Below are 57,671 nucleotides of genomic sequence, written 5' to 3'. Positions count from 1 at the left end.
AGGTTCGCCGCCTCGTCCACACCCGGCAGGTTGAACGGCGAGAACGCCGGCGGCCCCGAGCGGAAAGACTTCACCAACTGCTCGTACGGGCGCCTCGCCGCGCGGTCCTGCACCCGCCGAGTCCACCTCGCCAGCGCGTGCACCTTGATCCCGGCCGCCGCGTCCGGCCGGCCCTCCCGCACCACCAGATGGGCCGCCAGATCCCTGGTCAGCCACCCCCCGCACAAGGTCGGCCCGTCCGGGCCGGCCGCCGACAACAATCCGGTAAGACGGGCACGCTCGGCCCGTGCAAGGCTCGACATGCCGCACAGCCTACGCAGCAGGTCGGGCCTTGAACGTTGGCGCGCACGTGATCCTGCACGCACTTGACGGGTGGGGTCAGGCCTTGAAGGTCAGGGCGCAGGTGATGCCGCGGAACCCCTGCTGGTAGAACTCCAGCGGCAGGCCGACCGAGGTGGCGTGGCGCGGGCCGTCGGCGGTGCGCTGGAGGGCCTGCGTCGTCGGGGCCTTGCACAGCTCGGTCAGGGTGCGGAAGATCGCCGGGAGGTCGGCCAGGCCGTCCGGCAGGTCCGCGTTGGCGATCGCCTCGGCGTCGTGCGGCTGGTCGCAGGGGACGGCGGTGGGCTGCTGCACCTTGCTGAGCCGCGGGACCTGGAAACACGTGCCCGGGGTGAAGTACGGGTACGGAATTTCCTTGGTCGGACTCGGTGAAGGTGCCGGGGAGGAACTGGGGGGAGGCGGTGGAGCGGCGGCCGGGCGGTGCGGCTCGGGCCACAGCAGGACGGCGGCCAGGGCCGCCAGAAGGACCGCCACCACCGCAGTCAGGACCGTCTTCTGTCGCCCACTCATGCCAACCCCCTGGTTCCACCGCCATTGTGATGGTTCGGCGATGGGCGCGGCAGTGCTTTTCGGACATCTGTTTGCGAAGCCTTTGCCTGTGAATCAGTAGGATGACCGGCCAGTTGAAAGGTCGCCGAGGGAGGGCAACTGTCATGGGGGACGGCGGATTTCGGGTCGAACCGGGCGCACTCGATCGATATGCGTCACTGCTTGCCGAGCAGTCCGAACTGCTGAGCAGGATCGCGTCGGCCACCGCCGCGATCACCATCTCGTCCAACGCCTTCGGGCACCTGCCGAACGCCCAGCACCTGGCTTCGGCGTACCAGGAGCACGCGAACGCCAACAAGGAGAACGTCGGCGTGCTCGGCAACGCCGTCAACAACACCTCCGAGGGGCTGGCGGGCGTCTCGCAGAACTACATGGACCACGAGGACCACGTGGTGCGCACGATGGGCGGTGGCATGTAATGGCGAACCGTTCCTCCAACAACAACAGGGTCTCGACCCCCGCCCCGTCGCGCCGGATCACGCCGCCCCCGCCGCCCCCGCCGCGCCCGGCCCCGCAGCCGTCGCGCCCGCCGGTGTCGCAGACGCCGGAGATCCGGCACCCGCAGCAGCCGCAGGCGCCGCAGGCGCCGCACATGCCCCCGCCGCAGGTGCCGCACGTGCCGCAGCAGCAGCAGCCGCCGCATCCGCAGCAGCCTCCGCAGGCGCCGAACCACCCGACGGGCGGCGATGACGGCGGCGCCGACGGGGTCGGGCCGATCGATCCGCGTGAGGGCTGGTTCAAGGGCAAGCTGAAGGGCACGGCCTCGACCATCCTCGACGGCCTGACCCAGCGCGGTACCGAGTGGGCCGGCGACCAGATCTTCGGCCCGAAGGACCCGCCGGCCGCCGAGCCGGGCGCCGGCGAGGGTGGCGGCGAGGGCGGCGGGGGTGCCTCCGGTGGGCCGGTCGGGCGGCCGGCGCCGGGTGATGGCTGGGAGGACCTCATTCCGCGCGGCCCCGGGCGGGACCCGGGCTACGACCCGGACCCGGGTTTCCACTTCGACCCGGGCCGCGGTGCCGGGGGTGGCGGCGGTATGTGGAGCGGCCCCTACCCCGTCGATCCGGGCAGCATGCCGGGCGGCCTGGGCGGAATGCTCGGTGCCAGTGACGCCTACGCCTGGGCGCACGCCCGGGTCGAGCAGGCGATGGCGCACCTGCCCCCGGCCGAGCACCCCGACCGCAACGGCCTGGGTGGCATGCTCGACGAGGCGGTCGAGTGGGCGCTGGAGCAGTCCGGCCTGATCGAGATGCTGGAGAAGGTCACCGGCAACCTCGCGGAGCTGAACGCGGCCGCCGAGGAGTGGCAGGCGCAGGCGCACGCCGTGCAGTCGGTCGCGACCGAGCTGCGGGGCGGCGCGGTGCCGCTCTCCGAGGCGTGGGCGGGCGGCGCCAGCGACGCGTTCGGCGGTCACATGGGCGAGGTCGCGGACGCGCTCGACCAGACCGCGCAGGGCATGCTGGAGACCGCGCAGATCATCAACTCGGCGGCGCAGGAGTGCGCGATGGCCGAGGGCATGGTGATCCAGATCATCAGCGAGGCGATCGAGGCGCTGATCGTGTCGCTGGCCGCCGAGGCGGTGATCGCGGTGTTCACCATGGGCATCGGCCTGATCGCGGACGCGCTGATCACCGAGGCGGAGATCGCCGTCTTCGTGGCCCGGGTGGGCCGGGTCTCGGCCCAGCTGGCGCAGAAGCTGGAGGCGCTGCTGAAGGCGCTGAAGGAGATGGGCCAGGCGGTGAAGGCGGTCCGCAACCTGAGCAGCGTCAGCCGGGCGCTGAAGCAGGTCAAGACCGTGAAGACCGCGGTCCAGGGCATGCGGGAGCTGGAGCAGGGCGAGGGGATGATCGCCAAGGCCGCCCAGCAGCTCGACGGCGAGGCCAGCAAGTGGGCCAACAACCAGTTCCGAGACCTGCTCGGCATCGAGGACGACGACCCGGTGCAGCGCGGCGACGGCACGGTCAAGGGCACTTTGAAGGCGGCCGGCCAGTCCGCGATGGCGGTCGGCAAGGAGGGCCTGAAGAGCCCCGTCAACAAGGAAGCGATCAAGCAGGAGCTCCTGCACGACGTGGGCCTGGCCAACGACCCGGCGCCGTACCGGGTGGACGAGTCGCGGATCGCGACCGCGTTCGGCTGACAGATGACCGAGGCCCCGCCGCCGTACCCGGGTACGGCGGCGGGGCCTCGTCGTGCGGTCCGTGCGGTCAGCGCCCGGCCGTCGCCGCGCGGAACGCCTCGCGCTCGGCCTCGTCCTCGAAGTCCAGGGCGATCCAGGAGCCGTCCGCGAACAGCAGGTCCTGGCGGGCGGCCCAGATGTCGTTCGGGGTGTCGGGGCGCAGCCACCAGCTGCCGAGCGGGAGTTCGTACATCGGGACGGCGCGGTAGTGCTGCTTGGCCTGCAGGAGGTCCCAGCGGCTGAGGATCAGCAGCCGGCGGTCCGTCAGCAGCACCGTGAAGTAGTCGTGGTCGGCCCGCAGCTTCTCGCCGGGCGTGGTCCGTACCGCCCGCCAGAACTGCCAGGCCGTCGAGCCCTCGTCGCCGCTCAGCGAGCCGCCGTGCATCGGCCGGCGGATCGCCCGGTAGGCGCGCCGGGTCAGCGACAGGCCGTACGGGCGCCGCAGGTGGATGTCCGGGGTGAACCAGAAGACGAACCAGCGCGGCAGGAAGTACAGCAGGAAGCCGTACCAGAGCCGCACGAAGAAGTTGTAGATCCACGCCAGCGGGGCGTGGCTCGCGGCGCGGACGGTGTCGCGGTCCCACCAGAGCGGTGCGAGGCGGTCCAGTTTCATCGCCCAGGTGCCGATCATCGGCTCGCCGGGGTAGAGGTGTTCGCCCGCCGTCCGCTGAAGCAGGTGGTGACCGAAGGCGACGGTCGGCAATGGTTGCGGCTGGTACTGACTCACCCGGCAAATCCCCCATCGTGCAGAGCAGTTCTGTTTTTCGTCGGGGGTCAAACTACCGCCCTGGCGGGGCCACCCGGGCCGGCCGGGCCCGCCTGCGAGAATGGACTGCATGTCGATCAACCCCGCCGCCCCCGGCAGCACCGCCCTGGACCCGGCGATCGCCGCCCGCCTCAAGCGCACCCCGGACGGTCTGGTGCCCGCCGTCGCCCAGCAGTACGACACCGGCGAGGTGCTGATGCTCGGGTGGATGGACGACGAGGCGCTGCACCGCACCCTGACCACCGGCCGCTGCACGTACTGGAGCCGCAGTCGCAACGAGTACTGGGTGAAGGGCGACACCTCCGGTCACTTCCAGCACGTCAAGCACGTCGCGCTGGACTGTGACGGCGACACCCTGCTGGTCAAGGTCGACCAGGTCGGCGCGGCCTGCCACACCGGCGAGCGGACCTGTTTCGACGCCGATGTGCTGCCGCTGTCCCGCTAGCCTGTTCCCGACCACCCGCTCTCTCATCTGATCGGTGCCCCATGGAACTTGAGGCTTTCCGCGCGCTCGCCGCAGACACCCGGGTCATTCCCGTCACCCGCCGGCTCCTCGCGGACGGCCTCACCCCGATCGGCGTGTACCGCAGCCTGGCGGCCGAGCGGCCCGGCACCTTCCTGCTGGAGTCCGCCGAGCAGGGCAGCTGGACCAGGTACTCGTTCGTCGGGGTGCGCTCCGGCGCCGTTCTGACGGTCGGCCAGGACGGCGGCGCGCGCTGGCTGGGCGAACCGCCGGTCGGCATCCCGACCTCCGGCGACCCGCTGGAGGTGCTGCGTGCCACGCTGGCCGCCCTGCACACCCCCCGGCACCCGGACGACGGCCTGCCGCCGCTCACCGGCGGCCTGGTCGGCTACCTCGGCTACGACGTGGTCCGCCGCCTGGAGAACCTGCCGAACCTCACCCCGGACGACCTGCGGCTGCCCGAGCTGACCATGCTGCTGGCCACCGACCTGGCCGTGCTCGACCACGCGTCCGGCACCGTGCTGCTGATCGCCAACGCCGTCAACCACAACGACCTGGCCACCGGCGTGGACGAGGCGTACGCCGACGCGGTGGCCCGGCTGGACGCGATGGAGGCCGACCTGCGCCGCCCCGTCGACCCGGGCCTGGCGACCTGGACGCCGACCGAGGTGGACGCGCACTCGCCGTTCGGCGGCGAGCCCTACCGCAAGGCGGTGGAGGTGGTGAAGGAGCGGATCCGGGCCGGCGAGGCGTTCCAGGTGGTGCCCTCGCAGCGCTTCGAGGCCCCCTGCGAGGCGTCCGCGCTGGACGTCTACCGGGTTCTGCGCACCACCAACCCCAGCCCGTACATGTACCTGTTCCGCTTCCCCGGCCCGGACGGCGGCGCGGAGGGCGGCTTCGACGTGGTCGGCTCCAGCCCGGAGGCGCTGGTCAAGGTCGCCGAGGGCGAGGCGATGGTGCACCCGATCGCCGGGACCCGGCACCGCGGCGCCACCGCGCTGGAGGACGCCGAGCTGGCCGCCGAGCTGCTGGCCGACCCGAAGGAGCGGGCCGAGCACCTGATGCTGGTCGACCTGGGCCGCAACGACCTGGGCCGGGTCTGCGCGCCGGGCTCGGTCGAGGTGGTGGAGTTCATGGCGGTCGAGCGCTACAGCCACGTGATGCACATCGTCTCCACCGTCACCGGCAAGGTCGCCGAGGGCCGCAGCGCGCTCGACGTGCTCACCGCCTGCTTCCCGGCCGGCACGCTGTCCGGTGCGCCCAAGCCCCGCGCCATGCAGATCATCGAGGAGCTGGAGCCGACCCGGCGCGGCCTGTACGGCGGCTGCGTCGGCTACCTGGACTTCGCCGGGGACTCGGACACCGCGATCGCGATCCGCACCGCGGTGATCCGCGGCGGCACCGCGTACGTGCAGGCCGGGGCGGGCGTGGTCGCCGATTCCGACCCGCACGCCGAGGACACCGAGTGCCGCAACAAGGCCACCGCGGTGCTGCGGGCGGTCGCCGCCGCGAACACGCTGCGCTGACCGACCCGGCAGCGGGCCGCCGCGTGCGGTCGGGGACACTGGTCGGGTGAGTGAGACCCCCGCTGCATCCAAGTCCCGTGGCCCCCTCGCGCTGATGCTGCTGCTGACCGCGCTCGGCGCCACCCTGCTGCTGACCTCCGTCGGCCGCACTTGGGCGGAGGGGGTGGTGGCGGGCACGGACGGCGGCCGGATCGCGGTGCACGCCTCCGGCAGCACGCTGACCGGCCTGCCGACCGGCATGGCGCTGGTGGCGATGGCCGCCGCCGTCGCGGTGTTCGCGGTGCGCGGCCGGGCCCGGATGCTGGTGGGCGCGCTGACGGCACTGGCGGGCGTGGGCGCGGTCGCCGGGGCGGTGATCGGCCGCACCGACACCGCGGGCCTGCACGCCGCCGCGGCCGGGCAGCTCGGGCTGACCAGCGGCCACGCCGAGCAGATCACCCGCACCGGCTGGCCGTGGGTGGCGCTGGCGGGCGGCCTGCTGCTGGTCGTGGCGGGCGCGCTGACCGTGTGCTTCGGCCGCAACTGGCCCGCGATGGGCTCCCGTTACGAGGCCCCGACCCGCAGCCGTCCGGCCGGGAAGACCCCGGCGGGCGCCAACAGTCCCGCTGACCTGTGGAAGGCGCTGGACCGCGGCGAGGACCCCACCGGCTGAGTGTGCTCGGCACCACGGTGGCCCCCGCTTGGGGACGCCGTGTTCGGCCCGGCACAATGGGGGTGTCAACCCGTCGAGCGCCGCCCAGGACCGCCCGAGCGGGGCCCAGGTAGAACAAGGAGCAGCATCAATGGCTTCAGCAGCGCACGGCCACACTCCCGCCGCGTGGACCGGCGTGGTCATTTCCTTCGTCGGTTTCTGCGTGGCCGGCGTGGCCATGATCATGCCGAGCGTCGTGCTGACCATCGCGGGCCTCGCCGTGGTCCTGATCGGTGGCGTCGTCGGCAAGGCGATGTCGATGGCAGGCATGGGCAAGCAGCCCAGCAAGAACTTCGCGCCGGCGCCCACCGAGGAGCGCAGCGCAGTCACCGCGGCCTGACCGCGGGACACGGTACGAACGGCGGGCCGCGCGCCCGCCGTTCGGCGTTTTCCGGCGCGTCCTCGGGGCCGGCCCGGGCACAATCGTGGCCGTGAACGCTCCCACTGCCGGCTTTGCGCCGCGCCGCCTGGTCCGCCCGCTGGCGGCGCTGGTCGCGGTGGCGATGCCCACCGCGTTCGTCGCCGCGGTCGACCCGAACACCCCCGGCCACTACCCGGTCTGCCCGGTGCTGCAGGCCACCGGCTGGTGGTGCCCCGGCTGCGGCGGGCTGCGCTGTGTGCACGCGCTGACCAGGGGCGAGCTGCTGACCGCCGCCCACGACAACCTGCTGGTGACGCTGCTGGCGCTGGCCGCGCTCGCGCTGTGGCTGCGCTGGACGGTGCGGGCGCTGCGCGGCCGCCCCGCCGGCTTCCGGCTGACCGGCCGGCAGACGGTCGTGCTGATGCTGGCGCTGGCCCTGTTCGCGGTGCTCCGCAACCTGCCGATCGGCGCCGGGCTCGCGCCCCCGGTGGTCTGAGCGAGTGCGCGCGGCGGTCCGGGGCAGGCCCTGAACGCGCGCCGGGCGGTCCGCCGATCGAGACGCACGCCGGTCGGATGCGGAGTGCGCCCCCGGGGCCCGATACCATCGAAAGGCCGGGGCCGTGCACCTGTGTCCCCGGCCACACCAGCGAAACATGATGGGGGCGCACGCGTGACTGTGCTCGACGAGATCATCGACGGGGTCCGGCAGGACCTCGCCGAGCGACAGGCCCGGACCTCCCTGGACGAGCTCAAGGAGCTCGCGGCGAAGGCACCCGCGGCGAAGGACGGCGTGGCCGCACTGCGCGGCGACGGTGTCCGGGTGATCTGCGAGGTCAAGCGCTCCAGCCCGTCCAAGGGCGCGCTGGCGGCGATCGCCGACCCGGCCGCGCTGGCGGTCGACTACGCGGCCGGCGGGGCCGCCGCGATCAGCGTGCTCACCGAGCAGCGCCGCTTCGGCGGCTCGCTGGCCGACCTGGACGCGGTGCGTGCCGCGGTCGAGACGCCGATCCTCCGCAAGGACTTCATCGTCACCGCCTACCAGCTGTGGGAGGCCCGCGCGCACGGCGCGGACCTGGCGCTGCTGATCGTTGCCGCGCTGGAGCAGCCGGCCCTGGTCTCGCTGATCGAGCGGGCCGAGTCGATCGGGCTGACCCCGCTGGTCGAGGTGCACGACGAGGAGGAGATCGCGCGCGCGGTGGACGCCGGCGCGAAGATCATCGGCGTCAACGCCCGCAACCTGAAGACCCTCGAGGTCGACCGGAACACCTTCGGCAACGTGGTGGACGCCATCCCGGCGCACATCGTCAAGGTCGCCGAGTCCGGGGTGCGCGGCCCGCACGACCTGATCACCTACGCCAACCAGGGCGCCGACGCGGTGCTGGTCGGCGAGTCCCTGGTGACCGGCCGCGACCCGCGCACCGCGGTCGCCGACCTGGTCGCCGCCGGGGCGCACCCGGCGCTGCGCAACAACGGGCGGGGCTGACCCTCCGCCATGTCGATCGCCACCCGCCTCGCTCCCGGCTGCCGCCCGCGCGGCTGCCGCGCGCCCGCACGCCGGGCGCTGGGGCGGCGGGTGCGCTACGTGATCGGCTGCGAGCCCGGACAGGTCCCCGGACGTCGATGGCGCGGAACCTGCGGCTGAGCACACGCCGCCCGTTCCATTTGCACGCCGTCAACTTCCAGACAGAGGACTGTCCATGTCCGAGCTCAACGTTCCGGGTACCCAAGTCCCGGACGCTCGCGGTTACTTCGGCGCCTACGGCGGCCGCTTCATCCCGGAGGCGCTGGTCGCCGCCGTCGAGCAGGTCGCCGAGGAGTACGAGAAGGCCAAGAACGACCCGGCGTTCGCCGCCGAACTCGACGCCCTGCTGAAGGACTACACCGGCCGGCCCAGCCCGCTGACCGACGTCCACCGGTTCTCCGCCGAGGCCGGCGGGGCGCGGGTGCTGCTCAAGCGCGAGGACCTGAACCACACCGGCTCGCACAAGATCAACAACGTGCTGGGGCAGGCGCTGCTGACCCGCCGGATGGGCAAGACCCGGATCATCGCCGAGACCGGCGCCGGCCAGCACGGCGTGGCCACCGCCACCGCCTGCGCGCTGTTCGGCTTCGACTGCACCATCTACATGGGCGAGGTCGACACCCAGCGGCAGGCCCTGAACGTCGCCCGGATGCGGATGCTGGGCGCCGAGGTGATCCCGGTCAAGTCCGGCAGCCGCACCCTGAAGGACGCCATCAACGAGGCGTTCCGCGACTGGGTCGCCAACGTCGACTCCACCCACTACCTGTTCGGCACCGTCGCGGGCCCGCACCCGTTCCCGATGATGGTGCGCGACTTCCACCGCGTCATCGGCATCGAGGCCCGCCAGCAGGTGCTGGACCGCACCGGGCGGCTGCCCGACGCGGTGGTCGCCTGCGTCGGCGGCGGCTCCAACGCGATGGGCATCTTCCACGAGTTCATCCCGGACGCGGGCGTGCGCCTGATCGGCTGCGAGGCGGCCGGCGACGGCGCCGACACCCCCAAGCACGCCGCCACCCTGACCAAGGGCGACCCGGGCGTGCTGCACGGCTCGCGCACCTACGTCCTGCAGGACGAGGACGGCCAGACCATCGAGTCGCACTCGATCTCGGCCGGCCTGGACTACCCGGGCGTCGGCCCCGAGCACGCCTGGCTGAAGGACACCGGACGGGCCGAGTACCGTCCGGTCACCGACCGCGCCGCGATGGAGGCGCTGCGGCTGCTGTCCCGCACCGAGGGCATCATCCCGGCCATCGAGTCCGCGCACGCCCTGGCCGGCGCGCTCGAACTCGGCCGCGAGCTGGGCCCGGAGGCGACCATCCTGGTCTCGCTCTCCGGCCGCGGCGACAAGGACATGCACACCGCAGCCGAGTACTTCGGCCTCTACGACGACGCCGAGGGGACCAACTGACCATGGCCGACACCAAGCTCACCACCGCCCTCGCCGCCGCCAAGGCCGAGGGCCGGGCCGCCCTGATCGGCTACCTGCCGGCCGGCTTCCCGACCGTCGACGGCGGCATCGCCGCGATCAACGCGCTGATCGAGGGCGGCTGCGACGTCGTCGAGGTCGGCCTGCCGCACTCCGACCCGGTGCTGGACGGCGCGGTCATCCAGACCGCCGACGACATCGCGCTGCGCGGCGGCGTCAAGATCAAGGACGTGCTGCGCACCGTCGCCGAGGTCTCCGCCGCCCACCCGGCCGTGCCGGTGCTGGTGATGACCTACTGGAACCCGGTGGACCGCTACGGCGTCGCCCGGTTCGCCGCCGACCTGGCCGCGGCCGGGGGAGCGGGCTGCATCCTGCCAGACCTGCCGGTCGAGGAGTCGGTGGAGTGGCGCAAGGCCGCCGCGGAGCACGGTCTGGACACCGTGTTCGTGGTCGCCCCGTCCTCCAAGGACGCTCGCCTGGCCGAGGTCACCGCGGCCGGCTCCGGCTTCGTCTACGCCGCCGCCGTGATGGGTGTCACCGGCACCCGGGCCGCGGTCGGCAACCTGGCCGAGGACCTGGTGGCCCGCACCCGCGCCACCACCGCGCTGCCGGTCTGCGTCGGCCTGGGCGTCTCCAACGCCGACCAGGCCGCCGAGGTCGCGGCCTTCGCGGACGGCGTGATCGTCGGCTCCGCGTTCGTGCAGCGCCTGCTGGACGCCGCCGAGCCGGCGGCCGGCCTGGCCGCCGTCCGGGCGCTGGCCGCCGACCTGGCGTCGGGCGTGCGCCGCAAGTAGCGCTCGAGGCCGAGAGCCGTCCTGGGAGCATCCCCGGGCGGCTCTTCGCCGTTCTCGGGCCGCCACCTGATCGGGTGAACTGTCCGGGCCGCGCGGTGATCTTGTCGAGGTTCAGGCCGTTGAACCCGCCGACGGCCGGTCGGCGAAAGGGCGTGCGGATGGCGCGGGTGCACAAGGCGGTCCTGCTGCGGGCGCTGGCGGCCGTCCTGGCGCTGGCCGCCGCGCTGGCCGGAACCGGCGGCGTGGAACGGGAGTTGGCGCGCCGGGGTGCGGAGCGGGCGGTGGTGTGCCGGCAGGCGGGGGCGGAGTGCGGGCCGGTGGGGCGATGATCCGAATAATCGGACGTATGACCGCATAGCGTCACTCATCCGGCGTAACTGGCGAATATGGAGGAACCGCACCCCATCCCCTACGGTTCATCAGGCAGGAAACGGTGGAGCGCGCCCGAGGGGGAACTGATGGCCAGTCAGCAGGCCGAACACGACCGGGTGAGCGGGTTTCGCCGGGTGGTGGACGGTTCGGCGGCGGAGTGGTTCGGGCTGGTGGTGCGGCTGGGTCTGGCCGTGGTGTGGGGCTGGGCCGGACTGGCGAAGGTCTCCGACCCGGCGGAGGCGGCGCAGGCCGTACGGGCCTACCAGATCCTGCCGGAGTCACTGGTGAAGCCGGTCGGCTGGGGGCTGCCGTTCCTGGAACTGGCGCTGGCGGTGCTGCTGGTGCTCGGCCTCGGCACCCGGGTCGTCGCGGTGATCTCCGCGACGCTGCTGGTGCTGTTCATCGCCGGCATCTCCTCCGTCTGGGCGCGCGGCATCTCGATCGACTGCGGCTGCTTCGGCGGCGGCGGCGCGGTGAGCGAGGCGCAGACCAAGTACGTCCAGGAGATCCTCCGCGACACCGGTTTCCTGCTGATGTCGGCATGGCTGATCTTCCGCCCCCGCACCAAGCTCTCGGCGGACGCCTGGCTGGCCGCCTGACCGTACCCCGTCCCGCAGCACTCATCCGAAGAGAACCGATCCCTGGACCATGGCAGAGCACCTCATGAGCGAGAAGAACGAAGAAGGCAAGCGCAGCGCCCGTGAGCGGATGCTGGAGGAACGGGTCGAACAGGAGGCCCGGGCGAAGCGGAAGAAGAAGCTGATCGTCGGCGGCGCGGTGATCGCCGTGATCGCCGCCGCCGTGGTGGTCGGCGTGGTGGTGCAGAACAACCGCTCCAAGCCGGAGACGCCGACCGCCGCCCCCGCGGGCACCATCGGCGACAAGAACCTGATCATCCCGGTCGGATCCGCCAACGCCCCGTCCACCCTCACCGTCTACGAGGACCCGCGCTGCCCGGCCTGCGGCGGCTTCGAGCGCGCCTTCTCGCCGACCATCGACCAGCTGGAAGACGCCGGCAAGATCTTCGTCAACTACCACATCGTCTCGTTCATCGACCGCTCGCTGGGCGGCAACGGCTCCAAGTACGGCGCCAACGCGCTGGGCTGCGCGCAGAACGCCGGGCACTTCCGGGACTACCACGACGTGCTGTACCGCAACCAGCCCGGCGAGACCGAGGACACCTTCGGCAGCAAGCAGACCCTGATCGACCTGGGCAAGCAGGTGCCGGGCCTGGACAACGCCGAGTTCCAGTCCTGCGTCAACACCAACAAGTTCGGCGGCTGGGTCTCCGCCGTGCAGCAGGACTTCGACAAGTCCAGCTTCAAGTCGACGCCCACGGTGCTGCTCAACGGCGAACCGATCTACCCGAAGAAGGGCGACGAGCAGATCAGCACCGACAACCTGGTGAAGTGGGTGGACCAGGCCAACCAGGGCAAGCAGTTGGGCACCCCCGGCTCGCACGGGCAGAGCCCCGCGCCGACCTCGACCGCCGGCGAGTCCAACAACACGCCCTCGCCCTGATCGCTCGAAGGCTCGACCGGGAGGCTTGACGTTTCCGTGACCCGTTCCGGTGCCGGTGCGGCGGGCGGGACACGGTAGCGTCGAGGGTGTCATGGATCTCGCATACATTCCGAGCCCGTCGCGGGGCGTCCTCTATCTAGGACCCATCCCGCTGCGCGCCTACGCGTTCTGCATCATCATCGGTGTCGTCGTGGCCGTGTGGCTCGGCAGCAGGCGCTGGGTCGCCCGCGGCGGCGGCAAGCACACGGTCGGCGACATCGCCGTCTGGGCGGTGCCGTTCGGCCTGGTCGGCGGTCGGCTGTACCACGTCATCACGGACAACCAGCTGTACTTCGGTGAGGGCAAGCACCCGATCGACGCGCTGAAGATCTGGCAGGGCGGCCTCGGCATCTGGGGTGCCGTCGCGCTCGGCGCGGTCGGCGCCTGGATCGGCGCCCGCCGCCGCGGCGTCCCGCTGCCCGCCTGGGCCGACGCGGTCGCCCCCGGCCTCGCGCTCGCCCAGGCCATCGGCCGCTGGGGCAACTGGTTCAACCAGGAGCTGTACGGCAAGCCCACCACGCTGCCCTGGGGCCTGGAGATCGACAAGACCCTGCCGAACGGCGAGGTCGTCACGGGCACCTACCACCCGACCTTCCTGTACGAGTCGCTCTGGTGCGTGCTGGTCGCGGTGCTGGTGATCTGGGCCGACAAGCGCTTCACCCTCGGCCACGGCCGGGCCTTCGCGCTGTACGTCGCGCTCTACACGCCGGGCCGGTTCTGGACCGAGTGGCTGCGGATCGACGAGGCGCACCGCTTCTTCGGCCTGCGGCTGAACGACTGGACGGCGATCGCCCTCTTCATCGGCGCGGTGGTCTACCTGGTGATCTCCGCGCGGCTGCGGCCCGGCCGCGAGGACCCGGACGAGATCGACCCGGCTGCCACCCTGGAGCGCGCCGAGGCGGCGGCCCGGGAGGCCGGGGCGGAGCCGGTCGCGGACGCGGCGCCCGGCAAGGGCAAGGGCGAGGGCGGTCCGAAGGACGGCGACGGAACTGCCGAGGACGCCGCGGACTCCGAGGATTCCGCGGACCACAAGGGCGTCAAGAGCGCCAAGGATTCCGAAAAGTCTTCCTGAGCACGTGAGTTGACCCCGTTGGGGCCGCCCCTGCCGCAGTCGGCGGGGGCGGCCCCAACTGCCTTTGGGCAGGCTTACTTTGCTGGAAAGTCGCAGGTCAAACGGCTAGTTTCGAGGGGCACCAGCAGCCCTGGCCGGAACATGCGCCCCGGGGGGCCTTCGCCGTGCCCGGAAGGGGAGCCGCAAGCATGAGCACCATCACCGCCGACCAGCACATCGACAGCCCGCAGCCCCGGATTCCCGCCGACGGCCACCACCGGGACGTCAACGGCGGCTGGCTGCGGCCGGCCGTGTTCGGCGCGGTGGACGGCCTGGTGTCGAACTTCGCGCTGATGACCGGCGTGGTCGGCGGGGCCGCCGAACCGAGCACCGTGGTGCTGACCGGACTGGCCGGACTGGCGGCCGGCGCGTTCTCGATGGCCGTGGGCGAGTACACCTCGGTGGCCTCCCAGCGCGAGCTGGTGGAGGCCGAGCTGGAGGCCGAGCGGATCGAGCTGAAGCGCAACCCGCAGGGCGAGCTGGCCGAGCTGGCCCAGCTGTACGTGGCCAAGGGCGTCGACCCGGAGCTGGCCATGGAGGTCGCCCGCCAGCTGTCCGCCGACCCGGACACCCTGCTCGCCGTGCACGCCCGCGAGGAGCTCGGGGTGGACCCGGAGGACCTGCCCTCGCCGCTGGTCGCCGCCGGCTCCTCGTTCGCCTGCTTCGCGCTCGGCGCGCTGCTGCCCGTGCTGCCCTACCTGCTGGGCGCCACCGCGCTGTGGCCGGCCGCGCTGCTGGCGATGCTCGGCCTGTTCGTCTGCGGTGCGGCGGTGGCCCGGGTGACCGCCCGCACCTGGTGGTTCAGCGGCCTGCGCCAGCTGGCGCTGGGTGGCGCGGCGGCGGTCGTCACCTTCCTGCTGGGCCGCTTGATCGGCGGGGCGATCGGCTGACCGGGCCTCCGGACAGGCCTGTACGAACACCCAGACCTCTGCATGTTTATGCAGGGGTCTGGGTGATGTTGCACACATGGGCACGGGCTGCTCCCTTGCCCTAGTCTCAACATCCGGTCGCCGACCCGCACAATCCCAACCGTGGTCGGCGTCTCGGTCGGGGAATCCCAGGTCAACCTCTGGCAAAGGTCGTTCCGGGGGCGTTTCGCCCCTGTTTCGTCCCTCTCGACCCCGGGCACACTGGTGTGGACGCGCGACGCTGCGCCTACCCCCCAGCCGCCCCGTGACCTGGGGTCGAGTCCGCGATGCGGACGCAGAATCCCACTTCCCGGGATACTCGGCATCATGTAGCCTGCACCGACCAAATCGCATCAGGGCCAACGTCGTCCCTTTGCATCAAGCAACTGATCACGACGACGGGAGAGCCGATGCTGTCTGCATCCATGCACTCCGGCCACGAGGACGCCCGGGCCACCGGCCCCTACGCCCTCGTTCCGGACGCGCGTCCCCAGGCCCAGGGTCTGTACGACCCGCGCAACGAGCACGACGCCTGCGGCGTCGGCTTCGTGGCCACGCTGACCGGTGTCGCCGACCACCGGATCGTCGAGCAGGCACTGACCGTGCTGCGCAACCTGGAGCACCGCGGCGCCACCGGCGCCGAGCCCGACTCCGGTGACGGCGCGGGCATCCTGACCCAGATCCCCGACGCCTTCCTGCGCGCCAACGTCGACTTCGAACTCCCCGCCGCCGGCTCCTACGCGGTCGGCATCGCCTTCCTGCCGCAGGACGACGAGGCGACCGACGCCGCCGTCGCCCGGATCGGCGCGATCGCCGCCGAGGAGGGCCTGACCGTCCTCGGCTGGCGCGAGGTCCCGACCGCCCCGGAGCTGCTGGGCTCCACCGCCCGCTCCGTCATGCCGCGCTTCCGGCAGTTGTTCCTGTCGCACGGCGAGCGCGCGGGCATCGAGCTGGACCGGGTCGCGTTCGTGGTGCGCAAGCGCTCCGAGCGGGAGGCCGGGGTGTACTTCCCGTCGCTGTCCGCGCGGACCCTGGTCTACAAGGGCATGCTGACCACCGGGCAGCTGGAGCCGTTCTTCCCCGACCTGTCGGACCGGCTGTACGCCTCCGCGGTCGGCCTGGTGCACTCGCGGTTCTCCACCAACACCTTCCCGAGCTGGCCGCTCGCCCACCCGTACCGCTTCGTCGCGCACAACGGCGAGATCAACACGGTCAAGGGCAACCGCAACTGGATGACCGCCCGGGAGTCCCAGCTCGCCACCGACCTGATCCCCGGCGACCTGGGCCGGATCTTCCCGGTCTGCACCCCGGAGCACTCCGACTCGGCGTCCTTCGACGAGGTGCTGGAGCTGCTCCACCTCGGCGGCCGCTCGCTGCCGCACGCGGTGCTGATGATGATCCCGGAGGCGTGGGAGAACCACGCCACCATGGACCCGGCCCGCCGCGCGTTCTACCAGTACCACTCCAACCTGATGGAGCCCTGGGACGGCCCGGCCTGCGTCACCTTCACCGACGGCACCCGGATCGGCGCCGTCCTCGACCGCAACGGCCTGCGCCCGGCCCGGTACTGGATCACCGAGGACGGGCTGGTCGTGCTCTCCTCCGAGGTCGGCGTGCTCGACATCGAGCAGGACAGGGTCGTCAAGAAGGGCCGCCTGCAGCCCGGCCGGATGTTCCTGATCGACACCGCCGAGCACCGGATCGTCGAGGACGAGGAGATCAAGTCCGCCCTCGCCGCCGAGAACCCGTACGAGGAGTGGGTCGCCGCCGGGCAGATCCAGCTCGCCAAGCTCCCCGAGCGCGAGCACATCGCCCACACCCACGCCTCGGTGACCCGCCGCCAGCAGACCTTCGGCTACACCGAGGAGGAGCTGCGGGTCATCCTCGCGCCGATGGCCAAGACCGGTGCCGAGGCGCTCGGCTCGATGGGCACCGACTCGCCGATCGCCGCGCTCAGCGAGAAGCCGCGCCTGCTGTTCGACTACTTCACCCAGCTGTTCGCCCAGGTCACCAACCCGCCGCTGGACGCCATCCGCGAAGAGCTGGTCACCTCGCTGCACAGCAACCTCGGCCCCGAGGGCAACCTGCTGGACGCCACCCCGGCGCACTGCCGCTCGGTCGGCATCACCTTCCCGGTGATCGACAACGACGAGCTGGCCAAGCTGATCCACATCAACGCGGACGGCGACCAGCCCGGCCTGAAGGCCGTCACCCTCTCCGGCCTGTACAAGGTCGCGACGGGTGGCCAGGGCCTGGCCGCCCGGCTCGCCGAGATCGCCGCCGAGGCCGACGCGGCGATCGCCGAGGGGGCCCGGATCATCGTGCTCTCCGACCGGCACTCGGACGCCGAGCACGCCCCGATCCCGTCGCTGCTGCTCACCTCGGCGATCCACCACCACCTGATCCGCACCAAGCAGCGCACCCAGGTGTCGCTGCTGGTCGAGGCCGGTGACGTCCGCGAGGTGCACCACGTCGCGCTGCTGATCGGCTACGGCGCCGGCGCGGTCAACCCGTACCTGGCGATGGAGTCCGTCGAGGACCTGGTGTCCCAGGGCGTGTTCGTCAAGGGCGAGCCCGAGAAGGCGATCAAGAACCTGATCAAGGCGCTCGGCAAGGGCGTGCTGAAGGTGATGTCCAAGATGGGCATCTCCACCGTCGCCTCCTACCGCGGCGCGCAGGTCTTCGAGGCCATCGGCCTGTCCCAGGAACTGGTGAACGCCTACTTCGCGGGCACCACCACCAAGCTCGGCGGCATCGGCCTGGACGAGATCGCCAGGGAGACCGCCGCCCGGCACGCCAAGGCGTACCCGGCGTCCGGCATCTCCGCCGCGCACCGCGCGCTGGAGATCGGCGGCGAGTACCAGTGGCGCCGCGAGGGCGAGCCGCACCTGTTCGACCCGGAGACGGTGTTCCGGCTCCAGCACTCCACCCGCACCAAGCGCTACGACGTCTTCAAGCAGTACACGGACCGGGTGAACGCCCAGTCCGAGCGGCTGATGACGCTGCGCGGCCTGTTCCAGCTGGACGGGCTCGGCCGCACCCCGATCTCCGTCGACGAGGTCGAGCCGGTCTCCGAGATCGTCAAGCGGTTCTCCACCGGCGCGATGTCGTACGGCTCCATCTCGATGGAGGCGCACGAGACACTCGCGATCGCGATGAACCGGCTCGGCGGCAAGTCCAACACCGGTGAGGGCGGCGAGGACCCGGAGCGCCTGCACGACCCCGAGCGCCGGTCGGCGATCAAGCAGGTCGCGTCCGGCCGGTTCGGCGTCACCTCCGAGTACCTGGTCAACGCCGACGACATCCAGATCAAGATGGCCCAGGGCGCCAAGCCCGGCGAGGGCGGCCAGCTGCCCGGCCACAAGGTCTACCCGTGGGTGGCGAAGACCCGGCACTCCACCCCGGGCGTCGGCCTGATCTCCCCGCCGCCGCACCACGACATCTACTCCATCGAGGACCTGGCTCAGCTGATCCACGACCTCAAGAACGCCAACCCGGACGCCCGCATCCACGTGAAGCTGGTGTCGGAGGTCGGCGTCGGTACGGTCGCCGCGGGTGTGTCCAAGGCGCACGCGGACGTGGTGCTGATCTCCGGTCACGACGGCGGCACCGGTGCGTCCCCCCTCACGAGTCTCAAGCACGCCGGCGGCCCCTGGGAGCTCGGCCTCGCCGAGACCCAGCAGACCCTGCTGCTCAACGGCCTGCGCGACCGCATCGTCGTGCAGACCGACGGCCAGCTGAAGACCGGCCGCGACGTGGTCATCGCCGCCCTGCTCGGCGCCGAGGAGTTCGGCTTCGCGACCGCCCCGCTGGTGGTCTCCGGCTGCATCATGATGCGGGTCTGCCACCTCGACACCTGCCCGGTCGGCGTCGCCACCCAGAACCCGGTGCTGCGCGAGCGGTTCACCGGCAAGCCCGAATTCGTGGTCAACTTCTTCGAGTTCATCGCCGAGGAGGTCCGCGAGCTGCTCGCCGAACTGGGCTTCCGCTCGATCGAGGAGGCCGTCGGCCACGCCGAGCACATCGACGCCCGGGCCGCGATCGACCACTGGAAGGCCGCCGGGCTCGACCTGGCCCCGCTGTTCCACGTCCCCGAACTGCCCGAGGGTGCCGCGCTGCACCGGACCACCGAGCAGGACCACGCGCTGGACAAGGCGCTCGACAACCAGCTGATCGAACTCGCCGAGGACGCCCTGGAGCGCGGCGACGCCGTCCGCATCCAGCTGCCGATCCGCAACGTCAACCGGACCGTCGGCACCATGCTCGGCCACCGGGTCACCAAGAAGCACCGCGGCGAGGGCCTGCCCGAGGGCACCATCGACGTCACCTTCACCGGCTCGGCCGGCCAGTCGTTCGGCGCCTTCGTCCCGCGCGGCGTGACGCTGCGACTCGAGGGCGACGCCAACGACTACGTCGGCAAGGGCCTGTCCGGCGGCGTGATCGTGGTGCGCCCGGCCCGGGACGCCGCCGCGATCGGCGCCGACGCGCAGCACCACGTGATCGCCGGCAACACCATCGGCTACGGCGCCACCGCGGGCCGGATCCACCTGCGCGGCAAGGCCGGTGAGCGTTTTGCCGTCCGCAACTCCGGTGCCACCCTGGTGGTGGAGGGCGTGGGCGACCACGGCCTCGAGTACATGACCGGCGGCCGGGTCGTCATCCTCGGCGAGACCGGCCGCAACCTGGCGGCGGGCATGTCCGGCGGCATCGCCTACGTGCTGGACCTGCGCCCCGCCAACGTCAACAGCGGCATGGTGGGCATCGAGGCCCCCAACGCCGCCGACCGCGAATGGCTGCGCGAGACCGTGCAGCAGCATTACGAGGAGACCGGCTCCACCGTCGCCGCCGAACTCCTCGCCGACTGGGGCAGCGGAGTCTCCCGCTTCTCCACGATCATGCCGACCGACTACAAGGCAGTGCTCGCCGCCAAGGACGCCGCTGAGCGCGATGGCCTCTCCGAGGCCGACACCACCGCGAAGATGATGGAGGCGGCACGTGGCTGACCCCAAGGGCTTCCTGACCACGCCCAAGCAGCTGGCGGAGCGCCGTCCGGTGGACGTGCGACTGCGCGACTGGAACGAGGTCTACGTCGAGCGCAGCCTCCTTCCGATCATCACCGAGCAGGCCGGACGCTGCATGGACTGCGGCATCCCGTTCTGCCACAACGGCTGCCCGCTCGGGAACCTCATCCCCGAGTGGAACGACCTCGCCTACCGGGACGACTTCGTCGGCGCCATCGAGCGTCTGCACGCCACCAACAACTTCCCGGAGTTCACCGGCCGCCTGTGCCCCGCCCCGTGCGAGTCCGCGTGCGTGCTCGGCATCAACCAGGACGCGGTGACCATCAAGAACGTCGAAGTCACCATCATCGACAAGGCCTGGGACCGGGGCGGCGTCACCCCGCAGGTCCCCGAGCGGCTGTCCGGCAAGACCGTCGCCGTGGTGGGCTCCGGCCCGTCCGGCCTGGCCGCCGCCCAGCAGCTCACCCGGGCCGGGCACACCGTCGTCGTCTACGAGCGCGCCGACCGGATCGGCGGACTGCTGCGCTACGGCATCCCCGAGTTCAAGATGGAGAAGCGCCACATCAACCGCCGCATCGAGCAGATGCGCGCCGAAGGCACCCGGTTCCGCACCGGCGTCGAGGTCGGCGTCGACCTCACCGGGCAGGACCTGCGCTCCCGCTTCGACGCCGTGGTGATCGCGGCCGGCGCCACCACCGCGCGCGATCTGCCCGTCCCCGGCCGGGAGTTGAACGGCATCCACCAGGCGATGGAGTACCTGCCGCTGGCCAACAAGGTCCAGGAGGGCGACTACGTCGACTCCCCGATCTCGGCCAAGGGCAAGCACGTCGTCGTCATCGGCGGCGGCGACACCGGTGCCGACTGCGTCGGCACCGCGCACCGTCAAGGCGCCGCGTCCGTCACCCAGTTGGAGATCATGCCGCGACCTTCGGACTTGCGTCCGGCCGGGCAGCCGTGGCCGACCATGCCGATGACGTACAAGGTGACCTCCGCGCACGAGGAGGGCGGGGAGCGGATCTACTCGGTCTCCACGACCCACTTCGCTGGCGACGCGGACGGGAACGTGCAGGAGCTGCACCTGGTCGAAGTCGCCTTCAAGGACGGCAAGTTCGAGCCCGTGCCCGGGAGCGAGAAGGTGATTCCCGCTCAGCTGGTCACCCTCGCCATGGGTTTCACCGGGACGGACGTCAAGAACGGTCTCGTGGAGCAGCTGGGTGTCGAGCTCGACGCCCGCGGAAACGTCGCCCGTGACGGAAAGTTCGGCACCAACGTTGATGGGGTGTACGTTTGCGGTGACGCCGGTCGCGGCCAGTCGCTGATCGTCTGGGCGATCGCGGAAGGCCGCTCGGCCGCCGCGGCGGTCGACACCTACCTGGGCGGCAGGACGGCGCTCCCCGCGCCGATCAAGCCGACCGACCGTCCCCTGGTGGTCTGACCACCTCACAAACACCGACCCGCCAGAGTCGCCGGGATCCGGTCGACGCCTGCCCCTTTCCCCGACCAGGTTTAGGGCAGGCGTCGTTGTTTTTCTGGAAGGGCGGAAGGGCGCGAAACCGGGGCGCGGGCAACTGCGCGAAGCGGAAGGCACCCGACCGCAAGATCGCGACGCGGGACAACGACTTGCACGTGATCGCGACCTTGCGGATGTGGTGTGCGCTTGTCGCGCAGTTCCGCCCCCTCGGCTTCGCCTGGGGGTACCCCCAGCGCCCCTGTTTTCGCAGCCGCCTGCCTAGGCTCTATGCGCTCGGCACCTTGTCCAGGAAGCCGACCACGGTGGCGATGCGGCCGTCCTCCGTTGCCGTGAGGACGTCGAAGCCGATCACCAGGGCCTCGTCCGCGCCCTCGGGGGCGAGTTCCCAGGTGAAGCGGGCGACGTTGTGGTGGGCGTCGACGGGGCTGCCGAGGCGGAAGGTGAGGCCGGGGAACTGGGACTGGACGGCGGCGAGGGCGGCGTCGAACTCGTCGCGGCCGCGGGTGGCGGTCAGGGGGTCGGTGTAGGTGCCGTCGGTGGCCCAGACGTCGTCGATGAGCTTGCGGCGGGCGGTCGGGTCGGTCTCGTTCCAGACGGCGAGGTAGCGCTCGACGATGTTGTGCAGGTCCATGGTGGGCTCCGTTCCGGGTGGCTTCTTCCTTGCGGGACAAGACGTTACGGAGCTTGCGCGGACGGCGAATCAGTCGTGCATAGGTAGGGTGCGGGGCATGGTGCTGTACGGGCGGGGGGCGGAGCAGGCGGCGGTCGGCCGGCTGCTGGAGGCGGCAGTTGCGGGCCGGGCCGGGGTGCTGGTGCTGCGTGGGGAGCCGGGGGTCGGGAAGAGCGCGTTGCTGGCCGAGGCGGCCGTGAGCGCCCCGGGACGGGTGTTGCGGGCGACGGGCGTGGAGTCGGAGGCCCGGCTGCCGTATGCGGCGCTGAGTCAGTTGCTGGCGCCGGTGCTGGACCGGGTGCCGGAGCTGCCGGGGCCTCAGCGGGCGGCGCTGGAGCGGGTGTTGGGGCTGTCGGACGGTCCGGCGGGGGATCGGCTGCTGGTGGGGTTGGCGGTGCTGACGCTGCTGGGCGATCTCGCCGAGCAGGGGCCGCTGCTGTGCCTGGTGGACGATGTGCAGTGGGCGGACCGGGAGTCCGTGGCGGCGTTGCAGGTCGCGGCCCGCCGGCTGGGCGCGGAGGCGGTGGCGCTGCTGCTGGCGACCCGGACGGACGGCCCGGAGCTGCCGGGGCTGCCCGAGTTGCGGGTGGAGCCGCTGAGCGACCGGGCCGCCGCCGAGCTGCTGGCCGCCGTCGCGCCCGAACTCGCCGATACCGACCAGGTGTTGAAGGCGGCGCAGGGCAACCCCCTGGCGCTGCTGGAGCTTTCGGCGGGCGAGGTCGCCGGCATGCTGCCCCCGGCGGGGCGGCTGCGGCTGACGTACCACGGGCAGGTGAGCCGCCTGCCCGGCGGGGCCCAACGGTGGCTGCTGCTGGCCGCGTTGGAGGAGTCCGGTTCACTGGAGGTGCTGCTGCGCGCGGCGGCCGAGTGCGGGCTGACCGTGGCGGACCTCGCGCCTGCCGAGCAACAGGGGCTGGTGCGGGTCGAGTTGGACGCCGACCAGGTGACCTTCCGGCATCCGATGCTGCGTTCGGCGCTGATCGACCGGGCCCCGCTGGTGGACCGGCTGGCCGCGCACACCGCGCTGGCGCAGGCGTACGGCGAGCGCGCGCCGCTGTGCCGGGCCTGGCACCTGGCCCTCGCGGCGACCGGCCGGGACGCGGCGGTGGCGGAGGAGTTGGCGTCGGCGGCGGCGGGCGCGGCGTGGCGTGGCGGCCACCTGGGCGCGTCGGCGGCGTACGAGCGGGCCGCGCGGCTGAGCCCGGACCCGTCGCGGGCGCGGGAGTTGACGGTGGAGGCGGTGGAGGCCGCGCTGGAGGCGGGCGAACTCGGCCGGGCCGAGGCGCTGGCGGCCGCGGCGGACGTCCCCGGGCTGGACGCGGTGACCCGGGCGCACCTGCTGTTCGCCCGCGGGGTGGCCGAGTTCTGGCGCGGCGAGCACCGCTCCGCGCACCTGCGACTGACGGAGGCGGCGGCGCTGGCGGCGGAGTTCGCGCCCGGCCCGGCGGCCCGGGTGCTGGTGCAGGCGGTGCACGCGGCCTGGTACCTGGACGCCGAGTCGGTCCGCGGCACGCTCACGGCGCTCGACGACCTCGTTCTCCCGGCGGGCGATCCGCTGGCGCCGGTGGCCCGCTACCTGGCCCGGGCGCTGGGCGACGCGCCGGACGGGCCGACCCCGGCGGAGACCGAACGGGTGGCGCGGGCCTCCGGGGCGGTGGCGCCCGTGGACCTGGCGCTGGTGTGCGGGGCCGCGCTGGGCGCGGGGCAGGACGAGGAAGTGCTCGACCTGGCGGGCCGGCTGGTCCGGGAAGCCCGGGAGGGCGGCCTGTTCGGGACGCTGCCGACGCTGCTGTTCTTCCTGGCCGAGGCCGAGCTGTTCACCGGCCGTCCGGGCACCGCCGACGAGCACGCCGGGGAGGCGCTGCGGCTGGCCGAGGACTGCGGGCAGCCGCAGTGGACCGGGCAGACGCACGGCTTCCTGGCGTACCTGGCGGCGGCCCGCGGCGAGGACGCGCGGTGCCGGGAGCAGGCGGGGCTGGCGCGGGCCCGCGGCGCGTCCGGGGCGCGGTGGGCGCAGTGGGCGCTCGGCGTGCTGGAGTTGGGCGCGGGCCGGGCCGAGGACGCTTTCGGGCAGCTGGCGGCGCTTGCCGGCGGCGGACAGAACTTCCAGGTGTCGGCGGTCCGTTCGGTGCCGGACCTGGTGGAGGCGGCGGTGCGGCTGCGCCGGCCGGAGGAGGTCGCCGAGCCGCTGGCCCGGTTCGAACGGTGGGCGGACCGCAGCGGGCAGGCGTGGGCGCGGGCGCTGGTGCACCGCTGCCACGCGCTGCTGGCCCCCGAGGAGTTGGCGGAGGAGCTGTACCTGGCGGCGCTGGCCCGGCACGCCGAGCAGCCGCGTCCGTGGGAGCAGGCCCGCACCGAGCTGCTGTACGGCGAGTGGCTGCGCCGGGCCCGGCGCAAGGCGGAGGCCCGGGTGCCACTGCGGGCGGCCGAGCAGACGCTGCGCCAACTGGGCGCGCTGCCCTGGGCGGAGCGGGCCCGGCTGGAGCTGGACGCCACCGGCGCGCCCGCCGCGCGCGGCCCGGTCAAGGTGGTGGCGGGTCTGACGCCGCAGGAGTCGCAGATCGTCCGGCTGGCCGCGCAGGGCCTGTCCAACCGGGACATCGCCGCACAGCTCTTCCTCAGCGCCCGTACCGTCGGCCACCATCTGTACAAGGCGTATCCGAAGCTCGGGGTGAGTTCCCGCACCGATCTTGCCGAGGTGCTGCCGGCACTGTCCTGAGCGGCGTTGCAGTACAACTGTGCAACGGCTTGGCCAAATGCCGGAAGCCCCTCGCGGAGTGTCGCCGGGCAGTGGCAGACTGCATCCCTACAGGGTCCAACTGTTGGTTCGGCGCGGAGGTTTGCATGACGGGCCTGCAGACGGGCAGCGGTGCGACCGCGCGTCGCATCCAGTTGGGTGCCCAGTTGCGGCGCCTGCGCGAGGCCCGGGGTGTGACCCGGGAGGACGCGGGCTACTCGATCCGCGCCTCCGAGTCGAAGATCAGCCGGATGGAGCTCGGCCGGGTCGGCTTCAAGCAGCGCGACGTGGCGGACCTGCTGACGCTGTACGGCGTCGAGGACGAGCAGTCCCGGGCGGCGTTGCTCGGCCTGGTCGGCGGGACCAACGCCCCGGCCTGGTGGCACGGTTACGGGGACGTCATCCCCGGTTGGTTCCAGACGTACCTCAACCTGGAGGACGCGGCGAACCTGGTGCGCAGCTACGAGGTGCAGTTCGTGCCCGGGCTGCTGCAGACCCCCGAGTACGTGCACGCGGTGATGCGGGCGGGCAGCCCCAGCGCGCCGGAGGAGGAGATCACCCGGCGGGCGGCCGTCCGGCTGCGCCGCCAGGAGCGGTACCTCGCGGCGGACACCACCGCCCGGCTGGAGCTGATCGTCGACGAGACGGCGCTGCGGCGGCCGTGCGGCGGGCCGGAGGTGATGCGCGGTCAGCTGGCGCGGCTGGCCGAGCTGTCGCTGCGCGAGACCATCAGCCTGCGGGTGCTGCCGCTGGGCATGGGCGCGCTGGCGGCGGACAGCGGGGCGTTCACGGTGCTGTGCTTCCCGGAGCCGGACCTGGTGGACGTGGTGTACGTCGAGCAGTTCACCACCGCGCTGTACCTGGACAAGCCGAGCGAGGTCGCCGAGTACGCGGCCGCGCTGGACCGGGTGTCGGCGGCGGCGCTGTCCGAGGAGGAGACCCGGTCTCTTCTGGCGGAGATCCTCCAGGAGAGCTAGCCCGCAATTAAGATGATGATCCGTCAGTAGGTGATCGTTAGCGCCGAAAGGGATCGCATGTCCTTGATCGCGGAACTCGCCCAGCAGTACATCGACGGCCAGTGGCGGCCGGGAACCGGCTCCTGGGACATCGTGGACCTCGATCCCTTCAGCGGGGAGAAGCTGGCCTCGTTCACCGTCGCCACCGCCGAGGAGATCGACCAGGCCTACCGCGCCGCCGAGCGGGCCCAGCCCGCCTGGGCCGCCACCAGCCCCTACGAGCGCCGACTGGTGTTCGAGCGGGCACTGCAGGTGGTGGAGGCCCGCGAGGCCGAGATCCTCGAGGTGATGACCGTCGAACTCGGCGGCACCCTGATGAAGTCCGCGTTCGAACTCTCGCTGGTCAAGGACATGCTGCGGGAGTCCATGACGACCGCGATGCGCGTCGAGGGCAAGATCCTGCCCTCCCCGGTGCCCGGCAAGGAGAACCGCCTCTACCGCCTGCCGGTCGGCGTGGTCGGCGTGATCAGCCCGTTCAACGCCCCCGTCTTCCTGTCGCTGAAGGCCGTCGCGCCCGCGCTCGCACTCGGCAACGCGGTCGTCCTCAAGCCCCACCAGGACGCGCCGGTGGCCGGCGGCACCCTGATCGCCAAGATCTTCGAGGAGGCCGGGCTGCCCGCCGGCCTGCTCAACGTCGTCCTCACCGACATCGCCGAGATCGGCGACGTGTTCATCGAGCACCCCGTGCCCAAGGTGATCGCCTTCACCGGCTCCGACACCGTCGGCCGGCACGTCGCCACCGTCGCCGCGAGCCACCTGAAGCGGACCGTGCTCGAACTCGGCGGCAACAGCGCCCTCGTGGTGCTCGACGACGCGGACGTCGACTACGCGGTGGACGCTGCGGTGGCCAGCCGCTTCGTCCACCAGGGGCAGATCTGCATGGCCGCCAACCGGATCCTGGTGGACCGTTCGCTGTTCGCCGAGTTCAGCGAGAAGTTCACCGCGAAGGTCGCCTCCCTGCGGGCCGGCGACCCCGGCGACCCGGACACCCAGCTCGGGCCGCTCATCAACTCCGCGCAGGCCGAGTCGATCACCGCGGAGGTCTCCCAGGCGATCGCGGCCGGCGCTCGGCCGCTGCTGCACGGGGTGACCGTGGGCACGCTGGTGAAGCCGACGGTCCTGACGGACATTCCGGCGGACGCGCCGATTCTGCAGCGTGAGATCTTCGGGCCCGTTGCGCTGCTGATTCCGTTCGACGGCGAGGACGAGGCCGTCCGGATCGCCAACGACACGCCCTTCGGCCTGTCCGGGGCCGTTCACACCGCGGATATCGAGCGCGGCGTGCGGTTCGCGCAGCGCATCGACACCGGGATGATCCACGTCAACGACGGGACCATCGCGGACGAGCCGCTGGTGCCGTTCGGGGGGCAGAAGAACTCGGGGCTGGGGCGACTGAACGGTGAGACCAGCGTGGACGCGTTCACGACGGTGAAGTGGATCTCGATTCAGCACGGGCGGTCGCGCTTCCCGTTCTAGGAGTTGCCGCCCATCCGCAAGGTCGCGATCGACGGCAAGTCATTGCCCTGCGTCGCGATCTTGCGGTCGGGTCCTTCCGCTTCGCGCAGTGCCGCCCCCTCGGCTTCGCCTGGGGGTACCCCCAGCGCCCCCGGTTTCGCGCCCGCCAGCTACGTGTTGTAGGGCAGGCGGACCGAGATGGCGAGGATCGCGCCGTGCGCCGGGTACGCGGTGGAGAGCTGGGTGTGGCTGTACGGCTGCCAGTCCACGAAGTGCCTGGTCTCGAGCGTCAGGTCGTGCGCGGCCGTTCCGTCGTCGATGGTCGGCAAGTGGGGGGCCTGGGCCACCTCGACCGTCCCGATCGGGAAGGGGCCGCCGCCGGCGCCCGGTGGGACCGCGAAGGTGGAGGGGATCGGCAGGGTGTACCGCACAGTGGCCACGTTCGGTCGGGCGGCTGCCTCCGCGAGCTCGGCCGCGGTCGCGTCGCCGGGTGGGCGGTGGGTGTAGTCGAGGTCCGCGACCAGGCCGGGCTGATCCCCTGCATTGTTGGTGGGCTTCCATCCTTCGGCGGCGAGGGCTGTATCGAGCTGGGCGAGGTGCTCGCGGAAGTCGCCGTCGAAGGCCAGGTAGGCGGTGCCGGTTCTGGTGCACATCACCGGGGTCCAGGTCCGGCGGGTGAAGCCGGTGTTGGCCGGGTAGGTCTCGCAGATGTCCGCCACGGTTGTCCCCAGGTGGGTCGCCCAGGGCAACGCGGTGCGCAGCTGGGCGAGTTGCTGGTCCACGTGGGCGGTGACCAACAGGTCCGCCGCGCGGGCGGTGTGCGACCGGGCGGCCTTGGCGACGTCGGGCTGCGGGTCGCCCTGCATGTACACCGCGATCCAGATGCCCGCCCCGGCCAACCCCGCGAGCAGCACGCCCACGATCACGGCGCAGCCTTGCGCCACGCCCCTCCATTCCGACATGAAGCCGTCCCCCCGATTCCCCGACCAGTGTGAGGTCGGACGCTCAACTCCGGCCGCCCGGTTGCGGGTGGGGTGTCAGTGCTGCCCGGGCAGTGCCTGCGGGCGGCCGTCGGCGAGGCCGAGGACGGCGCGGGTGCCTAGGGGGTGGGAGAGGCGGAACTCGACCGGGGTGGCGCGGAGGGCGGCGTCGCAGACGTGGTCGGGGTCGGGGGTGACGGTGGCGGTGCGGCCGATCAGGACGACGGCCTGGTCGGTCTCGTAGACCTCGCCGGGCAGGAGGGTGGAGCAAGTGCCGTGCGGGACAGTGGCGGTGAGGACCAGGCCGTCACTGGAGACCGAGCGCAGCCAGGTGGAGCCGGGTTCGGAGTTGGGGCCGTACGCGGGGCCGGCCGGGACCTGGGGGAGGACGGCGGGGTAGCGGAACGGCCGGTCGTAGCCGGTGATGGTGAACTCCCAGACGGGGATGGTCGCTTGGCCGCGGCTGGTGGCCACGGTGGTGGTCCCGGGCTGGACGGCGGTGATGGTCAGCCGGCCGCCGCAGTCGCCGGGGCAGACCCTGCCCTTCTCGGTCAGTGAGTCGAGGACGGCCTGTGCGGTGCGCTGTGGCAGGGTCAGCCGGGAGCCGTCCGCGAACTGCACCTCGGCGGTGCCGGAGACGGCGACCGGCAGGGTGGTCTTCAGGTCGAAGTGGCCGGAGTAGTAGGCGGCCTTGTCGTCGCCGCTGTGGAACGCGCCGCCGGCCAGCCACTCGGTGGTTTCCTCGGTGGGGAAGTAGCCGTGTTCCCAGGCCTGTTGGGCGGGCGAGCCGGGCCAGGCGGCCGTCACCTCCGCCGCCCGCCGGGCCGCGTCGCCGGTGGCGGGGTGCACCTCGGGGCCGGCGGTGACCAGGCTGGGCGCGAGTGCCGCGTTGCTTCCCACTGCCGGTGTCTGTGTCGGCGAGGTGCTCGCGCACCCGCCCAGCAGTAGCGCCACTGCCACCGTCGCCACGGCGATCCGTCCACGCATGTCCATCGTCCCCTCAACGTCCGTTTCTCGATCGCGAGTTGGACGGGGTGCCCAGTGATCCGGTTCCGCGGAACGCGGCGGGGTTCGGCTGCGCGCAGGTGCCGGGCCCCCGGATTCGCGCCCGCCTGTGTCTCGCCCCCTATCGGCCGAGGCGGAACGCCTCCAGCTCGGTGCCGTACCAGCGGTCGGTGCGGCCGAGTGGCGTCATGCCCAGGCGGTGGCAGACCGCCATCGAGCGGGTGTTGTCTGGGCGGACGACGGCGTACAGCTCCGTGAGTCCGTCGGCGAAGGCGCGGTCGCGGAGCGCGGCCGCGGCCTCCGTCGCGTAGCCGTGGCCCCAGCTGTCCGGGTGGAAGTGCCAGCCGATCTCGATCTCGCCGGCGCCGTCCGGTATCGGGATCAGCAGCAGCGTCCCGGCGATCACGCCGGTCTCGCGGACCTCGACCGCCCAGACGCCGTACCGGCCGTCCGGCGTGCAGCGGGAGCGGAAGCGGGCGATGATCCCGTCCGCTTCGGCGGGCTCGGTGAGGGCGCGGGGTTCGCGGCCGAGCCAACGGGCCACCTCCCAGCGGGAGTACAGGTCGAAGGCGCGGTCGCGGTCGGCGGGTTCCCAGGGGCGCAGGGTGAGGCGGTCGGTGATCAGCATGCGGTCAGGCTAGTGCGCTGCCACGGTCTGCGGGCGGCCGTCGCCGAGGCCGAGGACGGGGCGGAGGCCGAGGGGGCGGGAGAGGCGGAACTCGACCGCGGTGGAGAGCAGGATGGCGGTGCATGGCCCGTCGGACTTGTCCGGGGTGGTGCGGCCGATCAGGACGACGGCCTGGTCGGTCTCGTGGACCTCGCCGGGCAGGACGGTGTCGCAACTGCCGTGCGGCACCGAGGCGGTGAGGACCAGGCCGTCGGGGGAGGCCTTGCGCAGCCAGGTGGTGGCCGGGTCGGTGTCGGATCCGGGCGCCGGACCGGCCTGGGCCTGGGGGAGGACGGCGGGGTAGCGGAAGGGGTGGTCGTAGCCGGTGATGGTGAACTCCCATACCGGGATGGTCGCTTGGCCGCGACTGGTGGCCACGGTGGTGGTGCCGGGCTGGACGGCGGTGACGGCCAGCCGGTAGCACTGGGCGGGGCAGGGGTTGCTGTGTTCGGTCAGTGAGTCGAGGACGGCCTGTGCGGTGCGCTGCGGCAGGGTCAGCCGGGTGCCGTCCGCGAACCGGACCTCGGCGGTGCCGGACACGGCGACCGGCAGGGTGGTCTTCAGGTCGAAGTGGTGGGAATAGTAGGCGGCCTTGTCGTCGTCGCTGTGGAACGCCCCCTCGGGCATCCACACGGTGGAGTCCTCGGTCGGGAAGTAGCCGTGTTCCCAGACCTGTTGGGTGGGCGAGCCGGGCCAGGCAGCGGTCAGTTCCGCCGCCCGCTTGGCCGCCTCGCCGGTGGCGGGGCGCACCTCCGGTCCGGCCGTGATCAGGCTCGGCCTGGGTGCCGCCTTCGGGCTGCTCCCCGGTGTCGGCGTCCCCGAGTTGTTCGTGCACCCGCCGAGCAGCAGTGCCACCGCCACTGTCGTCATCGCGATCCGTCCGCGCATGTCCATTGCCCCCTCAATGTCCGTGCCTCGATTGTGAGTTGGACGGACCAAGGGGCACAACGGTTCCGGAGACCGGACAGGGGCCGTCCGGACGACTGTCCGAACGGCCCCTGCGCGAGCGGGACTTAGAAGACCGGCACGCCGGCGCGGACCAGGCGCCAGCCGGACTGGCCGTAGAAGTCGGCCGGGTCGATGACGCCCTTGGCCTTCACCCAGGCGATCATGGTGTTGCGGATCTCCTCGGAGTTCGCCCACACCTGCTGCGCCTTGGCGACGTGCGGGAAGTTGCCGCCGCCGTTGGCCCGGTAGTTGTTGACGGCGAGGACGAACTGCGCGGTCGGGTCGACCGGCTTGCCCTGGTACGACAGGTTGACGATGCGGCTGCCGACGGGCTGCGCGATGTCGATGTCGTAGCTGACGCCGTAGAGCGAGTCGTAGTTGTAGTCGGGCGTGTTGTTGGCCTGGTTGGTCAGGGTGTCCAGGTTGATCGGCGCGCCCGGGGCGACCTGGGCGAAGTACTTGGCGGAGTACTCCAGGTAGTCCTTGATCTGGGCGCCCGTCAGGATCCGGGCCTCCAGGGTGTTCTCGTAGATGTACAGGCCGGCCGCGTCGCGCAGCTTGACCTCCCCGGCCGGGATGACCGCGGTGCGGTTGAACGGCGCGGTCTGGGCGATCACCGGCAGGCTCGCGTACTGGCCGCCGGCCAGCGCGGTGCGCACGGCGTCGGCCTGGACGCGGCCGATCAGGTCGATGATCGGGGTGTCCTTGAACCGGGACTCGGCGATGGAGAGGCTCTCCTTGCAGGTGCCGATGACCTGGTTGACGTACGCGACGACCTTCTTGTGCTGGGCGTCGACCAGCTTGACGATCTTCTGGTCCTCGGCGACGGTGTTGGAGTTCAGCAGTCGCGAGGTGACGCCGGTGACGGTCCACTGGCCGCGGGCGAACTCGACCTCGAAGTCGAAGCAGGTCAGGCGCTCGCCCCAGCACAGCGGCTCGGACAGCACGACGTTCTTGCCGGTCTGGGTGTTGACCACGATCCGCTGCGCGATCTCCTTGTGGGCGTGGCCCACCAGCACCGCGTCGATGCCCGGGACGGTGGCGGCCATCGCGGCGCCCGCGTTCTCCGCGTAGGGCAGCTGGTCGCCCCAGGAGGACGGGTCGTCGACGCCGGTGTGCGCGGAGACCACGACCACGTCGGCGCCGGCGGCGCGCAGCTTCGGCACCCACTTGGCGGCGACCTCGGGGATGCCCGGGAAGGTCAGCTTGCCCTGGACGTTGGCCTTGTCCCAGATCGCGATGCCCGGGTTGGTGAGGCCGAGGATGCCGACCCGGATCGGGCGGCCGTGGCCGAGGTGCAGCTCGCGGATCACGTAGGGCGGGAAGGCCGGCTTGTCGTCCTTGGCGTTCAGCGCGTTGGCGCCGAGCAGCGGGAAGTCCAGCTGGTCCTGGTAGGCGCGCAGCAGCGGGATGCCGTAGTTGAACTCGTGGTTGCCGAGCGCGGCGGCGTCGTAGCCCATGGCGTTCATCGCGGCGGCCATCGGGTGGACCGGGGCGCGCTTGCCGGTGATCGGCTCGACCCGGGCGTAGTAGTAGGACAGCTGGGTGCCCTGGATGGTGTCGCCGGCGTCGATCAGCAGGGTGTGGCCGCGGCCCTTCTCGGCGCGGACCTGCTCGACCAGGGTGGAGACCTTGGCCAGGCCGACGTCGTTGTGGGCCTTGTCGTCGAACTCGGAGTCGGTGAAGTACTCCCAGTTGAAGACGTGGCCGTGCAGGTCGGTGGTGCCCATCACGGTGAAGCTCGCCTTGAACGGGACGGGGCCCCGGCCGCGGAACTCGTCCTGGTTCTGGTCCGCCGCGGCGGCGGGGGTGGCCACGGCGGCGGTCAGGCCGCCGGCCAGGGCGGCACCGGCCGCGGTGGCGGCGGAGCGGGTGACGAAGTCACGGCGGTTCAGGGACATCAAGACTCCAAGTCGGGCGTACGGGCCGTCAGGCGGGCATGGCGGCGGGACGGCTGACCCCCCGCCACCTGCCGCGACGCGCGTAGAAAACGCGTGTGGCAGTCTGCCCTCTTCTCGCCTCCGGTACCAGCCCCGCGAGCTTTCCAACAGGTGAGATCTGGGCAACTCATCCGTGACGCCGCCCCATCCGCCCGCGCGACTGTGCGTCAATCGAAGGCGTGGGAATTCACCCGGTTCCGGCCGCCGGTCGTGCAGGCCGGAGGGGTATGCGCGACGGTGCGTCCGGCCGGCGAAAACCGAGCCGACCGGCGCCTGCCGCCGGGCCGGCGGGAAGTCAGGTCTGTGGAGCTGATGTGAGACCGATGGGCGGCGCTCCGTCCCACAGCCGGTGACCCGGGTCGGCAGCCGGCTGCGAAGCAGAAAGCCCGACTCGCGAGGGCCGGCGGCCACCGGTTCCGGCCGGTGGAAGATGTCAACAAATCTTTCGCCAACTGTCATGGGAGGATTGGCCGGAAGCGCGTTGTTACGGCTCGGTAATGCCATAGTTTCGGAGCCATGCGCCGAGCAAAAATCGTCTGTACTCTCGGGCCTGCCGCAGACTCGTACGACCAGATCAAGGCCCTGGTCGACGCCGGCATGGACATCGCCCGACTGAATCTCAGCCACGGCTCCCACGCGGAGCACGAGGAGCGTTACCACCGGGTCCGCAAGGCCTCGGACGAGACAGGCCGCAGCGTCGGGGTGCTCGCCGACCTGCAGGGCCCGAAGATCCGGCTGAGCACCTTCGCCGACGGCCCCGTGCTGCTGGAACGCGGCGACGAGTTCACCATCACCACCGACGACGTCCCCGGCGACCGGGACATCTGCGGCACCACGTACAAGGGCCTGGCCGCCGACGTGTCGCGCGGCGAGCGGATCCTGGTCGACGACGGCCGGGTCTGCCTGGAGGTCACCCACGTCGAGGGCCCCCGGGTGCACTGCATCGTCATCGAAGGAGGTCTGGTCTCCGACCACAAGGGCCTCAACCTGCCCGGAGTCGCCGTCTCCGTGCCCGCGCTCTCCGACAAGGACGTCGAAGACCTGCGCTGGGCACTGCGGACCGGCGCCGACATCATCGCGCTGTCGTTCGTGCGCAGCGGGAAGGACGTCGAGGAGGTGCACCGGGTGATGGCCGAGGAGGGCCGCCGGATCCCGGTCATCGCCAAGATCGAGAAGCCGCAGGCGGTGGACAACCTGGACTCCATCGTGGACGCCTTCGACGGTCTGATGGTCGCCCGCGGCGACCTCGGCGTCGAACTCCCGATGGAGCAGGTGCCGATCGTCCAGAAGCGGGCGATCAAGCTGGCCAAGCGCAACGCCAAGCCGGTGATCGTCGCCACCCAGATGCTGGACTCGATGATCAACGCCTCCCGGCCGACCCGCGCCGAGGCGTCCGACGTCGCCAACGCGGTGCTCGACGGCACCGACGCGCTGATGCTGTCCGGCGAGACCTCGGTCGGCAAGTACCCGGTGGAGACGGTCAGGACCATGGCCCGGATCGTCGAGGCCGTCGAGTCCGACGTGCTGGCCGCCGGGCTGCCGCCGCTCACCGGGAAGGGCAAGCCGCGCACCCAGGGCGGCGCGGTCGCCCGGGCCGCCGCCGAGATCGGCGACTTCCTGGACGCCAAGTACCTGATCGCGTTCACCCAGAGCGGCGACACCGCCCGCCGGCTGACCCGCTACCGCTCGCCGATCCCGGTCCTGGCGTTCACCTACGAGCCCGCCGTGCGCAGCCAGTTGGCGCTCACCTGGGGCGTGGAGACCTTCCTCGGCCCGTACGTCACCACCACCGACGAGATGGTCGCCCAGGTCGACGCCCAACTGATCGGCCTGGGCCGCTGCGAGCGCGGCGACATCGTGGTGATCACCGCCGGCTCCCCGCCCGGCCTGGCCGGCTCCACCAACCTGGTGCGGGTGCACCACGTGGGCGAGCTGGACAACTGACGGCGCAAGGGCCGCCCCCCGGAGGGCGGCCCTTCGTGTCAGACCGTCAGGACGATCTTGCCGCGCAGGTGGCCGTGCTCGCTGATCCGGTGCGCCTCGGCCGCGTCCGCGAGCGGCAGCACCCGGTGGATCGGCAGCACCAGGGTGCCCGCCCCGTGCAGCGCCAGCGCGGCCGCGAACGCCCGCGGGTGGTACTGCTCGACCTCGTCGCCGCCGGTGAAACGGACGCCGTGCTGCTGGCCGGCCATCGGCGAGGTGATGGTCAGCACCCGGTCCGCGCTGCCGGTCAGTTCGATCGACACCGGCACCTCGTCGGCCTTCCCGGACGCGTCCAGCGCCCGGTCCACCCCGCCCGGGGCCGCCGCCCGCACCCGCTCGGCCAGACCCTCGCCGTACGCCACCGGGATCGCGCCCAGCGACCGCAGGTACTCGTGGTTGGGCTCGCTCGCGGTGCCCACCACGGTGATGCCGCGGGCCCGGGCGAACTGCAGCAGCAGCGTGCCGACACCGCCGGCCGCACCGTGCACCAGCAGCGTCTCGCCAGGCCGCACACCCAGCACGCCGAGGATCCGCTCGGAGGTCTCCGCCGCCACCGGCAGCGCCGCCGCCTCCGCCCAGCTCAGCGAGGCCGGCTTGCGGGCCAGCAACTCGGCTTCCACCAGGGCGTGTTCGGCGTAACCGCCACCGTGCACCGAACCGAACACCTCGTCCCCGACGGCGAACTCGGTCACCTCCGCGCCGACGGCCTCCACCACGCCCGCCACCTCGTGGCCCGGCACCCACGGGAAGGAGATCGGGAAGAAACCGTCCAGCATGCCGCTGCGCAGCTTGTGGTCCAGCGGGTTGACGCCCACCGCACGGATCGCGACCCGCACCTGGCGCGGGCCCGGCACGGGCAGGTCGAGGTCGATCGGGCGCAGCACGTCCGGGTCGCCGTACTGTGCGAAAGCAATGGCCTTGGTCATGGCAATGTCCTTGGAATCGAGGGGAGTTGGTTGCTCCGACGAGTTCCATCCTGGTCCCGCGGCAAGCGCTGCCCGGCCAGCCTTTCGGCCAGTTCGACCTGGCCGAAAAGCCAGGGCCGACGCGCGGCGCCCGAACTAGGCTGACGGGTATGGACGAGACCGCCCCCTGGGCCCGCCCGCAGGACGCGCTGGCCCGCGTCGTCGAGGTGCTGCGCGAACCCCGCCCCGGCCTGCTGGCGCGGCTGTCCGAGGTGCTCGAACCGCTGGTCCCGCACGTCGCGGCCGCCCAGCTCAGCGGCGTCTGCGCGTACTCGCCGGCGAACACCGTCGGTCCGCCGGAGTTCGCCGACGCCTTCGGCAGCCTGGTGATCTCCCGGCTCGGCGAGCGCGCCCTGACCGAGGCCGGGCCCGGCCGCCCCTGGCAGGGGAAGGCCCAACTCGCCGGGGCCGAGCGGCCGTTGGTGGTGATCACCACCACGCCTGGCTCCGGCAAGGGCGCCGTCCTGGTGCTGGTCCGGCCGGACGACCGGCCGCTCGCGACGGACGCGCTGGAGATTCTGCAACCACTGTGGGACCTGCTCGTCGCCCACTCCGAACACCGCGCCACCGACGCCGCCCCCGCCCAGGCCGCCGTCTCCCGGGTCTCCGCCAACGCCCGCGCCTGGGCCATCGCCAAATCCACCGGCGCCCACAGCGCCGCGCTCACCGCCATCCTCGCCCCGCTGCGCTCCGCCGACCTGGACGACGCCGCCGCCCGCCGCGCCGCCACCGAACTCGCCGTCACCGCCCTGCTCGACGTGCGCCGCTCCGCCGACCTGGACCGCACCCTCAGCGAGGAACCCGCCGACGCCGCGTTCGCCCGGCTGGCCCGCGAACTGCGCCCGCTGCTGCGCCACACCCGGATCCGCCTCGACGTCGCACCTCCGGCCGACGCCGCCCGCTCCGTCCCCGCCGACCTGGCGCACACCGCGCGGGACGCCGTCCGGGCCGCCGTGCTGGTGATGCTCGACCAGGAGAGGCCCGCGCGGCTGCACGTCAGTTGGCAGTTCACTCCCGACGCGATCCTGCGCGCGGTGGTGCGCGGCGACGGCCTCGGCGTGCTGGCGGCCGACGCGCTGGGCGTGCACCGCACCGCGGAGCGGATCGCCGCGCTGGGCGGCCGCAGCACCGTCGAGGCCGTCCCCGGCTGGGGCGCCACCGTCACCGTGGACCTGCCGCTCGCGCTGCCCGAACCCGCCGCGGCCGGCGGCCCGCTGGACGGCCTTCAGGCCCGCGAGTTGGAAGTCCTCGACCAGCTCGCCCGGGGCCGCCGCAACCGGGACATCGCCGCCGCGCTGCACATCAGCGAGTCCACGGTGAAGTTCCACGTCGCCAACATCCTGGCCAAACTCGCCGTCACCTCCCGCGGCGAGGCCGCCGCCCTCGCCCACCGGGCCGGCCTGCCCGGCGGACTGCACCTGGCGTCCTAGGGGCTGTCTCGCTGGGTGAGACGGTCGGTCCGCAGAAACAGCAACGCCGCCGCAGTGATGATCACTACGGCGGCGCACACTCCAAGGTCGGTGACCATGGAATCGAAGAGAAAGTGCCCCGAGTGGGATTCGAACCCACACCGGACGGTGTTTGAGACCGTTGCCTCTGCCGATTGGGCTATCGGGGCCCAACGGTTAGAAGGTCAAACCCCCCACCGTGGTGAACCAAACATACCGTGTCTGGGTAGGCTCGTGCATGCAGCACCCCGCCGGACCGAGGAGCCCCGTGAGCACCGCCGACGAGCAGGCCCAGCCGCTTGACACCGACTTGCCCCAGATCACCCGAATCGTCATCGCCGAGGACGAGGCACTGATCCGCCTCGACCTCAAGGAGATGCTGGAGGAGGAGGGCTACACCGTCGTCGGTGAGGCCGGTGACGGTGCGACGGCGCTCCGGCTGGTCGAGGAGCTCAGGCCCGACCTGGCCATCCTGGACGTCAAGATGCCGGTGCTGGACGGTCTGTCCGCCGCCGAGCGGATCCACGAGCAGCACCTGGCCCCGGTGCTGATGCTCACCGCCTTCTCGCAGCGCGAACTGGTCGACCGGGCGCGCGACGCCGGCGCGATGGCGTACATCGTGAAGCCGTTCAGCAAGAGCGACCTGGTGCCGGCGATCGAGATGGCGGTCTCCCGCTACACCGAGATGCGCACCCTGGAGCAGGAGATCGCGGACCTCTCGCAGCGCCTGGAGACCCGCAAGCTGGTCGACCGGGCGAAGAGCGTGCTGCAGACCAAGTTCGGACTGAACGAGCCCGCCGCGTTCCGCTGGATCCAGAAGACCTCGATGGACCGCCGGATGACCATGGCCGCCGTCGCCGAGGCCGTGATCGAGGAGGGCGCCGCCCAGGACCGCAAGCAGGCCGAGGCCACCGAGGGCTGAGCCCGCCCGAACGCCGAGGTGCCCGCCGTCGGAGGTCCGACGGCGGGCACCTTGCTGACGCAGGGTCAGTCCTCGCCCAGGTACGAGCGGCGCACGGTGTCGTCGCGGAGCAGTTCCGCGCCCGTGCCGGAGAGGGTGATCTCGCCGGTGGTCATCACGTACGCGCGGTCCGAGAGCGACAGCGCGGCCTGCGCGTTCTGCTCCACCAGCAGGATGGTGGTGCCGGTGGCGCGCAGTTCGATGATGGTCGCCATGATCTTCTGCATCATCAGCGGCGACAGGCCCATCGACGGCTCGTCCAGCATCAGCAGCTTCGGACGGGACATCAGCGCCCGGCCCATCGCCAGCATCTGCTGCTCGCCGCCGGAGAGCGTGCCGGCGGCCTGCTTCCGTCGTTCGGCGAGGATCGGGAACAGCGTGCAGGCCCGTTCCACGTCCTCCGTGATGCCCGCCTGGTCGCGGCGCAGGAACGCGCCGAGCAGCAGGTTCTCCTCGATGGTCATCCGGGGGAAGATGTGCCGGCCCTCGGGGGAGTGGGCCAGGCCCAGGGCGACGATCCTGTGCGCGGGCACGGTGTCGATCGGCTCGCCCTGGAAGGTGATCCTGCCCGCGGTCGGCCGGAGCAGGCCGGACAGGGTGCGCAGGGTGGTGGTCTTGCCGGCGCCGTTGGTGCCGATCAGGGTGGTGACCTCGCCCTGTTCGACGGTGAAGCTGATGCCCTTGACGGCCTCGATCTTTCCGTAGGCGACGCGAAGGTCCTCGACCTCCAGCAGAGCGGTCACTGGTCGGCCTCCGTTGCGGTGGTGTCTTCGAGCGGGGCACCCAGGTAGGCGGTGACGACCCGCTCGTCGTTCTGGACGGTCTCCCGGTCGCCCTCGACGATCTTCTGGCCCTGCACCAGCACCGCCGTGCGGTCGCACAGGTTGAAGATGAACTTCATGTCGTGCTCGATCACCAGGATCGCGATGCCGAGGTCCCGGATCGCGAACACCAGCTCCTCGGCGGCCCGGGTCTCCTGCGGGTTCATGCCCGCGGTCGGCTCGTCCAGCAGCAGCAGCCCGGGCTCGGAGGCCAGCGCCCGGGCGATCTCCAGCTTGCGCTGCTCGCCGTAGGGCAGGTTGCGGGCCAGGTGCTCGGACTTCGCGGCCAGGCCGCAGAACTCCAGCAGTTCCATGGCCCGTTCGCGGCTCTCGGCCTCGGCCCGCCGGTAGCCGGGGCCGCGGACGATCGCCGAGAACAGGCCCTCCTTGGTGCGGGTGTGCCGGCCCACCAGGACGTTCTCCAGCACCGTCATGTTGGAGAACAGCCGGATGTTCTGGAAGGTCCGGGCGATGCCCGCCTGGGTGACCAGGTGCGGCTTGGGCGGCAGCACCTTGCCCTTGTACATGACGGTGCCCGCGGTCGGGACGTACAGCCCGGTCAGGCAGTTGAAGAAGGTGGTCTTGCCGGCGCCGTTCGGGCCGATCAGGCCGACGATCTCGCCCTGGCGGACCGTCAGGTTGACCTGGTTGACGGCGGTCAGGCCGCCGAAGCGCATCACCACGTTGCTGGCGGTCAGCACGGGTTCGGCGAGCGGCGCGGCGGGCGCGGTGTCGGTGGTCATAGTGCTCACGCCCCTGCCTTCGAGAGTGCGTCGTCGGTCGGGCCGCCCTGCGCGGGCAGCTCGGCCTCGTGGAACTCCAACTTCTGCCGGCGGTTGGCGATCAGCCCCTCGGGGCGGAAGCGCATCAGCAGGATCAGCGCGACGCCGAACGCCAGCAGCTGGTAGGACTGCAGGAACTGGAGCTTCGCCGGGATCAGGAACAGCAGCGCCGCGCCGACCAGCGGACCGCTGATGGTGCCCATGCCGCCGAGGATCACCGCGGCCAGCAGGAACGCCGAGTTCGGCGGGACCGGCCCGGCGAACTGGTACTGGTCGGGGGAGACCGCGCCCGCCACGTGCGCCTGCACCGCGCCGGCCAGACCGGCCAGGGTGGCGCCCAGCGCGAAGGCGATCAGCTTCACCCGGAAGCCGTTGATGCCCATCGCCTCGGCCGCCGTCTCGTCCTCGCGGATCGCCACCCAGGCGCGGCCGATCCGGGAGTTGGCGACCCGGCCGAACACCACCACGACGATCGCGGTGACCACCAGCATCAGCAGCAGGTAGTTGCCGAACTTGCCGAGCTGGACGAAGCCGAAGTCGTGCGGCTGACCGAAGTCGAAGCCGAACAGGTTGACGTCGGGGATCGCCGCGACGCCGTTCGGGCCGTTGGTCAGGCTCGGGCCGGAGCGGCCGTCCAGGTTGTTCATGGCGATCCGGAAGATTTCACCGAAGCCGAGCGTGACGATCGCCAGGTAGTCGCCGCGCAGCCGCAGCGTCGGGGCGCCGATCACCACGCCGAACACCAGCGCGGCCAGCGCGCCGATCAGCACCGCGAGCGGGAACGGCAGGTGCAGGCCGCGGAACACCGAGTACGGCGAACCGGAGACCAGCGCGGCCGCGTAGGCGCCGACGCCGAGGAAGGCCACGTAGCCGAGGTCCAGCAGACCGGCCAGGCCGACCACCACGTTCAGGCCGAGCGCCACCGTGGCGAAGATCAGGATGTTCGCCCCGATCAGTACGTACGTCTCGCTGCTCTGGGTGAACGGGAACGCGCCCGCGGCGGCGAACGCCGCGCCGGTGGTCACCGCGCGGTGCCGGGTGGTCAGTTCGCTCAGCCGGCCGACCGCGCCGCTGGCCAGCAGGGCGGCGGTGGCGAAGACCGCGAGCAGCAGGAAGCCGATGAACAGCTCGCCGTACTCGGTGGAGATGCCGAACTCGACCACGCCCAGGCCGAGCGCGAACACCGCGGTGATCACCAGGATCTCCGCCCAGGACGGCAGCGCGCGGGCGGCGGGCAGCGGGCGCTCGATCCGGCCGATCCGCAGCCAGGCGTCCAGCAGCTGCCAGAGCCGGAAGCCGAGGATCACGACCGGCACCGCGACGAAGAACCACAGGTTCTCGCTGAAGATCGGCCGGATCCCGGGCGGAACGGCGTTCAGCGCCCAGCCCTGGCCGAAGCCGACCCGCAGCACCAGCGCGACACCCGCGACCAGGTACCACCACCAGGCGACGGGGGCCTGCTTGACGGTGCGGCGGCGGTCCAGCGGCAGGCCGAGCGCGCCGAGCACGGCGAGCAGCGAGCCGACCGCGGCGACCCAGCCGCCCGGGTCGAGGTTGACCAGGCCGTCCAGCTCGACGGAGATCGCGATCACCGAGTACCAGCACACCGCGAGGGTGCCGAGGGCGGCGAACAGCACGCCGTTGTGGCTGCCGGACGGGCTCAGCCAGCGCAGGCCCTTCAGCCCGCGGGCGGCGAGCGCCAGCAGCGCGGTCAGCAGGCCGCCGGCCAGTGCCAGCCACTGCAGGCCGGCCGGGGAACCGTAGTAGGTGAGGTCGCCGGGGAACCGGTCGGTCCAGGTCCAGGACATCGCCGCCGACGCGGCGGCCAGCACCCCGCCGGCCACCGCGGCGGCGAGCGCCGCGGTGCCGGGCAGCGGCAGAACGGGCTTGGTCTCGTGGGAAGTTGCTTTCATGGTGTTCACGCCCGATCCGCGACGCGCTCGCCGAGCAGGCCCTGTGGCCTGACCAGCAGCACGACGATCAGCAGGACGAACGCCCACACGTTGGCCCAGGCGCCGCCGCCGAGCTGGTGCATGCCGGGGACGTTCTGGATGTACGCGGTGGCCAGCGATTCGGCGACGCCGAGGACCAGCCCGCCGAGCATCGCGCCGTAGATGTTGCCGATGCCGCCCAGCACGGCGGCGGTGAAGGCCTTCAGACCGGCCAGGAAGCCCATCATGAAGTCGACCTGGCCGTACCGCAGACCGTGCGCCACGGCCGCGACCGCGGCGAAGGCCGCGCCCAGTGCGAAGGCGATCACGATGATCCGGTCGGTGTTGATGCCCATCAGCTTCGCGGTGTCCGGGTCCTGCGCGGTGGCCTGCATGGCCCGGCCGGTGCGGGTGAAGCGCACGAACGAGGCCAGGATCAGCATGCACAGCGGCGCCGCGGCCAGCAGGAACAGGTCGTTGCGCTGCAGGTGGAACAGGCCGAGGCTGACGTTGGCGCCCTCGAACTGCGGGAAGGAGATGGCCTTCTTGGCTCCCGGGTAGAACGCCCAGACCACCTGCTGCAGCGCGATGGACAGGCCGATCGCGGTGATCAGCGGGGCCAGCCGGGGCGCGGTCCGCAGCGGCCGGTAGGCGAACCGCTCGGCCGCGGTGGCGGTGAGCACGGAGGCGATCACGCCGCCCAGGATCATGACCGGCAGCGCCAGCCAGAGCGAAGTGCCGTGCGGCAGCGCGGCGTAGGCGGTCAGTGCCCCGAAGCCGCCGATCATGAAGATCTCGCCGTGGGCGAAGTTGATGAGTTGGACGATGCCGTAGACCATCGTGTACCCGATGGCGATCAGGCCGTACATCAGGCCGAGCATCAGTCCGTTGGCCAGGTTTTGCGGCAGTTCGTGCACCGCGGGCCTCCGTGGATAGGGGGGTATGAGGAGGCGGGGGGCACTTGTGGCGCCCCCCGCCGGACATCGGCTGGTGCGGTGCGGAATCAGCCGGTGTAGGTACCGCTCTTGACCGCCTTCCACTCCCCGCCCTTGACGCTGTAGACGGTGAGCTGCTTGTTCGTGGTGTCGCCGTACTGGTCGAAGGAGACCTGGCCGGTGACGCCGGAGAAGTTCACCTTGGCCATCTCGGCCAGCACCTTGGTGCGCAGGTCGCTGGGCACCTTGCCGCCGTTGTGCTCGACCGCGGCCTTGACGGCCTCGATGAGCGACCACGCGGCGTCGTACGAGTAGCCGCCGTACGCGGAGTACGCGTCCTTGTAGCCGGCGGCCGAGTAGTCGGAGATGAAGGCCTTGGCGGAGGGCAGCTCCTCCACCGGGGCACCGACCGAGGTGGCCAGGTCGCCGTCGCTGTTGTTGTTGGAGAGCTTGATGAACTCGGCGTCGAAGATGCCGTCGCCGCCCATCAGCGGGATCTTCGCGCCGGCCTTCTTGATCTGGTCGGAGAGCGGGCCGGCCTCCGGGTACTCGCCGCCGTAGTACACCGAGTCGGCGCCGGAGGCGGCGACCTTGGTGGCGACCGCGGAGAAGTCCTTGTCGTCCGGGTTGATGTGGTCGGTGCCGGCCACGGTGCCGCCGAGCTTCTTGAACTCCTCCTGGAAGATGGCCGCCAGGCCCGCGCCGTAGGTCTTCTTGTCGTCGATGACGTAGACCTTGGTCTTCTTCGCCTCGGTGAACAGGTACTGGGCGGCGTACTTGCCCTGCACCACGTCGGTGGTGGCGGTGCGGAAGTACGAGGCGTACGGGCGGGTGAACTTGCTGCTGCCCCAGTCCGGGCCGAGCGACAGCTCGGGGCTGGTGTTGGCCGGGGAGACCTGGGTCAGCTTGGCGTCGTTGAAGACCTTCTGCATGGTCTGCGAGACGCTGGAGTTCAGCGGGCCGATCACGCCGATGACGTCCTTCATGTCGACCAGGGCGGTGGCGTTCTGCTTGCCGGAGGTCGGGTTGGCCTGGTCGTCCTTGGCCTCGATGGAGAAGGTGACGCCGGGGACCAGGTTGTCCTTGTTGGCCTTCTTGGTGGCGAGTTCGGCCGAGTTCCTGATGCCCAGGCCCAGCGCGGACAGCTTGCCGCTGATCGGGGCGTCCACACCGATGACCACCTTGGTGGTGCCGCCGGCCTTCCCGCCCTCCGTGGACTTGTCACCGCGCGAGCCACAGGCCGAGAGGGTGAGCGCTCCGGTAACTGCAATGGTCACGACAAGAAGTGAGCTCTTTCGCACGACGGGGGTCTCCTTCTGGACGGAAGACACGCGCACAGGGCTGGCGGTGCCGGAACGCGTCGACCGAGCCCGAAAATCGGACAGACGGTGACTGGGCGTGACTCTAGACCGGGCGCGGCGGCTCGGGCAGAGGGGCGAGAGAGGCTGTGATTCTCTTGTTATGACCACGCCGGAAGTTGATCTCTGTGCGCGGTCGAAAAATCCCAGGTGGAGCCCTCGATTCCGGGCCCCACTCCGAGGAGTGAACGGTGAGGGTTCTCAACTCCCTGTTCAGGCTTGGGAACTCCGCTTATCGAACAGGTTTGTCCGGCGCGGTCGGGCTGGTCGTCGGCGTCCGATTATCGGGACTGTCGCAGGTGGCGTGCAGGGCGGTGGACAGGTCGCGGGCGTACGAGTCGCCCAGGATCTCGCTCTGGGTCTCGATGGCACGCGTGTTACGCAGCGTGACGTCGAGGAAGGGCATTCCGGCGTCCGCCGGGGCGGCCGAGCAGTCCGTCACCCGCAGGCCGACCCGCAGCGAGACCGTCTGCCCGGGCGGCACCGTCTGCGGCAGCAAGCCCGCCACCGCCACCGACAGCCCGCGGTAGCCCTGGCTCACCGCCAGCACGTCCACCGGGCCCGCGCTGGTGTTGTGCACTGTCAGCGACAGCGCGAACGAGTCCTGCCAGGCCGGCAGCGGGCCGCCGTATTCGAACCGGGTGGCCTGCGAAGGGAACGGCAGTGCGAGCTCCGACGGCGCCGGGCCGGCCGCCGCCGAGCGGTCCAGCGCGTGACGGACGGTCAGGGCGAGCGCCAGCGCCAGCAACAGGCCGACCACCAGCGACTTCTGACGCAGGCTCAGCAGGCGTGGCGGCTGGTCGGCGTTCCTCCGGAACTGCGTCCAGGTACCCTCGCCCGGCTCCACCGGGCCGAGGAACCCTCCTGGTTCGCCCGGTCTTTCGCTCTCTGCGGACATGACGGCGCCCCCTCGTCCAGCCGAGATTTCCCCTGCCGGGGAGTGGCCAAACACCGGGGGCGCGTAGGGAGTTGGGGATCTACGGGTTACAGGTCGCGCAGCATGCAGGTCAGTCGGCAGCTGGTGATCCGGCGGCCGGTGTCGTCCGTCACCGCGATCTCGTAGGTCGCCGCGGTGCGGCCCTTGAACACCGCCGTCGCCACGCCCGTCACCAGGCCGGAGGTGGCCGAGCGGTGGTGGGTGGCGTTCAGGTCCACACCCACCGCGTAGCGGCCCGGGCCGGCGTGCAGCATCGCGCCGATCGACCCCAGGGTCTCCGCGAGCGCGGCCGAGGCGCCGCCGTGCAGCAGCCCGTACGGCTGCTGGTTGCCCTCCACCGGCATGGTGCCCACCACCCGGTCCGGGGAGGCCTCGACGATGGTGATGCCCAGCTTCTCGCCCAGGTGCCCGCCGGAGAAGGTCTCCGGGCTCACCCCCAGCTTCGCGAAGTGGTCCAGCACGTCCTGGGGCACGTTCAGTACGGGCGCCGCGTCGGTCATGGTGCTCCTGTTCGGGGGTTCACTTCGTCTGTGCGCGTCGATCGTACGACTGTCTACCCGCCAGTAGGGAGGTGCTCCGCGCCGCGCCGGGAGATGTCGGCCACGGGCCATAGGATCGTGGAGGCAGTGCAATCCGGCAGGAACAGGACGTGACGTGGCGACACAGGGTGCAGGCAAGAGTGCGGCCGAACGGCCCCGGCTGATGCTGCTGGACGGGCATTCGATGGCCTACCGGGCCTTCTTCGCCCTGCCGGTGGAGAACTTCTCCACCACCACCGGCCAGCACACCAACGCGGTGTACGGCTTCACCTCGATGCTGGTCAACACCGTGCGCGACGAGGCACCCACCCACCTTGCGGTCGCCTTCGACCTCTCCCGGCAGACCTTCCGCGCCGCCGAGTTCCCCGAGTACAAGGCCAACCGCGCCAAGACGCCCGACGAGTTCCGCAGCCAGATCCCGCTGATCGGCGAACTCCTCGACGCGATGCGGATCCCCCGGCTCACCGCCGAGGGCTTCGAGGCCGACGACATCATCGCCACCCTGGCCACCGCCGCCGCGGCCGAGGGCTTCGAGGTGCTCATCGTCACCGGCGACCGGGATTCGCTGCAGCTGGTCAACGAGCACGTCACCGTGCTCTACCCGACCAAGGGCGTCTCCGAGTTGACGCGCTACACCCCCGAGAAGGTCGCCGAGAAGTACGGCGTGCGCCCCGACCAGTACCCGGACCTCGCGGCGCTGCGCGGCGACCCGTCCGACAACCTGCCCGGCATCCCCGGCGTCGGCGAGAAGACCGCCGCGAAGTGGGTCAACCAGTTCGGCTCCTTCGAGGAGTTGGTCAACCGGGCCGACGAGGTCAAGGGCAAGATCGGCGAGAAGCTCCGCGAGCACCTCGACTCCGTCAAGCGCAACCGGGTCCTCACCGAGCTCGTCCGGGACGTCGAACTCCCGCTCGCCGTCCCGCAGTTGGAGCGCACGCCGTTCGACCGGGAGGAAATCGCCCGGCTGATGGAGGCGTTGGAGTTCCGCAACCCCAACTTCCGCGACCGGGTGCACGGCATCGACCCGGCCGGCGCCGAGAGCGCCGCCGCCGAGATCCCCACCGGCCCCGCCGTCGAGGGCGACCTGCTCACCGAACCCGGCGCGCTCACCGCCTGGCTGGAGGAGCACACCGGCAAGGGCGAACGCACCGCGCTCGCCGCCGACTACGCGTGGGCCCTCGGCGCAGGCGAGGTCAAGCAGGTCGCGCTCGCCACCGGCACCGCCGCCGCCTGGTTCGACCCCGCCACGCTCGACGAGAACGACGACCGGGCGTTCACCGCCTGGCTCGCCGACCCCGAGCGCCCCAAGGCCCTGCACATCGCCAAGCAGGTCATCCGCGCCTTCGCCGAACAGGGCTGGCAGTTCGCCGGCGTCAGCGCCGACACCGCGCTCGCCGCCTACCTGGAGAAGCCCGGCCGCCGCACCTTCACCCTCGACGTCCTCGCCGAGGAGTACCTGGCCCGCTCGCTCGCCCCCGCCGCCCAGGCCGAGACCGGCCAGCTCAGCTTCGACGCCGACGAGCCCGACCCCACCGCCGGCGCCCAGGCCCTGATGACCGAGGCCCGCGCCATCCACGACCTCGCCGAACTCTTCGACACCCGGCTCGCCGAGGTCGGCGCCGACAAGCTGTTCCACGACATGGAACTGCCCATCGCCGAACTCCTCGCCCGGATGGAGCGCTACGGCATCGCCGCCGACCGCGCCTGGCTGCAGGGCCTGGAAGCCCAGTTCGCCGCCGAGATCCAGCGCTGCGTCGAAGAGGCGCACGCCGCCGCCGGCCGCGAGTTCAACCTCGGCTCGCCCAAGCAGCTCCAGGAAATCCTGTTCGGCGACCTCAACCTGCCCAAGACCAAGAAGATCAAGACCGGCTACACCACCGACGCCGACGCCCTCACCTGGCTCGCCACCCAGACCGACAACGAACTCCCGGTCATCCTGCTCCGCCACCGCGACCAGGCCAAGCTGCGCACCACCGTCGAGGGCCTGCTCAAGACCGTCTCGCCGCAGGGCCGCATCCACACCACCTTCAACCAGATGGTCGCCGCCACCGGCCGGCTCTCCTCCCAGGACCCGAACCTGCAGAACATCCCCGTCCGCACCGAGGAGGGCCGCGCCATCCGCCGCGCCTTCGTGGTCGGCGAGGGCTACGAGTCGCTGCTCACCGCCGACTACTCGCAGATCGAACTGCGCATCATGGCGCACCTGTCCGAGGACGAGGCCCTGATCGAGGCCTTCGCCTCCGGCGAGGACCTGCACACCACCGTCGCCTCCCAGGTCTTCGCGGTCTGCCCCGACTCCGTCGACGCCGAGATGCGCCGCAAGATCAAGGCCATGTCGTACGGCCTCGCCTACGGCCTGTCCGCGTACGGCCTGTCCCAGCAGCTCGGCATCAAGCCCGGCGAGGCCCAGGGCCTGATGGACACCTACTTCGAGCGCTTCGGCGGCGTCCGCGACTACCTGCAGAACGTCGTCGAGGAGGCCCGCGCCGTCGGCTACACCGAGACCCTGCTCGGCCGCCGCCGCTACCTGCCCGACCTCACCAGCGACAACCGCCAGCGCCGCGAGATGGCCGAACGCATGGCTCTCAACGCCCCCATCCAGGGCTCCGCCGCCGACATCGTCAAGATCGCCATGCTCCGCGTCGACGAAGCCCTCCGCGCCGCCGACCTGAAGTCCCGCATGCTGCTCCAGGTCCACGACGAAATCGTCCTCGAACTCGCCCCCGGCGAGCGCGAACAGGTCGAAACCCTGGTCCGCGAACAGATGGCCGCCGCCTACCCGCTGCGCGCCCCGCTCGACGTCTCGGTCGGCATCGGCGCCAACTGGGAGGCCGCCGCCCACTGATCCCTTGCGGCGCGGCCCGGCCGGTCCCGAGACTGGCCCGGTGACCGAATCGCGCACCCCCTTCGCCGACAGGCCCACCCTGGTGGGCGAGAAGGTCCTCCTGCGTCCCGCCCGGCCGCAGGAGGACCAATCAGGCGATCTGGCACGCGATCTGATCCGGCCGTCCAAATAATCCGATTGCGGTCGGTCGGCCGGTCCTCCGAGACTGGCCGAATGACTGATCAACTTCCCGCCCCCGCCGCCACGTTCGCCGACAAGCCGACGCTGGAGGGGGAGCGGATCGTTCTCCGGCCGGTCAAGGCCGAGGAGGACCTTCCCTGGCTGCGCGTCATGCTCAACGACCCGGAGGTGCTCAAGTACACCTCGAGCGAGTACACCCCCGTCGCGCCGGAGTGGGACGAGGTGATGGAGAAGCGCATCGTCGCGTGGTACTCCACCCGCAACACGCAGACCGACCGCCTCGACCTGATCATCGTCGACAAGTCGACCGGCCGAGGCGTCGGCGAGGTCGTCCTCAACGAGTGGAGCGAACCCAACCGCTCCTGCAACCTTCGGATCTGCATCGGCCCCGACGGCCGCGACCGGGGCTTCGGCACCGAGGCCGTCCGGCTCGTCACCGACCACGCCATCCGCGCCCTCGGCCTGAACCGGGTTTCGCTGGGCGTCTACGCCTTCAACGGGCGCGGCCAACGGGCCTACGAGAAGGCCGGGTTCAAGGTCGAGGGCGTCCGCCGGCAGGTCCTGCGGTACGGCGACGAGTGGATCGACGACATCGACATGGCCGTCCTCGCGGAGGACTGGCTGTAGTCACTTGCGTGGGTTGGCCCGGCGGGTGGGTTCGGCGGTGGTCGGGTCCTCCGGCCAGGGGTGGCGGGGGTAGCGGCCGCGCAGGTCGGCGCGGACGGCGCGGTAGCCCTCGCGCCAGAACGCGGCCAGGTCGCCGGTGACGGCGGCCGGCCGGCCCGCGGGGGAGAGCAGGTGGACGGTGAGCGGGGCGCGGCCGTCGGCGAGGGCCGGGGCGGCATCCCAGCCGAACAGCTCCTGGAGCTTGACGGCGAGGACGGGGCGGTCGCCCGAGTAGTCGACCCGGATCCGGCTGCCGGTGGGCACGGTGATCCGCTCGGGGGCCAGCTCGTCCAGCCGGCTGGCCTGGCCGCTCGCCCACGGCAGCAGGCGTTGCAGCGCGGCGGCGGTGTCGATCCGCTCCAGGTCGGCGCGGCGCCGGGCCCGGGACAGTTCCGGCTCCAGCCACTGCTCGGCGGCGACCAGCAGCGCCGCGTCGCTCACGTCCGGCCAGACCCCGCCGAGGGTTCGGTGCAGGAACGCCAGCCGCTCGCGCAGCCCGGCCGCGGCCGGCGGCCAGTTCAGCAGGGCGGAGACGCCCTCGCGGGCGAGGCCCTCCAGCAGCGCGTCGCGCACCAGCGCCGGGTCGGGCGCCGTCAGCGGCACCGCGGCGAGTTCGATTGCGCCGAGGGTCTCCACCCGGCGGGCCGTCACCTCCCGCTGCCGGGCCGACCAGCCGACCTCCTCCCGCCCGTCCAGCAGCGGACCGCCCGCCCGGCGGGCCGTCGCCTCGTCGATCGCCACCGCCCGCAGCACCCGCGCCGACGGCGACCCGGCGGGCCGGTCGGCCACCGCGATCGCCAGCCACCCGCCGGCCGGCAGCCGCGATCCGGCCTGCACCTGGGCCGCCGTCCCGGAGGCCATCAGGTACGCGCCCTCGCCGCCCTCCCGGGCCCGGGCGATCCGTTCCGGGTACGCCAGGCCGACCACCAGCCCGACGGCCGCGGCGTCGGGGAGCCCGCCCGACGGCCCGTCGACCTGCTGCTCCAGCCGCCGGGTCTCGTCCTTCCACCGGCGTGCGTACGGGTCGTTGCTCTGCTTGACGGTGCGCCAGATGTGGGCCAGGTCGTCGCCGAGGGCGCGCGGCGGTTCCTCGGACAGCAGTGCGACCAGCTCGGCGGCGCGCCGCGGGCCGACGGCTGCGGCGCCGTCGAGCAGCGCGCGGGCCAGCCGGGGGTGCAGGCCGGTGCGGGCGATCGCCCGGCCGCGGTCGGTGGGGCGGCCGTCGGCGTCCACCGCGTCCAGCGCGCGCAGGGTGGTGCGGGCGGCGGCCATCGCCCCGGCGGGCGGCGGGTCGGGGAGGGCGAGGCCGGTGGCGTCCGGGTCGCCCCAGCAGGCGGCCTGCAGGGCGAACGAGGTCAGGTCGGCGAGCGCGATCTCCGGCGTCGGGAAGCGCGCGGCGCGGGCGTCCTCCACCTCCGCCCAGCACCGGTACACCGTGCCGGGGGCCTCGCGCCCGGCCCGGCCGGCCCGCTGCCGGGCGGCGGCCAGCGAGGTGCGGACGGTGACCAGCCCGGACAGGCCGCGGGCGTGGTCGGTGCGCGGCTCACGGGTCAGCCCGGAGTCGACCACCACCCGCACGCCCGGCACCGTCAGCGAGGACTCGGCGACCGAGGTGGCCAGCACCACCCGCCGCCGCTGACCGGCCGCCAGCGCCGCGTCCTGCACGGCCTGCGGCGCCTGCCCGTGCAGCTGCAGCACCTCGACGCCGTCCAACTGCCCCGCCACCCGGGCGATTTCGCCCACGCCCGGCAGGAAGCACAGCACGTCCCCGGCGCGCTCGGCGAGCGCCCGGCGGACCGTCGCCGCGACGTGCGCGAGCAGCGCCGGATCGACCTTCGTCCCGTGCGGCGGGCGGACGGTGCCGGGCGGCGGCGCCCACACCGTCTCCACCGGGTGCGAGACACCCTCGGCGGCCACCACCGGCGCGCCGTCCAGCAGTTCGGCCCAGGCGTCGGTGTCGGCGGTGGCCGAGGCCAGCAGCAGCCGCAGCTCCGGGCGGAGCGCCGCCCGGACGTCCAGCAGGAACGCCAGCGCGGTGTCCGCGTCCAGGTGCCGCTCGTGGCACTCGTCGAGCACCACCACGTCCACGCCCGGCAGCTCCGGGTCGCGCTGCAGCCGCTGCAGCAGGACGCCGGTGGTGACCACCTCGACCCGGGTGTCCGGGCCGACCCGGCGCTCGCCGCGCACCGTGAACCCGACCCGGCCGCCGATCTGCTCGCCCAGCAGCCAGGCCATCCGCCGCGCCGCGGCCCGCACCGCCAGGCGGCGCGGCTCCGCGACCAGCACCCGGCGCGGCGGGCCCGGGAAAGCGTCCAGCAGCCCCGCCAGCGCGAGCGGCACCAGGGTGGTCTTGCCGGTGCCCGGCGGCGCGGACAGCACCGCCGCGCCGCACTCCTCCAGCGCCTCGGCCAGCGCGGGCAGCGCGCTGCGGACCGGCAGTTCGAGCCCCCCGGTGCGCACCGTCAGCCGTCCCGGCGGGCGACGAAGATCGCCGTCCCGGGGATGTGCTGACCGCGCAGCGGACTCCAGCCGCCCCACTCCTGCTCCAGCTCCTCCGGCCACTCCGGCTCGATCAGGTCGAGCAGCACGAACCCGGCCCCCACCAGCTCCCGCACCCGGTCGCCCAGCGTCCGGTGGTGCTCGACGTACGTCGCCACACCCTGCTCGTCCTGCTCCACGTACGGCGTCCGGTCGAAGTACGAGGACGACGCCGTCAGGCCCTCCTCCCCGGGCTCGTCCGGGAACGCCCAGCGGATCGGGTGCGTCACCGAGAACACCCACCGCCCGCCCGGCCGCAGCACCCGGTGCACCTCGCGCATCAGCCGCTCGGTGTCCGCGCTGAACGGCACCGCGCCGTACGCCGAACACGCGTGGTCGAACGAGCCGTCCGCGAACGGCAGCGCCGCGCCGTCCGCCTGCACTACCGCGACCGGCTCCAGACCGCGGCCCAGGTCGATCCGCCGCGAGTGCTGCAACTGCCGGTACGAGATGTCCAGCGCCACCGGCCGGGCCCCCTGCGCCGCCAGCCAGCGCGAACACTGCGCGGCCCCCGAACCGATCTCCAGGATGTCCGCACCCTTCAGCGCGGCCGGCTCACCGAGCAGCCGCACCTCGGCCTCGTCCACCCCCTCCGGACACCAGGTGAACCGGTCGTCCCCCAGGAACTCCCCGTGCTCGTCCTGGTAGTCGTCCGCGTTCCGGTCCCACCAGTGCCGACTCGCCCGGCTCGACTCCACCTCACCGACCTCCCGGCGCAGCGCCTCGTCGCCGTCGTCCTCCTGATCGGACTCGACGTGGTAGGCGCTCGGGACGTCGTACCCGGCAGGGTCGTAGTCGCTGGGCTCGATGGGACCGGGGGTGGTGGAGTGGTTCATGGAATCCGTCACGTAGGCTATGGATCGCGGAAGCGCCACTGCCGCGGAGCCGGTCCTTTGCTGGGCCGGGTCGGGCTGTGGCATCCGGGGTAGGGCCGGTGTTCGAGCCGCCGCGAGGTGCGCCTTCGGAGGATATGGCCTGATCCGTCCCGGCCTCTACCGGTCTCGCCGACTTCGGCATTGACCGTGTCCGGGTGTCCCCGTATGCTACAAGTTGCGCTGCGGGCCTGCGCGCCTCGGACGGAGCAGGTCGCGCTCGCATCTGTCGAAGACCCCAACGGTCGTCAGACGGACATCGGGATTCCGATCGCAGGAATCGTTTCGGTGGCCGTTTTCTGGCCTGTACGGCTTTCGGTGGGAGCGATCAGGGCCCTCCGCGTGGCATTACTACGACTTCATGTCCGTACCGGAGCCCTTTTCCTAATGACGAGCCCCACCGACACCTCTGTCAGCACCACCCCGCAGGTTGCGGTCAACGACATCGGCGACGCCGAGGCCTTCCTCGCCGCCATCGACGAGACCATCAAGTACTTCAACGACGGCGACATCGTTGAGGGCGTCATCGTGAAGGTCGACCGTGACGAGGTGCTCCTCGACATCGGTTACAAGACCGAGGGTGTCATCCCGTCCCGCGAGCTCTCGATCAAGCACGACGTCGACCCCCACGAGGTTGTCGCGGTTGGCGACAACATCGAGGCCCTGGTTCTCCAGAAGGAGGACAAGGAGGGTCGCCTGATCCTGTCCAAGAAGCGTGCGCAGTACGAGCGCGCCTGGGGCACGATCGAGAAGATCAAGGAAGAGGACGGCATCGTCACCGGTACCGTCATCGAGGTCGTCAAGGGTGGTCTCATCCTCGACATCGGCCTCCGCGGCTTCCTCCCGGCCTCGCTGGTCGAGATGCGTCGCGTCCGCGACCTCCAGCCCTACGTGGGCAAGGAGCTCGAGGCGAAGATCATCGAGCTGGACAAGAACCGCAACAACGTGGTCCTGTCCCGCCGTGCCTGGCTCGAGCAGACCCAGAGCGAGGTTCGCCAGACGTTCCTCACCACCCTGCAGAAGGGCCAGGTCCGCTCCGGCGTCGTTTCCTCGATCGTCAACTTCGGTGCGTTCGTGGACCTCGGCGGCGTCGACGGTCTGGTTCACGTCTCCGAGCTGTCCTGGAAGCACATCGACCACCCGAACGAGGTTGTCGAGGTCGGCCAGGAGGTCACCGTCGAGGTTCTCGACGTCGACATGGACCGCGAGCGTGTCTCCCTGTCGCTGAAGGCGACCCAGGAGGACCCGTGGCAGCAGTTCGCCCGCACGCACCAGATCTCCCAGGTCGTGCCGGGTAAGGTCACCAAGCTGGTTCCGTTCGGTGCGTTCGTCCGCGTGGACGAGGGCATCGAGGGCCTGGTCCACATCTCCGAGCTGGCCGAGCGCCACGTCGAGATCCCGGAGCAGGTCGTCCAGGTCGGCGACGAGATCTTCGTCAAGGTCATCGACATCGACCTCGAGCGTCGTCGCATCAGCCTCTCGCTGAAGCAGGCCAACGAGTCCCTCGGTGCCGACCCGGCGTCGGTCGAGTTCGACCCGACCCTGTACGGCATGGCTGCCTCGTACGACGACCAGGGCAACTACATCTACCCGGAGGGCTTCGACCCCGAGGCGAACGACTGGCTGCCCGGCTTCGAGAAGCAGCGCGAGGAGTGGGAGCGGCAGTACGCCGAGGCCCAGGCCCGCTTCGAGCAGCACCAGGCCCAGGTCATCAAGTCCCGCGAGGCCGACGCGGCTGCCGCCGCCGAGGCCGGCGAGGAGGCCCCGGTTTCCGGTGGCGGCTCGTACTCCTCCAGCAGCGACGAGGGCTCGGGCGCGCTGGCGTCCGACGAGGCCCTGGCCGCTCTGCGCGAGAAGCTGGCCGGCGGCCAGAGCTGAATCGCTCTCGCTGAGTAGCTGACGCAACAGGAACCCCCTGTCCAGGCTTGTCCTGGGTGGGGGGTTCCTGCTTTTGCGCCCACCCGCCGGCGGAGGATGATGCGCTGCGCGCGGCTGTGCCCGCCCACCCGCCCGGGCACCCGCCAGCGAAGGGTGCGCTGCGCGCGGGGGAGGGCGGATCGCGGCGCGGTGCACGGTGCCGTGATGCGCTGCGCGCGGCTGCGCCCGCCCACCCGCCCGGGCACCCGCCAGCGAAGGGTGCGCTGCGCGCGGGGGAGGGCGGATCGCGGCGCGGTGCACGGTGCCGGGGCCCGGTGCGCGCAATGCCCCCGTCCCGGCCTGCCTCGCGCGGCGTGTCTTCTGCGGGTGGGTGCCCGGGTGCCCGGGTGCCCGGTTGCTCGCGCAGCGCCGGCCCCCACGCTCCCGACCGGCCCCGACCTGCCTCGCGCGGCGCTTCCGTCCCGGCCCGCTGCGGTCCCGCCACGGCCTGCCGCCCGGCGCTCCCGCCCCGGCCTGCCTCGCGCGGCGTGTCCTCTGCTGGTGGGTGCTCGGGCGGGTGGGTGGGTGTGCCTGGCTGCGCGCCCCCGCCCGGCCGCTCGGGCGGTGCCTGCTCCCCGCGCTCCCGACCGGCCCCGGCCAGCTTCGCGCAGCGCCCCCGTCCCGTCCCAGCCCGTTGCGGTCGCGCCGTGGCCTGCCGCGCAGCGTCCCCGTTCCACCAGGGTTTGCCGTGCGCAGCGTTCCCCTGCCGCCCAGCGCTCCCGCCCCGGCCTGCCTCGCGCGGCGTGTCCTCTGCTGGTGGGTGCTCGGGCGGGTGGGTGGGTGGGAGTGGGGGAGCTTAAGTGGCGTTTATGTGAAGGGAATTGTGAGATGCGGCTCATCGTCCGGCTATAGGACGTTCGGGAAGTCACGCATACATTGAGGTGACTTGTCCGAAAGGCTCCCCGCATGCGCAGCTGTCGCTCCACCGCAGCAGAGGTCGAGGTTTCCCAGGTATCCGGCCGGTTGGCGGGGCTTGGGCGAGTGTGTTTCCGGCACCGGCGTTGGGTGTTGGGGGTGTGGGCGCTGGTGCTCGTGGCGGGGGTGCTGATCGGCGGGCGGGTGTTCGAGGGGTCGGTGGCGGGGACGGGGAGTGGCGGGTCGGAGTCGGCTCGTGGGGTTGCGGTCGTGCAGGCGGCGGATCCGGTGCAGGGCACCGTGACGGCGGTGGTGGGCGGGCCGCAGGTGGGTAGCGAAGGCGTCAAGGGCGCCGTCCAGCAGGCGAGTGCGGAGGTGGCGAAGCTCCCGGGGGTGCTCTCGGTGGCGGACACGTATTCGACGCAGGGGCAGTTGACGGCTGACGACGGCCGGGCGTCGCTGGTGAACGTACGGATGGCGGACGGGGCGAGCGCCAAGCAGATCGGCGCCGTGACCGACCGGCTGGAGCGGATCACCGCGGACGGGGCGCACACCGTGGTGGGCGGCGATCTGGTGCTGCAGCAGGAGGTGAAGGACCAGACCGCGAAGGACACCCGGTTCGGGGAGATCGTGACGCTGCCGCTCACCCTGATCGTGATGGTGCTGGTGTTCGGCGGGCTGGCCGCGGCGGGGTTGCCGGGGATCGGGGCGGTGGCTTCGGTGGGCGGGGCGCTGCTGGCGATGTTCGGGTTCAGCCGGATCATGGACATCGACACCAGCGTGCTGCCGATCGCGACGGTGCTGGGGCTGGGTCTTTCGATCGACTACGCGTTGCTGATGGTGAGCCGTTTCCGCGAGGAGCGCGGCCTGGGCGCGACGATCGCGCAGGCGGTGGAGCGGACGTCGGCGACGGCCGGCCGGACGGTGGCGTTCTCGGGGCTGACGGTGGCGGTGGCGCTGAGCGGCTTGTTCGTGTTCACCAGTCCGGTGTTCCGGGCGGTCGCGGCGGCGGGGGTGAGCGTGGTGGTGATCGCGGTGGCGGCGGCGCTGACGCTGATTCCGGCGCTGCTGGGTTTCATGGGGCGGCGGATCAAGGCGCCGAGCGCGCCCGTCCCGGACGAGGGGTTCTTCTCCCGGACGGTGCGCCGGGTGCAGCGGCGGGCGGTGCCGGTGATGCTGGCGTGCGTGGCGCTGCTGCTCGCGGCGGGGGCGCCGTTCCTGGGTTCGCACTTCCGCAACTCGGGTGCCGACGTTCTGCCGAAGAGTTTCGCGTCCCGGCAGGTCGCCGAGGCCGTGCAGGAACGTTTCCCGGCGCAGGCCCCGGCCCCTGTGCAGGTGGTCGTCGAGGGCACGCCGCAGCAGGCGCAGCACTACGCGGACACCGTGGTGGCGGCGCTGCCGGGCGTGTCGGGGGTGCGGGCCGTCACCCCCGTCTCGGACGGGGTGCAGACCGTGGACGTGCTGGTGAAGGGCGACCCGCAGGGCGCGGAGGCCAAGCGGGTGGTCGGTGAGCTGCGCGAGCACCGGGGCGGCCTGGAGACGTACGTGACGGGGGACGCGGCGTCGCTGGTGGACTTCCAGCACGAGATCGGCTCGCGCGGGCCGTGGGCGGTGGGCCTGGTCGCGGCGGGGACGCTGGTGCTGCTGTTCATGATGACCGGGTCGGTGGTGCTGCCGGTCAAGGCGCTGCTGATGAACGTGCTGTCGCTGGGCGCCTCGCTCGGGGCGCTGACGCTGGTGTTCCAGCACGGGTACTTCAGCGGGCTGCTCGGGTTCACCCCGACCGGCGGCCTGGAGACGATGATCCCGGTGCTGGTGTTCGCCTTCGCGTTCGGGCTGTCGATGGACTACGAGGTGTTCCTGCTGTCCCGGATCAAGGAGCTGCACGACCAGGGCCACGGCTGTCTGCGGTCGGTGGAGCTGGGACTCCAGCGAAGTGGTCGGATCATCACCTCGGCCGGGCTGCTGATGGTGATCGTGTTCGCCGGATTCGCCGCCGGACAGATGCTGATGGTCAAGCAGATGGGCATCGCGCTCGCCGTCGCCGTCGCCGTGGACGCCACCCTGGTGCGCACCCTGCTGGTGCCCGCGACCATGTCGCTGTTCGGCCGGCTCAACTGGTGGGCGCCCGCCCCGCTGCGCCGCCTGCACCGGATCATCGGCCTCAGCGAGCACGTCGAACTGCCGCCGCTGCGCCCGGCAGCGCTGCCCGCACCGCGCACCGCCGAGCAGCCCGCGCTGGTGCCTGCGTCCTAGGCTGCCGCGCACCGCCGAGCAGCCCGCGCTGGTGGGTGCGCCCTAGTCTGGCGGTATGCGACTGACGAAGTTCGGCCATGCCTGCGTCCGGATCGACCATGCGGAAGGGGCGGTGCTGATCGATCCCGGCATGTTCACCGGCCCCGAGGCGGTGCGGGACGTGAGCGCACTGCTGATCACCCACGAGCACGCCGACCACTTCACCGAGCCACAGGTCCGGGCCGCCGTCGAGGCCAACCCGGGGCTGCGGGTGTACAGCAACCGCTCGGTGGCCCGCCAGCTCGAGGGCATCGGGACGCACGTGACGGTGGTCGGCGAAGGCGACGCGTTCGAACTGGACGGGCTGCCGGTGACGGTGCACGGCGAGTGGCACGCGGAGATCCACCCGGACATCGAGCGGATCCCGAACAT

Annotated in this window: 48 protein-coding genes and 1 tRNA gene (2 of these 49 running past the window's edge); 29 read left to right on the top strand and 20 right to left on the bottom strand. The window is 71.9% G+C overall.

Annotated elements, in window-relative coordinates:
- Together ACGFWJ_RS13480 and ACGFWJ_RS13475 are read right to left on the bottom strand one after the other, a co-directional pair.
- On the bottom strand, positions 1-302 hold the start of the coding sequence (locus ACGFWJ_RS13480; protein ID WP_392948629.1) for a TIGR03085 family metal-binding protein. 337 nt of this gene lie to the left of the window's left edge; only the first 302 of its 639 coding nucleotides appear in the window; it begins with the start codon at positions 300-302; its stop codon lies off the left edge, out of view.
- Positions 303-378: 76 nt separating this feature from the next.
- Positions 379-849, bottom strand: coding sequence for a hypothetical protein (locus ACGFWJ_RS13475; protein ID WP_392948626.1), 471 nt, complete (start codon positions 847-849; stop codon positions 379-381).
- Between the two features lie 143 nt (positions 850-992).
- Here ACGFWJ_RS13475 and ACGFWJ_RS13470 point away from each other — a divergent pair, with 143 nt between their 5' ends.
- Positions 993-1,307: a hypothetical protein gene (locus ACGFWJ_RS13470; protein ID WP_387863922.1), complete on the top strand. Its 315-nt coding sequence runs from the start codon at positions 993-995 to the stop codon at positions 1,305-1,307.
- Positions 1,307-3,022 carry a WXG100 family type VII secretion target gene (locus ACGFWJ_RS13465; RefSeq protein ID WP_392948623.1) on the top strand — a complete coding sequence of 572 codons (1,716 nt, stop codon included), beginning with the start codon at positions 1,307-1,309 and terminating at the stop codon, positions 3,020-3,022. The genes ACGFWJ_RS13470 and ACGFWJ_RS13465 overlap by 1 nt, the downstream gene beginning before the upstream one ends.
- A gap of 67 nt (positions 3,023-3,089) precedes the next feature.
- On the opposite strand, the gene ACGFWJ_RS13460 is transcribed toward ACGFWJ_RS13465, so the two are convergent.
- Positions 3,090-3,788, bottom strand: coding sequence for a hypothetical protein (locus ACGFWJ_RS13460; protein WP_392948620.1), 699 nt, complete (start codon positions 3,786-3,788; stop codon positions 3,090-3,092).
- Positions 3,789-3,897: 109 nt separating this feature from the next.
- On the opposite strand from ACGFWJ_RS13460, the gene hisI reads away from it, so the two are divergent.
- The 16 genes from hisI (at position 3,898) to ACGFWJ_RS13380 (ending at position 21,017) form a co-directional block, all read left to right on the top strand.
- On the top strand, positions 3,898-4,272 hold the full coding sequence (gene hisI / locus ACGFWJ_RS13455) for a phosphoribosyl-AMP cyclohydrolase (protein ID WP_387645842.1): 375 nt from the start codon (positions 3,898-3,900) through the stop codon (positions 4,270-4,272).
- A gap of 41 nt (positions 4,273-4,313) precedes the next feature.
- Positions 4,314-5,816: an anthranilate synthase component I gene (locus ACGFWJ_RS13450; protein ID WP_387645840.1), complete on the top strand. Its 1,503-nt coding sequence runs from the start codon at positions 4,314-4,316 to the stop codon at positions 5,814-5,816.
- 46 nt (positions 5,817-5,862) lie between these two features.
- Complete coding sequence (locus ACGFWJ_RS13445; RefSeq protein WP_392948617.1) at positions 5,863-6,468, top strand: TIGR02234 family membrane protein; 606 nt, start codon at positions 5,863-5,865, stop codon at positions 6,466-6,468.
- A 130-nt stretch (positions 6,469-6,598) separates the two neighbouring features.
- Entirely contained in the window at positions 6,599-6,847 is a 249-nt protein-coding gene (locus tag ACGFWJ_RS13440; protein WP_392948614.1) for an HGxxPAAW family protein, read from the top strand.
- 91 nt (positions 6,848-6,938) lie between these two features.
- Positions 6,939-7,364, top strand: coding sequence for a DUF2752 domain-containing protein (locus ACGFWJ_RS13435; protein WP_387645832.1), 426 nt, complete (start codon positions 6,939-6,941; stop codon positions 7,362-7,364).
- A gap of 174 nt (positions 7,365-7,538) precedes the next feature.
- Positions 7,539-8,351 carry an indole-3-glycerol phosphate synthase TrpC gene (gene trpC, locus ACGFWJ_RS13430; RefSeq protein WP_387645829.1) on the top strand — a complete coding sequence of 271 codons (813 nt, stop codon included), beginning with the start codon at positions 7,539-7,541 and terminating at the stop codon, positions 8,349-8,351.
- Between the two features lie 9 nt (positions 8,352-8,360).
- On the top strand, positions 8,361-8,510 hold the full coding sequence (gene trpM / locus ACGFWJ_RS13425) for a tryptophan biosynthesis modulator TrpM (RefSeq protein WP_360291891.1): 150 nt from the start codon (positions 8,361-8,363) through the stop codon (positions 8,508-8,510).
- Between the two features lie 55 nt (positions 8,511-8,565).
- Positions 8,566-9,798 carry a tryptophan synthase subunit beta gene (gene trpB, locus ACGFWJ_RS13420; protein WP_387645825.1) on the top strand — a complete coding sequence of 411 codons (1,233 nt, stop codon included), beginning with the start codon at positions 8,566-8,568 and terminating at the stop codon, positions 9,796-9,798.
- A 2-nt stretch (positions 9,799-9,800) separates the two neighbouring features.
- Positions 9,801-10,610 carry a tryptophan synthase subunit alpha gene (gene trpA, locus ACGFWJ_RS13415; protein ID WP_392948610.1) on the top strand — a complete coding sequence of 270 codons (810 nt, stop codon included), beginning with the start codon at positions 9,801-9,803 and terminating at the stop codon, positions 10,608-10,610.
- A 158-nt stretch (positions 10,611-10,768) separates the two neighbouring features.
- Entirely contained in the window at positions 10,769-10,939 is a 171-nt protein-coding gene (locus ACGFWJ_RS13410; RefSeq protein ID WP_392948607.1) for a hypothetical protein, read from the top strand.
- 129 nt (positions 10,940-11,068) lie between these two features.
- A complete protein-coding gene (locus ACGFWJ_RS13405) occupies positions 11,069-11,581 on the top strand; it encodes a MauE/DoxX family redox-associated membrane protein (protein WP_392948605.1) in 513 nt (170 codons plus the stop codon).
- 49 nt (positions 11,582-11,630) lie between these two features.
- A complete protein-coding gene (locus tag ACGFWJ_RS13400) occupies positions 11,631-12,503 on the top strand; it encodes a thioredoxin domain-containing protein (RefSeq protein ID WP_392948602.1) in 873 nt (290 codons plus the stop codon).
- A 91-nt stretch (positions 12,504-12,594) separates the two neighbouring features.
- Positions 12,595-13,614 (top strand): prolipoprotein diacylglyceryl transferase, encoded by a 1,020-nt coding sequence (gene lgt / locus ACGFWJ_RS13395; RefSeq protein ID WP_392948600.1) that lies wholly within the window; start codon positions 12,595-12,597, stop codon positions 13,612-13,614.
- A gap of 188 nt (positions 13,615-13,802) precedes the next feature.
- Positions 13,803-14,543, top strand: coding sequence for a VIT1/CCC1 transporter family protein (locus ACGFWJ_RS13390; protein ID WP_387645812.1), 741 nt, complete (start codon positions 13,803-13,805; stop codon positions 14,541-14,543).
- A 428-nt stretch (positions 14,544-14,971) separates the two neighbouring features.
- On the top strand, positions 14,972-19,564 hold the full coding sequence (gene gltB / locus ACGFWJ_RS13385) for a glutamate synthase large subunit (RefSeq protein ID WP_392948596.1): 4,593 nt from the start codon (positions 14,972-14,974) through the stop codon (positions 19,562-19,564).
- A complete protein-coding gene (locus tag ACGFWJ_RS13380) occupies positions 19,557-21,017 on the top strand; it encodes a glutamate synthase subunit beta (protein WP_392948593.1) in 1,461 nt (486 codons plus the stop codon). Before gltB ends, ACGFWJ_RS13380 begins: the two co-directional genes overlap by 8 nt.
- A gap of 301 nt (positions 21,018-21,318) precedes the next feature.
- Here the strand turns inward: ACGFWJ_RS13380 and ACGFWJ_RS13375 are convergent, their stop codons facing one another.
- A complete protein-coding gene (locus tag ACGFWJ_RS13375; RefSeq protein WP_392948590.1) occupies positions 21,319-21,684 on the bottom strand; it encodes a nuclear transport factor 2 family protein in 366 nt (121 codons plus the stop codon).
- A gap of 97 nt (positions 21,685-21,781) precedes the next feature.
- Between ACGFWJ_RS13375 and ACGFWJ_RS13370 the strand changes: the two genes are divergently transcribed.
- From ACGFWJ_RS13370 to ACGFWJ_RS13360, 3 genes are all read left to right on the top strand, one after another.
- Positions 21,782-24,442: an ATP-binding protein gene (locus ACGFWJ_RS13370; protein ID WP_392948587.1), complete on the top strand. Its 2,661-nt coding sequence runs from the start codon at positions 21,782-21,784 to the stop codon at positions 24,440-24,442.
- Positions 24,443-24,567: 125 nt separating this feature from the next.
- On the top strand, positions 24,568-25,437 hold the full coding sequence (locus ACGFWJ_RS13365; RefSeq protein ID WP_387863898.1) for a helix-turn-helix domain-containing protein: 870 nt from the start codon (positions 24,568-24,570) through the stop codon (positions 25,435-25,437).
- Positions 25,438-25,494: 57 nt separating this feature from the next.
- Entirely contained in the window at positions 25,495-26,952 is a 1,458-nt protein-coding gene (locus ACGFWJ_RS13360; RefSeq protein ID WP_392948583.1) for an aldehyde dehydrogenase family protein, read from the top strand.
- A gap of 149 nt (positions 26,953-27,101) precedes the next feature.
- Here ACGFWJ_RS13360 and ACGFWJ_RS13355 read toward each other — a convergent pair whose 3' ends face one another.
- The 5 genes from ACGFWJ_RS13355 to ACGFWJ_RS13335 form a co-directional block, all read right to left on the bottom strand.
- Positions 27,102-27,893 carry a hypothetical protein gene (locus ACGFWJ_RS13355; RefSeq protein ID WP_392948580.1) on the bottom strand — a complete coding sequence of 264 codons (792 nt, stop codon included), beginning with the start codon at positions 27,891-27,893 and terminating at the stop codon, positions 27,102-27,104.
- Positions 27,894-27,968: 75 nt separating this feature from the next.
- Entirely contained in the window at positions 27,969-28,904 is a 936-nt protein-coding gene (locus ACGFWJ_RS13350) for a hypothetical protein (RefSeq protein WP_392948578.1), read from the bottom strand.
- Positions 28,905-29,037: 133 nt separating this feature from the next.
- Positions 29,038-29,544, bottom strand: a complete 507-nt coding sequence (locus ACGFWJ_RS13345; protein ID WP_392948576.1) for a GNAT family N-acetyltransferase — start codon at positions 29,542-29,544, stop codon at positions 29,038-29,040.
- A 9-nt stretch (positions 29,545-29,553) separates the two neighbouring features.
- Positions 29,554-30,471 (bottom strand): hypothetical protein, encoded by a 918-nt coding sequence (locus tag ACGFWJ_RS13340; protein ID WP_392948573.1) that lies wholly within the window; start codon positions 30,469-30,471, stop codon positions 29,554-29,556.
- Between the two features lie 125 nt (positions 30,472-30,596).
- Positions 30,597-32,432, bottom strand: coding sequence for a bifunctional metallophosphatase/5'-nucleotidase (locus tag ACGFWJ_RS13335; protein WP_392948571.1), 1,836 nt, complete (start codon positions 32,430-32,432; stop codon positions 30,597-30,599).
- 555 nt (positions 32,433-32,987) lie between these two features.
- Between ACGFWJ_RS13335 and pyk the strand changes: the two genes are divergently transcribed.
- Positions 32,988-34,415: a pyruvate kinase gene (pyk, locus tag ACGFWJ_RS13330; RefSeq protein ID WP_392948568.1), complete on the top strand. Its 1,428-nt coding sequence runs from the start codon at positions 32,988-32,990 to the stop codon at positions 34,413-34,415.
- Between the two features lie 38 nt (positions 34,416-34,453).
- On the opposite strand, the gene ACGFWJ_RS13325 is transcribed toward pyk, so the two are convergent.
- Positions 34,454-35,380 carry an NADP-dependent oxidoreductase gene (locus ACGFWJ_RS13325; RefSeq protein WP_392948566.1) on the bottom strand — a complete coding sequence of 309 codons (927 nt, stop codon included), beginning with the start codon at positions 35,378-35,380 and terminating at the stop codon, positions 34,454-34,456.
- Positions 35,381-35,529: 149 nt separating this feature from the next.
- On the opposite strand from ACGFWJ_RS13325, the gene ACGFWJ_RS13320 reads away from it, so the two are divergent.
- Positions 35,530-36,849, top strand: a complete 1,320-nt coding sequence (locus tag ACGFWJ_RS13320; protein ID WP_392948564.1) for a LuxR C-terminal-related transcriptional regulator — start codon at positions 35,530-35,532, stop codon at positions 36,847-36,849.
- Positions 36,850-36,963: 114 nt separating this feature from the next.
- Here ACGFWJ_RS13320 and ACGFWJ_RS13315 read toward each other — a convergent pair.
- Positions 36,964-37,037 (bottom strand) — tRNA-Leu (locus ACGFWJ_RS13315).
- A 98-nt stretch (positions 37,038-37,135) separates the two neighbouring features.
- On the opposite strand from ACGFWJ_RS13315, the gene ACGFWJ_RS13310 reads away from it, so the two are divergent.
- Positions 37,136-37,789: an ANTAR domain-containing response regulator gene (locus tag ACGFWJ_RS13310; RefSeq protein WP_387645771.1), complete on the top strand. Its 654-nt coding sequence runs from the start codon at positions 37,136-37,138 to the stop codon at positions 37,787-37,789.
- A 65-nt stretch (positions 37,790-37,854) separates the two neighbouring features.
- Here ACGFWJ_RS13310 and ACGFWJ_RS13305 read toward each other — a convergent pair whose 3' ends face one another.
- The 7 genes from ACGFWJ_RS13305 to ACGFWJ_RS13275 form a co-directional block, all read right to left on the bottom strand.
- Positions 37,855-38,571: an ABC transporter ATP-binding protein gene (locus ACGFWJ_RS13305; RefSeq protein ID WP_392948561.1), complete on the bottom strand. Its 717-nt coding sequence runs from the start codon at positions 38,569-38,571 to the stop codon at positions 37,855-37,857.
- Positions 38,568-39,392 (bottom strand): ABC transporter ATP-binding protein, encoded by an 825-nt coding sequence (locus ACGFWJ_RS13300; RefSeq protein WP_387645993.1) that lies wholly within the window; start codon positions 39,390-39,392, stop codon positions 38,568-38,570. Before ACGFWJ_RS13300 ends, ACGFWJ_RS13305 begins: the two co-directional genes overlap by 4 nt.
- A gap of 5 nt (positions 39,393-39,397) precedes the next feature.
- Complete coding sequence (locus tag ACGFWJ_RS13295; RefSeq protein WP_392948559.1) at positions 39,398-41,344, bottom strand: branched-chain amino acid ABC transporter permease; 1,947 nt, start codon at positions 41,342-41,344, stop codon at positions 39,398-39,400.
- Positions 41,345-41,349: 5 nt separating this feature from the next.
- Positions 41,350-42,279: a branched-chain amino acid ABC transporter permease gene (locus tag ACGFWJ_RS13290; protein ID WP_387645765.1), complete on the bottom strand. Its 930-nt coding sequence runs from the start codon at positions 42,277-42,279 to the stop codon at positions 41,350-41,352.
- An 86-nt stretch (positions 42,280-42,365) separates the two neighbouring features.
- Positions 42,366-43,598, bottom strand: coding sequence for an ABC transporter substrate-binding protein (locus tag ACGFWJ_RS13285; RefSeq protein WP_392948555.1), 1,233 nt, complete (start codon positions 43,596-43,598; stop codon positions 42,366-42,368).
- A gap of 289 nt (positions 43,599-43,887) precedes the next feature.
- A complete protein-coding gene (locus ACGFWJ_RS13280; protein ID WP_392948552.1) occupies positions 43,888-44,553 on the bottom strand; it encodes a hypothetical protein in 666 nt (221 codons plus the stop codon).
- 86 nt (positions 44,554-44,639) lie between these two features.
- Positions 44,640-45,092 (bottom strand): PaaI family thioesterase, encoded by a 453-nt coding sequence (locus ACGFWJ_RS13275; protein WP_073813597.1) that lies wholly within the window; start codon positions 45,090-45,092, stop codon positions 44,640-44,642.
- A gap of 202 nt (positions 45,093-45,294) precedes the next feature.
- Between ACGFWJ_RS13275 and polA the strand changes: the two genes are divergently transcribed.
- Together polA and ACGFWJ_RS13265 are read left to right on the top strand one after the other, a co-directional pair.
- Complete coding sequence (gene polA / locus ACGFWJ_RS13270) at positions 45,295-47,976, top strand: DNA polymerase I (RefSeq protein ID WP_392948736.1); 2,682 nt, start codon at positions 45,295-45,297, stop codon at positions 47,974-47,976.
- Between the two features lie 213 nt (positions 47,977-48,189).
- Complete coding sequence (locus ACGFWJ_RS13265; protein WP_392948549.1) at positions 48,190-48,783, top strand: GNAT family N-acetyltransferase; 594 nt, start codon at positions 48,190-48,192, stop codon at positions 48,781-48,783.
- Here ACGFWJ_RS13265 and hrpB read toward each other — a convergent pair whose 3' ends face one another.
- Both hrpB and ACGFWJ_RS13255 read right to left on the bottom strand, forming a co-directional pair.
- Complete coding sequence (hrpB, locus tag ACGFWJ_RS13260; protein WP_392948547.1) at positions 48,784-51,282, bottom strand: ATP-dependent helicase HrpB; 2,499 nt, start codon at positions 51,280-51,282, stop codon at positions 48,784-48,786.
- A 2-nt stretch (positions 51,283-51,284) separates the two neighbouring features.
- Positions 51,285-52,208 (bottom strand): class I SAM-dependent methyltransferase, encoded by a 924-nt coding sequence (locus tag ACGFWJ_RS13255; protein WP_392948544.1) that lies wholly within the window; start codon positions 52,206-52,208, stop codon positions 51,285-51,287.
- A 411-nt stretch (positions 52,209-52,619) separates the two neighbouring features.
- On the opposite strand from ACGFWJ_RS13255, the gene rpsA reads away from it, so the two are divergent.
- The 3 genes from rpsA to ACGFWJ_RS13240 all read left to right on the top strand — a co-directional run.
- On the top strand, positions 52,620-54,110 hold the full coding sequence (rpsA, locus tag ACGFWJ_RS13250) for a 30S ribosomal protein S1 (protein WP_043913368.1): 1,491 nt from the start codon (positions 52,620-52,622) through the stop codon (positions 54,108-54,110).
- A 1,044-nt stretch (positions 54,111-55,154) separates the two neighbouring features.
- On the top strand, positions 55,155-57,260 hold the full coding sequence (locus ACGFWJ_RS13245) for an MMPL family transporter (protein ID WP_392948541.1): 2,106 nt from the start codon (positions 55,155-55,157) through the stop codon (positions 57,258-57,260).
- A 55-nt stretch (positions 57,261-57,315) separates the two neighbouring features.
- A protein-coding gene (locus tag ACGFWJ_RS13240; protein ID WP_392948539.1) for an MBL fold metallo-hydrolase crosses the window boundary here: on the top strand, positions 57,316-57,671 show its 5' portion. 289 nt of this gene lie beyond the right edge of the window; 356 of the gene's 645 nt are visible here — the first part of the coding sequence; the start codon lies at positions 57,316-57,318; its stop codon lies off the right edge, out of view.

This window comes from Kitasatospora sp. NPDC048407 (assembly GCF_043200475.1).
GTDB lineage: Bacteria > Actinomycetota > Actinomycetes > Streptomycetales > Streptomycetaceae > Kitasatospora.
Note: the sequence above shows the minus strand (reverse complement) of the source record. Positions and strands in the feature narration are given on the sequence as shown.

Coding starts and splice junctions, on each gene's coding strand:
- trpM (WP_360291891.1), top strand. CDS start 8,361: ATGTCGATCGCCACCCGCCTCGCTCCCGGCTGCCGCCCGCGCGGCTGC.
- trpA (WP_392948610.1), top strand. CDS start 9,801: ATGGCCGACACCAAGCTCACCACCGCCCTCGCCGCCGCCAAGGCCGAG.
- ACGFWJ_RS13280 (WP_392948552.1), bottom strand. CDS start 44,553: ATGTCCGCAGAGAGCGAAAGACCGGGCGAACCAGGAGGGTTCCTCGGC.
- ACGFWJ_RS13390 (WP_387645812.1), top strand. CDS start 13,803: ATGAGCACCATCACCGCCGACCAGCACATCGACAGCCCGCAGCCCCGG.
- ACGFWJ_RS13275 (WP_073813597.1), bottom strand. CDS start 45,092: ATGACCGACGCGGCGCCCGTACTGAACGTGCCCCAGGACGTGCTGGAC.
- gltB (WP_392948596.1), top strand. CDS start 14,972: ATGCTGTCTGCATCCATGCACTCCGGCCACGAGGACGCCCGGGCCACC.
- ACGFWJ_RS13400 (WP_392948602.1), top strand. CDS start 11,631: ATGGCAGAGCACCTCATGAGCGAGAAGAACGAAGAAGGCAAGCGCAGC.
- rpsA (WP_043913368.1), top strand. CDS start 52,620: ATGACGAGCCCCACCGACACCTCTGTCAGCACCACCCCGCAGGTTGCG.
- ACGFWJ_RS13345 (WP_392948576.1), bottom strand. CDS start 29,544: ATGCTGATCACCGACCGCCTCACCCTGCGCCCCTGGGAACCCGCCGAC.
- ACGFWJ_RS13325 (WP_392948566.1), bottom strand. CDS start 35,380: ATGACCAAGGCCATTGCTTTCGCACAGTACGGCGACCCGGACGTGCTG.
- ACGFWJ_RS13360 (WP_392948583.1), top strand. CDS start 25,495: ATGTCCTTGATCGCGGAACTCGCCCAGCAGTACATCGACGGCCAGTGG.
- ACGFWJ_RS13475 (WP_392948626.1), bottom strand. CDS start 849: ATGAGTGGGCGACAGAAGACGGTCCTGACTGCGGTGGTGGCGGTCCTT.
- ACGFWJ_RS13300 (WP_387645993.1), bottom strand. CDS start 39,392: ATGACCACCGACACCGCGCCCGCCGCGCCGCTCGCCGAACCCGTGCTG.
- polA (WP_392948736.1), top strand. CDS start 45,295: ATGCTGCTGGACGGGCATTCGATGGCCTACCGGGCCTTCTTCGCCCTG.
- pyk (WP_392948568.1), top strand. CDS start 32,988: ATGCGCCGAGCAAAAATCGTCTGTACTCTCGGGCCTGCCGCAGACTCG.
- hisI (WP_387645842.1), top strand. CDS start 3,898: ATGTCGATCAACCCCGCCGCCCCCGGCAGCACCGCCCTGGACCCGGCG.
- trpB (WP_387645825.1), top strand. CDS start 8,566: ATGTCCGAGCTCAACGTTCCGGGTACCCAAGTCCCGGACGCTCGCGGT.
- ACGFWJ_RS13365 (WP_387863898.1), top strand. CDS start 24,568: ATGACGGGCCTGCAGACGGGCAGCGGTGCGACCGCGCGTCGCATCCAG.
- lgt (WP_392948600.1), top strand. CDS start 12,595: ATGGATCTCGCATACATTCCGAGCCCGTCGCGGGGCGTCCTCTATCTA.
- ACGFWJ_RS13410 (WP_392948607.1), top strand. CDS start 10,769: ATGGCGCGGGTGCACAAGGCGGTCCTGCTGCGGGCGCTGGCGGCCGTC.
- ACGFWJ_RS13405 (WP_392948605.1), top strand. CDS start 11,069: ATGGCCAGTCAGCAGGCCGAACACGACCGGGTGAGCGGGTTTCGCCGG.
- ACGFWJ_RS13450 (WP_387645840.1), top strand. CDS start 4,314: ATGGAACTTGAGGCTTTCCGCGCGCTCGCCGCAGACACCCGGGTCATT.
- ACGFWJ_RS13335 (WP_392948571.1), bottom strand. CDS start 32,432: ATGTCCCTGAACCGCCGTGACTTCGTCACCCGCTCCGCCGCCACCGCG.
- ACGFWJ_RS13440 (WP_392948614.1), top strand. CDS start 6,599: ATGGCTTCAGCAGCGCACGGCCACACTCCCGCCGCGTGGACCGGCGTG.
- ACGFWJ_RS13470 (WP_387863922.1), top strand. CDS start 993: ATGGGGGACGGCGGATTTCGGGTCGAACCGGGCGCACTCGATCGATAT.
- ACGFWJ_RS13265 (WP_392948549.1), top strand. CDS start 48,190: ATGACTGATCAACTTCCCGCCCCCGCCGCCACGTTCGCCGACAAGCCG.
- ACGFWJ_RS13465 (WP_392948623.1), top strand. CDS start 1,307: ATGGCGAACCGTTCCTCCAACAACAACAGGGTCTCGACCCCCGCCCCG.
- ACGFWJ_RS13350 (WP_392948578.1), bottom strand. CDS start 28,904: ATGGACATGCGTGGACGGATCGCCGTGGCGACGGTGGCAGTGGCGCTA.
- ACGFWJ_RS13320 (WP_392948564.1), top strand. CDS start 35,530: ATGGACGAGACCGCCCCCTGGGCCCGCCCGCAGGACGCGCTGGCCCGC.
- ACGFWJ_RS13375 (WP_392948590.1), bottom strand. CDS start 21,684: ATGGACCTGCACAACATCGTCGAGCGCTACCTCGCCGTCTGGAACGAG.
- ACGFWJ_RS13340 (WP_392948573.1), bottom strand. CDS start 30,471: ATGCGCGGACGGATCGCGATGACGACAGTGGCGGTGGCACTGCTGCTC.
- ACGFWJ_RS13355 (WP_392948580.1), bottom strand. CDS start 27,893: ATGTCGGAATGGAGGGGCGTGGCGCAAGGCTGCGCCGTGATCGTGGGC.
- ACGFWJ_RS13370 (WP_392948587.1), top strand. CDS start 21,782: ATGGTGCTGTACGGGCGGGGGGCGGAGCAGGCGGCGGTCGGCCGGCTG.
- ACGFWJ_RS13295 (WP_392948559.1), bottom strand. CDS start 41,344: ATGAAAGCAACTTCCCACGAGACCAAGCCCGTTCTGCCGCTGCCCGGC.